This window comes from Streptomyces yangpuensis (genome assembly GCF_001005295.1).
GTDB lineage: Bacteria > Actinomycetota > Actinomycetes > Streptomycetales > Streptomycetaceae > Streptomyces > Streptomyces yangpuensis.
The window spans coordinates 169876-227405 of the sequence record NZ_LBMK01000008.1; the positions used below are offsets into that span (position 1 = coordinate 169876).

Below are 57530 nucleotides of genomic sequence, written 5' to 3' on the forward strand. Positions count from 1 at the left end.
CGAACGCACCCAGCGGGCCAAGGACGCCGAGGGTTTCCTGGCCCTGTTCCACCCCGACGCCCTGTGGACGACGGCACACGGCAGGGTCCTCATCGGCTTCGAGGAGATAGCCGAATTCACTCGTGCCGTGCTGCCCGGGGCGAACTGGGACGGGGAGGTCACCTACGAGGTCGTCCACGTGCAGTTCCTGCGGCCGGACGTCGCGGCGGTGAAGGTGCGCCAGGTCTACCACGCGCCCGACGGCGGTGAGGGCGCGCCGCTGTACGTGATGACGCGGGAGGCGGACGGGCCGTGGCTGCTGACCGCCTGCCAGAACACCCAGGTGGTGCGGGACCCGGCCTGAGCCGGGGGCGAGCCGGGGCGTGGATCCGTGCCCTGTCGCTCCAGCCCCGCAGGTGGGGGACAGTGGTGCTGTGGCCGACATCGACGCGGTGGCAGCCGAGCTGTACGGGCTCAGGCCGGAGGAGTTCACCGCTGCCCGGGACGCTCACGCGGCCGCCGCGCGCAAGGCGGGGCGGCGCGCCGAGGCGAAGGGCATCGCCGCCCTGCGCAAGCCGACGCTGGCGGTGTGGGCCGCGAACCGGCTCGCCCGCGCCGACGCGGATCAGGCGGGGCGCCTGCTGGAGCTGGGGGAGGGGCTGCGCGAGGCGCACCGGACACTGTCGGGGGAGGAGCTGCGCAAGCTGTCCCACCAGCAGCACGTGGTGATCGCCGCGATGGCCGGCGAGGCCCGTCGGCTGGCCGGTGAAGCGGGGCAGGACCTGTCCGCTGCGGTCCAGCGGGAGGTCGAGCAGATCCTCCGCAGCGTCCTCGCCGATCCCGAGGCCGCCCAGGCCTGGGTACGGGGCGTACTGGCGAAGGCGCCGCCCTCGGCAGTGGGCTTCGCCGACGTGGCACCCGCACCGGGCGCGGAGCCGCGGCCGCCGATGGCCGAGGCGGAACGGGAGCGGGAGGCGGAGCCGGAGCCGGAGGCGGATTCGGGGGAGGCCGAGCGGACGCGGCGGGAGGCCGAACTCGCCGAAGAGGCGCTTGCCCGGGCGGAGGCGGAGCGGGCGCAGGCCCGCACCGGACTCGGGGCGCTCGACGAGGAGATCGGCCTGCTGGAGGCGCGGCTGGAGCGAGTCCGGGAGGAACGCGAAGGCCTCGCCGCCGCGGCGGCGGCCGCCGACCGGCGCCACCGGGAAGCCGTACGGGAGGCCAAGGCGGCCCGCGCGGCGGCCCGTAAGGCCGCAGGCCGCTGACCTGCCCGGGGCGGCGGAGCGAATCAGCCCAGGTGCACGGCCAGGCTGCACAGGCCGAGCCCGTGGCGGGCGGCGTGGCGCCACATGCGCAGGGGCCGTCGAGAACCCGTTCGAGCCCACGGAGCGCGGACTTCGAGAAGGTGCCGGCTGTCCGGATTCAAAGCCCCGGTGGATACCGCAGATGCCGCGGAGGGAGGCAGGTCCCGCAGGCCGCCCCTGCCGCGACGGCTCCGCCGCACCGGCCGGCGCCCGGTACCGGTAGCCGTCCAGATACCACGGCCGGCCGCCGCCCCGGCGACAGGGTCCGGCCGGACCCGGGTCCAGGGGCCGCGGTCGGCCGGCCCGGAGCGCGGTACCGGGGTGGCGGCCCGGGGGCCTGCTGTCGGCCGGGCGGGCCCGCACCGCTTTCGGACCGGGGTGGTCGGGGCGCGTGCCCTGCCGAGCGGTGGGGCGGGGCGGGCGGCGCGCCGGGTCCGGCCAAGTTGGGGGAGTGGTGCCTTGTGGTGAGTGGCCGCGGGGTCGGACCGTGGCGCTGCCGTCCGACCTGCGTGGGGACGTCCGGGGGCCGGGCGGGGTGGAATCCGGGGCCTCGCCGCCGTGGCGGCATTCGGCCAGTGAGCGGGTGCGCGCACCGCCCAGGGGCGGTTGTCCGTATCCCGTCCTTTCGCCGCAGGCGGGCCCGTGGTGGCATGTCCATGCCGAAATTCGATCGGCGGCCCCCGATGAATGGAGAAACAAGGATGTTGCTCCGCAGACTGACCGTCGGTGCAGCGGTGGTGGCGTTGTCCACCCTGGCGATGCCCGCACAGGCCCACAACGCCACGTATCCTCCCGGGAGAATCACGGTCGACGTCGTCGGCGTGAACGGTTCGGGATGTCCCCAGGGCACGGCGAGCGTCGCCGCCGCCTCCGACAACACCTCGTTCACGGTCACGTACAGCGACTACCTCGCCCAGACCGGCGCCGGCTCCGGCGGAACCGACTTCCGCAAGAACTGCCAGCTCGCCCTCCAGATCCACGTGCCGCAGGGCTTCACCTACGCCATCGCCCGGGCGGACTACCGCGGTTACGCCCACCTCCAGCGCGGGGCCTACGGCCAGGAGCGCGCCAACTACTACTTCCAGGGCATGGCTCAGACCACCCGCAGGACCCACCAGTTCAACGGCCCCTACTCCGACAACTGGCAGGCGAGCGACCAGACGGAGTACGCAGACCTGGTCTGGGCGCCGTGCGGCGAGGAGCGCAACCTCAACGTCAACAGCGAACTGCGCGTGTACGCCGGAACATCGAGCCCGCAGGCTCTGAGCTTCATGAGCATGGACTCCACGGACGGCAGTGTCAGCACGGTCTACCACTTCGCGTGGAAGGAATGTCCCGCGGTCTGACACGGCGTGAGCCCCGGAACCAGCACTTCACGGTCAGGAGTGACAACGATGTCCCCTTCCCTGCCCCGCACCCTGTTCACCGGTGCCGCGGCTGCGGCGCTGATCGTCACGGCGTCCCCGGCCGGAGCCGCCGGCCCGACCCCGCAGATCACCGCACCGCCCGACAAGATCGTGATCGAACTCGCCACGGTGAACGGGTCCGGCTGTCGGGAGGGCACCGCCGAAGTGGCCGTGGCGCCCGACAACACGGCCTTCACCGTCACCTACAGTGACTACCTTGCGCAGGTCGGGCCCGGCGCGCCGCCGACCGGATTCCGCAAGAACTGCCAGCTCAATCTGCGGGTCCACGTACCCTCGGGATTCACCTATGCCATTGTCCAGGCCGACTACCGGGGATTCGCATTCCTCCAACCGGGAGCCTGGGGCCAGGAGAAGGCGAGCTACTACTTCCAGGGAATGCCGCAGACCGCCCAGCGCACCCATCAGTTCAACGGCCCGCTCAATGACAACTGGCAGGCGACCGACAGGACGGAGTACGCGGATCTCGTCTGGGCGCCGTGTGGCGAGAAACGCAATTTCAACATCAACACCGAGCTGCGCGTGAACGCCGGAACGTCCAATCCGCAGACCGCCACCAGCTTTATGACCATGGACTCCACCGACGCGAGCGTGAGCACGCTCTACCACCTCGCCTGGCAGGCCTGTCCGGCACCCCGGCCGCGTTCGCACTAGGACGCGCGCGTCGGGCTCGTCGGGCTGGTCAGTCGGGCCCGACGAGCCCGACGGCCCGTCGTCGCCGGAGGTCTCGCCGGGTGCGAGACCTCCGGCCACGCCGTCGTAGGCCGTGCTCAGGCGGCGCGCCGCGCCCGCACCGGGAAGTAGGCGCGGGCCTCGGGCAGGTACATAGGGACGACGGCGGCCGCGGCCAGCAGATCGGGCAGGGCGTTCACGACACCCCACCACACCGGGTCGACCCCGTCCATGCCGAAGTCGGCGACTCGGAGGAGCAGGAACGCCGCTCCCACGACGGTCAGCACCACACGGGCCCAGCCGCGTCCGGCCCGCATCTGCGCCGCCACGGCCAGCCAGCCGGCCACGAAGACGGCCAGCACCCCTCCCGACAAGGCGAGTTGGGTGATTGCGCTGCCGCGCCCGGCATGCTCGGTCAGTTCGTCCAGACCGGTGGGCGCCACCACGAACACCCCCAGCACCCACACCAGAACCTCGGCCGACACGGCCGCCAGCGTGAGCGCCCACGCCGCCTCGATCTGCCACGGGCGCCTCGGGCGCGCGCTGCTGGTACCTGTGTTCATGACAGCCTCCTTCCGGGGTACGCCCCGTGAGAGTGCGAACGGGACGTCGAGGTTCCCTCCGGTCCCGTGGAACATGGTCGGTTGGAACGTGATCGGATAGTTTGACGGGATGTCCGAACTGCGAACCGAACGCCTTGTCCTGCGCCAATGGCGGGAGTCCGACCTGGCCCCCTGGGCGGCGATGAACGCCGATCCCGAAGTCCGCGAACATTTCGACGGCGTCCTCACCCGTCAGCAGAGCGAGGCGTCCGCGGCCCGGTTCCGGGCCGCCATCGAGCAGCGCGGCTGGGGCTGGTGGGCGGTCGAGGTGCGGGACACCGGCGAGTTCATCGGCTTCACCGGTCTGGACCCGGTGGACGAGGACATGCCGTTCACCGGGGTGGAGGCCGGCTGGCGGCTGGCCCGCTCGGCCTGGGGGCACGGCTTCGCCACGGAGGCCGCCCGCGCGGTCGTGGCCTTCGGTTTCGAAACCCTCGCGCTGCCGGAGATCCTCGCGGTGACCACGGCCGCCAACCTGCGCTCCCAGGCGGTCATGCGCCGAATCGGGATGACCCGTGACCCCGCCGACGACTTCGACGACCTCACCGTGCCCGACGGCCCGCTGCGCCCGAGCGTCGTCTACCGCACGTCACGGGGAACGGCCGCCTGAACGGCCGCCTGAACGGCCGCGTGACGACGACCTGTCCGGTTCGTCAGCGGGAGGGGGCGCCCGCCGCGCCGTTGCGCCAGACCGTCACGTCCAGCGTGAGGTAGGTGCTCGGGGAGTCCTCCGGCGAGATGCCGCGCACCGTGATCAGGCCGAGGTGCCCGGTGCCGGTGGTCAGGCAGATCTGGCGGCCCGTGCCCAGCTTGTCGACGTACACGTTCTGCGTGAAGCGGGTCTCGGTGCGGCAGGTGGCCAGGGACCCCTCCTGACCAGGGTCCAGGAGGACCATGCTGCCGCCCCGGCCCTCGGCGTCGAGATAGCCGCCCGTGTCGTACGACAGCTCGTACCCGCCGTCCTCGCCCTTCTGCGGGCGCAACGGCTCCTCGCCCAGGGTGAGGTGGTACCCCGCCGTGAGGTTGACGCCCTTGTGGTCGGCGGGCGCCGGGTCGGGGCGGGCGCCGCCGGTGCCACCGGAAGCGGACGGCGAAGCGCCGGAGCCGGAGCCGGAGCCGGAGCCCGAGCCGGTGTCCTTGCCCTTGGTCAGCCCGTACACGGCCGCACCGCCGACGACCGCGAGCGCCAGGACCGCGGCCAGCACGGCCGGCCCCCGCCTGCCGGCCCGTGGCCCCGTCGTCTGCTGTGTGTGCTGTGTGTGCTGCGGCTGGAACGGCAACGGCGCCGCGGACTGCGGCGCGGCCGCGCCGAACTGCGTGGGCGCGTACGGGCTCACGGCCGGGTGGGCCGGCTGCGGAGCGGACGGTGTCCGCGGCGCGGCCGCCGGGGGAGCGGGCGGTCGCGGCGTGGACGGTGTCGTCGGCGCGTACGCCGCCGCCCCGCCGGGCGCCGTGGACGGCGTCGTCGGCGGGTGCGTCGGAGGCGGCGGCGTGAGATCCGGAGCGGGCGCGGCGGACCGCGCCGAGATCTCCGCGGTGACCGCCGCCGGCAGCCAGTCCTCGGGGCGCCGCAGCGTGGTGGCGTCGTTCGCGGTCCGGCACAGCGCGATGACCTCGGCGACGGACGGACGGGCCGCCGGGTCCTTGGCGAGGCAGCGGGTGACGAGCTCGGACAGCCGCGGCGGAACCCCCGACAGTTCGGGCTCCTCGTGCACGATGCGGTAGAGCACCCCGTGGGAGGGCCCCTCGCCGAACGGGGGCGCGCCGACGGCGGCGTACGCGGCGATCAGACCGAGCGCGAAGACGTCGGTGGCCGGTCCCACGTCCCGCCCGGACGCCTGCTCGGGCGCCATGAACGAGGGCGTACCGACGAAGACCCCGCTGCCGGTCAGGGAGGTCGCGTCGGCGGCGTGGGCGATCCCGAAGTCGATGACGCGCGGGCCGTCGGAGGCGAGCAGGACGTTCGACGGCTTCAGGTCGCGGTGCACGATGCCCGCGCCGTGGATCACCTGGAGCGCCTCGGCGATCCCGGCGACCAGCAGCAGCACGGTCTCCACGGGCAGCGTGCCGTGCGCGGACACGGCGGCGGCGAGGGAGGGCCCCGGCACGTAGGCGGTGGCCAGCCAGGGGCGCGGACCGTCGGTGTCCGCGTCGATGACGGGTGCGGTGTACAGGCCCTGGACGCGCTGCGCCGAGCGGATCTCCTGGGCGAACCTACGGCGGAACTCCGGGTCTTCGGCGAACTCGGGCCGGATCACCTTGATCGCGACGGGGCGGCCCCCGGGGGTGTGGGAGAGGTACACCTTGCCCATGCCGCCGGCGCCGAGCCGGGCGCCGAGCCGGTAACCGGCCACGGTCGTCGGGTCGTCGGGACCGAGGGGTTCGAAATGCGCCGCTGCCCTGTCGCCGCCCGGCTGCTGACCGTTCATCACCCTGCCGCTCCCCAGTACCGCCCGATCGGTGCGCACCGCACCCTATCCGAGTCGGCGAAGGCGCGTCCGGTGGGTTCGGGAGCGCGCGGTGCGCACGGTGCGGTGGCGGTTCCGAAGGGGCTGACCTGCGCGGGAGGCGGCGACGGTGGCCCGGGGCCCGTGCACGGCCGCGGCCCGCCGCGGGTTACCGTGTCCCTTTCATCCGAGGGGGAACACACAGATGTCGCAGAACACGGGGTGGGCACAGCACCCGGGACAGCCGGTGCCGCCATGGGGAGGCGGCTGGGTGCCGCCGTCGGCGCCGACACCGGGCGTCATACCGCTTCAACCGCTCAGCGTGGGCGACATACTCGGCGGGGCGTTCTCTGCCTTCCGTCAGTACTGGAAGCCCCTGGTCGGCATCATGTTCGCCGTACAGGCCATGGGGATCCTGCTGGTGGCCGCCGCGACCGGCATCGCCGTCGCGGTCGCGCACGACCGGCTGACCAACGTCTTCGACCTCGGGCCGGGCGAGAGCGCCGCCGACGAGGACGTGATGGGCCTGCTCCTCGCCTTCGTACCGGTCGGAGTGCTCCTGCTGGTCACGGTGACCGTGGGCGCGGGGCTGATCAGCGCACTGGGCCCGGCCGTGGTCCAGGAGGCCGTGCTCGGCCGTTCCACGACGTTCGGTGCGATGTGGCGCCGCTGCTGGTCCCGGCTGCCCGCGGTGCTCGGCACCGTACTGCTCGCCGGGCTGATCGCGGGCGCGCCGATGCTCCTCGTCTACGCGGTCGGCATCCCGCTGGTCATCATGTCCGTCGACGGATCCGGCCCGCCAGCCGCCCTGTTCCTGGTGCTCCTGGCCGTCCTGTTCTGCCTGCCCGTAACGGTCTGGCTGGCCACGCGCCTCAGCCTGGCGCCCGCCGCCGCGGTGTGCGAGGGGCTCGGTACCGTCGCCGCGCTGCGGCGCTCCTCCCGCCTGGTCAAGGACGGCTGGTGGCGCGTGTTCGGCATCACCATGCTGGGATACCTCGTGGCGGGGGCCGTGGGCTACGCCATCCAGATGCCCTTCGGCTTCGTCGGCATGGCCGCGTTCCTGCCGAGCGTGATGCAGTCGGGCGAAGGGGACCCGGATCCGGAGGTGGCGGTCGTCGGACTCGGCGTGTACGTGCTCTGCATCCTCGCCGGCGTCCTGGTCAGCGGGCTCTTCCAGTTCGGCTTCCCGCCGCTGGTCACCGCGCTGCTCTACGTCGACCTGCGGATACGCAAGGAGAACCTCGCGGAGTCCCTGATCGCCGCAGCGGTCCCGGCCTCGGCCCCGGCCGGCCCCACCCCGCCGCCGGCCGCCGCCCCGGCCCCTGACCAGACCTGACCTGACCTGACAGACCCTGCTCCGCAGGCAGGATGACCGCCCCGGCCCACCGGCCGGGGCGGCGTAAAACATCGAACACATAAGGCCTCACCCTGTCTTTCCAGGGTCACTTCCTGAAGTCTGAAGCCGATAGCCCGACCGCGGGCGTCGACAGGATCAAGCGCGGGGGTCCGGCGGCATCGCCAGTACAACGACGGCAGCTTTTTTCGTCAACACTTTTCACAAGGATTGAAGAAACCCCGAGTTCACAGCCCTGCCGCGCATCTGACGCACTGTCCGGTCTTCGTTTCGTGAACGCAGGAGCCCTTGACGGGCTTTCCGGCGAGCAGTTCACTCACGCTTCGATCCCCCCGGATCCACGACGTCAGGAGCACTTCGCATGCCCCTCACCCCCACAGGCCGCACGCGTCTCCCGCGCCCCGGGCCCTCCCTCGCGGTGACTCTCGCCGCCGCACTCGTCGCCGCCCTCCTCGTGCTGCTGCCCGGCAGCACCACCGCCCAGGCGGCGCCCGTCCTGCTCTCGCAGGGCAGGCCCGCCACCGCCTCCAGCACCGAGGGCGCCGGCACCCCCGCCTCGGCCGCCGTCGACGGCGACAACGGCACCCGCTGGTCCAGCCAGTTCGCCGACCCCCAGTGGATACAGGTCGACCTCGGCTCCACCGCCCGGCTCAGTCAGGTGGTGCTCCGCTGGGAGACCGCCCACGCGCGCGCCTACCGGATCGAGCTGTCCGAGAACGGCACCGACTGGACCACCGCCTACTCCACCAGCGCCGGGCCCGGCGGCGTGCAGACCCTCGACATCACCGGCACCGCCCGCCATGTGCGGGTGTACGGCACCCAGCGCGCCACCGCCTGGGGCTACTCGCTCTGGGAGTTCCAGGTGTACGGGACCACGGACACCGGGCCGGCCCTCCCCGGCGGCGGAGACCTCGGCCCCAACGTGATCGTCTTCGACCCCTCCACCCCCGGCATCCAGGCCAGGCTCGACCAGGTCTTCCAGCTGCAGGAGTCCGCGCAGTTCGGGTCCGGCCGCTACCAGTTCCTCTTCAAGCCCGGCACCTACCACGGCCTGAACGCCCAGATCGGCTTCTACACCGCCATCTCCGGCCTCGGGCTGAGCCCCGACGACACCACCATCAACGGTGACGTGACCGTCGACGCGGGCTGGTTCAACGGCAACGCCACCCAGAACTTCTGGCGCTCCGCCGAGAACCTCGCCCTCAACCCCGTCAACGGCACCGACCGCTGGGCCGTCTCCCAGGCCGCGCCGTTCCGCCGGATGCACGTCAAGGGCGGCCTCAACCTCGCGCCGAACGGCTACGGATGGGCCTCCGGCGGCTACATCGCCGACTCCAGGATCGACGGCCAGGTGGGCAACTACTCGCAGCAGCAGTGGTACACCCGCGACAGCTCGATCGGCGGCTGGTCCAACGGTGTCTGGAACCAGGTCTTCTCCGGCACCCAGGGCGCACCGGCCCAGGGCTTCCCGAACCCGCCGTACACCACCCTCGACACCACCCCGGTCTCCCGCGAGAAGCCCTTCCTGTACCTCGACGGCAACGACTACAAGGTGTTCGTGCCCGCCAAGCGGGTCAACGCGCGCGGCACCTCCTGGGGCAACGGCGCCGCCCCGCTGGGCAGTTCCGTCCCGCTCAGCCAGTTCTACGTGGTCAAGCCGGGCGCGAGCGCCACGACGATCAACCGGGCGCTGGCCCAGGGCCTGCACCTGCTGTTCACCCCCGGCGTCTACCACGTCGACCGGACCATCGAGGTGAACCGGCCCGGCACGGTGGTCCTGGGCCTCGGACTCGCCACCATCATCCCGGACAACGGGGTGACCGCCATGAAGGTCGGGGACGTCGACGGGGTGCGGCTGGCCGGCTTCCTGATCGACGCCGGTCCCGTCAACTCGCCCTCGCTGCTGGAGATCGGTCCCGCCGGAACCACCACCGACCATGCCGCCGACCCGACCACCGTGCAGGATGTCTTCATCCGCGTCGGCGGGGCCGGCCCGGGCAGGGCCACGGTCGGCATGGTCGTCAACAACCACGACACGATCGTCGACCACACCTGGATCTGGCGGGCCGACCACGGCGACGGGGTCGGCTGGGAGACCAACCGCTCCGACTACGGCTTCCGCGTCAACGGCGACGACGTACTCGCCACCGGCCTGTTCGTGGAGCACTTCAACAAGTACGACGTGCAGTGGAACGGCGAACGCGGCCGGACGATCTTCTTCCAGAACGAGAAGGCGTACGACGCGCCCAACCAGGCGGCGATCCAGAACGGCTCGATCAAGGGCTACGCGGCCTACCAGGTGGCCGACTCGGTCGAGGTCCACGAGGGATGGGGACTGGGCAGCTACTGCTACTACAACGTCGATCCGGCCATCCGTCAGGAACACGGTTTCCAGGCCCCGGTCAAGCCGGGCGTGAAGTTCCACGACCTGCTGGTGGTCTCGCTTGGCGGCAACGGCCAGTACGAGCATGTGATCAACAGTATCGGCGCCCCGACCTCGGGCACCTCGACCGTCCCCTCCACCCTTCTCTCCTTCCCCTGACCCTCGTCGGCCCACGGACTGCGGGGCGGCACCAGCCGCCCCGCGGTACCCGCGTCACGCCGCCCCGGTCAGCGGTCCCGGTGGGCGGCGATGATCCCGGCGTACCGGCGGCCGCTCGACTTGACCGTGCGCCGCTGGGTGGCGTAGTCGACGTGGACCAGGCCGAAGCGCTTGTCGTAGCCGTAGGCCCATTCGAAGTTGTCCAGCAGGGACCAGGCGTAGTACCCGGCGACGGGCGCGCCCCTGCGGGCGGCACGGGCGCAGGCGGCGAGGTGGGCGGTGAGGTAGGCGGCCCGCTCGGGGTCGTGGACGGTGCCGTCGGAGGCGACGGTGTCGGGGTAGGCGGAGCCGTTCTCGGTGATGTGGACGGGCCCGGCTCCGTACTCCAGGTGCAGGCGCATGATCAGGGTCTCCAGACCGCCGGCGTCGACCTCCCAGTCCATGCCGGTGCGCCGGACCCCGGGGCGGGCCACCTGACGGGCGTACGGAGCGGGGCCGTCCGGGTCGGCGGTGACGACCTGCGGGAAGTAGTAGTTGAGCCCGATCCAGTCCAGGTGAGCGGCGATGACGTCGAGGTCGCCCGCCCGCTCGGGGAGGCCGACCCGGTAGACCTCGCGCATGTCGGCGGGGAACCCCCGGCCGTGGACCGGGTCGAGCCACCAGCGGTTGACGTGCCCGTCCATGCGCCGGGCGGCATCGAGGTCGGCGTCCCTGGGGGTGGCGGGCTCGACGGTGGAGAGGTTGTTGACGATGCCGATCCGGGCGCCCGGAGCCGCCGCGCGGACGGCGCCGGAGGCGAGGCCGTGGCCGAGCAGGAGGTGGTAGGAGGCGCGTACGGCGGCGGCCAGATCGGTCAGGCCGGGAGCCATCCGGCCCTCCAGGTGCCCGATCCAGGCGGAGCACAGCGGCTCGTTGAGGGTGGCCCACTGGGTGACGCGGTCGCCGAGGCGGGCGGCTACGAGCCCCGCGTACGCGGCGAAGTGCTCGGCGGTGTCGCGCACCGGCCAGCCCCCGCGGTCCTGCAGGACCTGCGGCAGGTCCCAGTGGTAGAGGGTGACGGAGGGCTGGATGCCGGCCGCGAGGAGGCCGTCGACGAGGCGGTCGTAGAAGTCCAGCCCCTTGGCGTTGACCGGGCCGTCACCGCCGGGGACGACGCGCGGCCAGGCTACGGAGAGCCGGTAGGCGTTGGTGCCCAGCTCCCGCATCAGGGCGATGTCCTCGGGCCAGCGGTGGTAGTGGTCGCAGGCGGTGTCGCCGGTGTGGCCGCCGTCGACGGCTCCGGGCACGCGGGAGAAGGTGTCCCAGATGGAGGGAGACCGGCCGTCCTCGGCGACGGCGCCCTCGATCTGGTAGGCGGAGGTGGCGGTGCCCCAGAGGAAGTCGCGGGGCAGCGCGCCCACGTCGACGGCGTCCCCGCCGGTCGTGGGAAGGCTTTCAGGGAGGGTCATGTGACGGCTCCTGCCGTGAGTCCGGCCACCAGGTACTTCTGCAGAAGGAATGTTCGGCGGGGTTGGTCCAGGCCTTAATTTAGAACGTGAGTTAAGCGGTGTGAAAGGGTCGCGTCAAGGGGTGGGGCAGGGGTATGTTGCGAGCGGAGTCACGCGGACGTGACGGTGGAAGGGGCCAGATGACCACAGGGCGTGGCGGACGCACGGTACGGGACCTGCGGCGCGGCAATCGCAGTGCCGTGCTGCAGCGGCTGTACTTCGGGGGCCCGATGAGCCGCCAGGAACTCGGGCCGGTCACCGGGCTGAGCTCCGGGTCGGTCAGCAACGTCGTCGGCGAACTCGTCGCGGACGGGCTGTTGGAGGAGGCCGGGATCGTCGACTCCGACGGTGGCAGGCCCCGCACCCTGCTGCGCGTCCGCCCCGGCAGCGCGTACATGATCGGCGTCGACGTCGGCGAGACCCGGGTCCGCGTCGAGCTGTTCGACCTCGCCCTGACCGAACTCGCCCGTACCGAGATACCGTTGCTGCCCCGCGGCTGCTACGACGTCGGCCCGGTCGTCGACCATGTCGCGGCCGGAATCGCCACCGTGCTGGCCGACGCGGGTGTCGGCGCGGACCGGCTGCTGGGCGTCGGCGTCGGCGTACCCGGCATCGTCGACCACGACGCGCCCGGCGGATCCGTGGTGCACGGCCAGACCATCGGCTGGGACGCGGTCCCCCTGGAGCGGCTGCTGCGGGCCACCGCGGCGCTGCCCGCGGAGGTCCCGTACCTCATCGACAACGGCGCGCGGACCCTGGGCCAGGCGGAGATGTGGTTCGGCGCCGGGCGGGGCGCCAGGAACGCGGTCGTCGTGCTCTTCGGCTCCGGCGTCGGCGCGAGCCTGATCACCGACGGCTCACCGGACGGCGGAACCACCGGAGGCACACCACTGGAATGGGGCCACCTGACCGTCTCGGTGCGCGGCCGGCGCTGCCGCTGCGGCGCGCTCGGCTGTCTGGAGGCCTATACGGGCGCGGAGGCGCTGCTGGCCCGGTGGGCCGAGCGCGGCGGCGGCCCCGCGCGGCCCGGGGCCGTGGACGAGGAGGCGGCGCTCTGCGCACTGCTCGCGGCGGCGCGCGCGGCGGACCCGGTGGCCGTCGACCTCCTGGAGGAGACGGCGGAGTACCTGGGTGCGGGCCTGTCGGACCTGGTCAACCTGTTCCAGCCGGAGCGGATCCTGATCGGCGGCTGGGCGGGGCTGCTGCTCGGCCCGTACCTCCTGCCCTCGGTCCGGGACTACGTGAGCCGCTACTCCCTGCGCCACCCGGCCGGACGGGTCACGGTGGGCCTCGGCGCGCTGGGAACGGACGCGGTCACGGTCGGCGCGGCCACGCTCCCGCTGTCCGCCTTCTTCGCCGCCGGCGGCCGCCGCGCCGCCCCGGAGCCCGTCGCCGAACCCCCGGCCTGGCGCACCGCGCTGTCCACCCGGGCCGGCGGAGCCTGAGGGCGAGACCCCTCCTGGACCCGGCCGGGCGCGACGCCACGCGCGCACGGCCGATCGAGGGGACAATTGCCCCATGGCTGACACAGGGCTGTCGTCTGAGGGTGCCGGATCCCCGGGCGAGGGGCGCTACGGCGAGCGGGTCTTCCGGCCGGACCAGGGCGGCGAGGGCGACCGGATCGACCTCGGAGCCCTCACCTACGACGACACCACCATGACCCGGCTGCGCGCGCTCGGGGTGGGGCCCGGCTGGACCTGCCTGGACGTGGGGGCGGGCACGGGCACGATCGCCCGCCGCCTGCTGGCGGAGGCCGGCGTCGCGGAGGTCCTCGCCGTGGACCGCGACGTCCGGTTCCTCGCCGCGCGGCCCGTGACCGGACTGACCGTGCTCCAGGCGGACGTCACCGCCGACGACTTCGCCCCGGGCCCCTTCCGGCTCGTCCACGCCCGGTTCGTGCTCATGCACCTGCCCTCCCCGCAGCGCATGGTCGCCGCACTGAGCCGGCTCCTCGCCCCCGGCGGCGTACTGGTCGTCAGCGACGCCGTCGACCTGACCACGGAATCCGCGCCCGGCACGCCGTACACCCGCGCCATGCGGGCCATGTGGCGGGGACTGCGCGACACCATCGGTACGGACGTCTCACAGGTGCCCCGCCACCCCGAACTGCTGCGGGCGGCCGGGCTGGAATCCGTGGCGGCCGAGATCCACGTACCGCCCCTCCTGCCGGGGAGCCCGATCAGCAGGTTCTGGGCCGACACCTGGGAGCGGGCCCGCGCGGCCATGGTGGCGACCGGTCTCGTCGACGACGGACAACTCGACGAAGCCGTACGGTACCTGGCCTCCCCCGCCTGTACCGGCCTGTCGCCCGGCATGCTCACGGCCTGGGGCTGGAAACCGGCCTCCTAGGCCCTGTCCGCGATCGGGTGGTGCGGGGGCATCGACGCCGGGGGCGGGGCCGCCTATGATTCCGACGCCCCATCGCACCTCGAACAGACATACCCAATACGGGAGTTGATGGCGTCCGGGACTCGTACCGGAATCCGCCGCGACACCCGACGAGTTCGGAGGTCCTGTTGAGCACAGCCTTACGCAACCCGCGCAGACTGGCGGCCCTGACCATCGGCCTGGCGGCCCTCCTGGTCGCACCGGCCGGCCCGGCCCTCGCCGCCTCGCAGACCGCAACCGTCGCCGTGGCCACCGATGTTGCCGCCGCACCGGTCGTGGCCAACCCCGGTGGCCAGGTCAACCTCCAGTGGGACCCGGTCCGCCTGCAGATGACGGCCGCCGGCGGCGTGACGCCGTACACGTGGTCCGCCTCGAACCTGCACCTCGGCACGACGATCAACCCTTCGACCGGCCTGATCTCGGGCGTCGTGCGCGGCAGCGGAACCCGCACCGTCACCGTCACCGTCCGGGACGCCACCGGCGCCACCGCCTCGACCAGCTTCACCTGGCGCGTCATCCGCGACGCCTGCCCCCGCTGCTGACCCCGGGCCGGCCCGGCCCGCCCCTCCGCGCCCGCCCGGTCCTGGGCCCTGTCGTCGAACGGCCTGGCCCTGCTTCGACGGCAGGGCCTCGGGCAGGATACGCACGTGCAGACGACCACGGAGCTGGTGGAGAGGGCGGCCGGGCTGGCCCGCCGCGGCGGTCGGTCGATTCTCGGCGTGGCCGGGCCGCCAGGCGCCGGGAAGTCGACCCTGGCCGCCCGGCTGGCCGAGGCGCTCGGCCCGCGGACGGCCGTGGTCGTGCCCATGGACGGCTTCCACCTCGCCGGGGCCGAGCTCGACCGGCTGGGGCGGGCCGACCGCAAGGGCGCCCCGGACACCTTCGACGCGGCCGGGTACGTGCACCTGCTGGCCCGCCTGCGTGACTCCGCCGGATCCGGCGGAGTCACGGTCTACGCGCCCGCGTTCGACCGGACCCTGGAGGAGCCGATCGCGGGCAGCATCCCCGTTCCCCCCGACGTCCCGCTGGTGATCACCGAGGGCAACTACCTGCTGCACGACGCGGGCGAGTGGGCCGCGGTGCGGCCGCTGCTGGACGAGGCCTGGTACTGCGCCCCGGACGAGGAGACACGGGTGCGGCGCCTGGTCGAACGGCACGTGCGCCACGGCAGGGAACCCGCCCTCGCGCGCGTCTGGGTGGCCCGCTCCGACGAGGCGAACGCCCGCCTCATCGCCGTCGGCCGCCACCGCGCCGACCTCGTCCTCGACCCTGGCTGACCGGGCCGGAACGGTGGCCCGCGCACCCGTGCGGGTGCTCCGGCGTGGCGGAATGGGGTTGTCCGAATCCGCTGTTAGGGTGACGTGTGCTCGTCAAGGCGAGCCGTTTCGGTTCCTGACATTCCAACGGGGTAGAACGTGAAGTTTCGTCATGTCCGTGCGATAGCCGTCTTCGGTATCGCCATCGTCGCGCTCACCGGTGCCCGCGGTTCCAACGGGGCCAGCTGCGGCGGCAGCAGTCACTCCAGCTCCAGCAGCTCCGGCGGCAGCAGCAGCGGTGGCTCCAGCAGCGGAAGCGACAGCGGCAGCGCCAGCGGCAGCGACAGCACCAGCGGCACCAGCGGTACGAGCAGCAGCTCCGGTGGCACCACTACCACCGGCGGTTCCAGCAGGGACAAGGCCGAGCGCGACATCAAGATCGACAGCTGCAAGCTGGACGGCACCGGCAAGAACCTGGTCGCCCGCCTCACCGTCACCAACAGCGGTTCGCTGGACCAGACCTACAGCATCACCATGAAGTTCAACCCGGCCGCCGGGTCGAGCGCGGTCGCGGCCCAGGCCAGGGTGACCGGTCTCAAGGTCAAGGCGGGTGCGTCCCAGCAGACCGAGGCCACCACGCCGTACACCGGCAAGGGCAACGGCAGCGAGTACAAGGAGTGCGTCGTCTCCAGCGCGTCGAAGAGCTCCCTCTGACACACCCTTCGACACGCTGTCCGGCGCACCGTCTGCGACGCTGTCCGGCACACCGTGCCACGTCCCGGCCGGCCGCCACGAGCAGCCGGCCGGGACGGCCGCGTCAGGCCAGGTCGAACCTGTCGAGGGTCATGACCTTGTCCCAGGCCGCCACGAAGTCACGGACGAACTTCTCCCGCGCGTCCTTGGACGCGTAGACCTCCGCGATGGCCCGGAGCTGGGAGTTCGAACCGAAGACGAGGTCCACGGCGGTGGCGGTCCACTTCGGCTCGCCGTTGCCGCCGCTGCGGCCCTCGAAGACGTTCTCGTCCGTGGCCGACGCCGTCCACCGGGTCCCCATGTCCAGCAGGTTGACGAAGAAGTCGTTCGTCAGGGTCTCCGGCCGGTCGGTGAACACGCCGTGCCGGGACTGCCGGAATCCGGTGTTCAGGGCCCGCATGCCACCGACCAGTACCGTCATCTCGGGCGCCGTCAGGTCCAGCATGCTCGCACGGTCGAGCAGCAGGGTCTCCGGAGACAGCTTCTCGCCCGCCGGGAAGTAGTTGCGGAACCCGTCGGCCCGCGGTTCGAGCACGGCGAACGAGTCCACGTCCGTCTGCTCCTGCGTGGCGTCCGTACGCCCGGGGGCGAACGGGACCGTGATGTCGTGCCCCGCGTTCTTCGCGGCCTGCTCGATCGCCGCGCACCCGCCGAGGACGATCAGGTCGGCGAGCGAAACCTTCGTCCCGCCGTCCTGCGAACCGTTGAAGTCGCGCTGGATCCCCTCAAGGGTCTGCACCACTTCGGCCACCTCGGGCAGGTCGTTGACCTCCCAGTCCTTCTGCGGCGCGAGCCGGATCCGGGCCCCGTTCGCCCCGCCGCGCTTGTCGGTGCCGCGGAAGCTCGCCGCCGACGCCCAAGCCGTGGTCACCAGCTGGGAGACGGTCAGCCCCGAGGCGAGGATCCGGCCCTTGAGGGCGGCCACGTCCCCGGCCGACACCAGCTCGTGGTCGACCGCCGGAACGGGGTCCTGCCACAGCTGCGGTGCGGGGATCCATGGCCCCAGGTACCGCGAGATCGGCCCCATGTCACGGTGCAGCAGCTTGTACCAGGCCTTGGCGAACGCCTCGGCGAGCTTGTCCGGGTTCTCGTGGAAGCTCTTCGAGATCGGCGCGTAGACCGGATCCAGCTTCAGCGCCAGGTCCGTCGTCAGCATCATCGGGGCGTGCCGCTTCGACGGATCGTGAGCGTCCGGCACCGTCCCCTGGGCCGAGGCGTCCTTGGGCGTCCACTGCTGCGCCCCGGCCGGGCTTGTCGTCAACTCCCAGTCGTAGGCCAACAGGTTGTCCAGGTAGCCGTTGTCCCACTTCGTCGGCTCGGTCGTCCAGGCTCCCTCGAGCCCGCTGGTGATCGTGTCGACGCCCTTGCCGCTTCCGTACGAGTTGTGCCAGCCGAGGCCCAGCTGCGTCAGCGGAGCGGCCTCCGGCTCCGGACCGACGTACTCGGGATCGACCGCGCCGTGGCACTTGCCGAAGGTGTGGCCGCCGACGATGAGGGCGACCGTCTCCTCGTCGTTCATCGCCATGCGCCCGAACGTCTCGCGAATGTCCTTGGCCGCGGCGATCGGATCCGGATTTCCGTTGGGGCCCTCGGGATTGACGTAGATCAATCCCATCTGCACGGCTCCGAAAGGCCCGGTGAGTTCACGGTCACCGCTGTAGCGCTCGTCGCCGAGCCAGGTGTCCTCGGGTCCCCAGAAGACTTCCTCGGGCTCCCAGATGTCCTCCCGGCCGAATCCGAATCCGAAAGTCTTGAACCCCATCGACTCCATTGCGCAGTTGCCTGCGAAGACCAGCAGGTCGGCCCAGGAGATCTTCCGGCCGTACTTCTGCTTGACCGGCCAGAGCAGTCGGCGCGCCTTGTCCAGACTCGCGTTGTCCGGCCAGCTGTTGAGGGGCGCGAAACGCTGTGCGCCGGAACCGCCGCCGCCACGGCCGTCCGCGGTGCGGTAGGTGCCCGCGGCGTGCCAGCTCATCCGGATGAAGAGCGGCCCGTAGTGGCCGTAGTCGGCGGGCCACCAGTCCTGCGAGGTCGTCATCACCTCGAAGACGTCCCGCTTCAGCGCGTCGACGTCCAGGGTCGCGAACTCTTCCGCGTAGTTGAAGTCCTCGCCCATCGGATTGGCCTGGGGCGAGTTCTGGTGGAGAACCTGAAGGTCCAACTGGTTCGGCCACCAGTCCCGGTTCGTCCTGGGACGAGTGGGCGCCGGGGTCGGGGAGGGGATTGCGGGGTTCTCGCTTTCGCTGCCGGACACGTCCGTCCTTCTTCCTGTCTCGGTGCTTCCATCTGCTGGCTGCTCGCTCTTGACGGCGTCCGTATGGTCGCGCACCGCGGACCGCGGGGCTGAGAGAACACGCAGGGCGCGCTCGCCCAACCAGCATTACCGGTATGCCGCCCGCCCGGGAATGGAGGGAAAGGCGGAGATCGTACGATCATCGTTATCGCTCCGCCCCTGTGGAAAGCGCCGGAGGCAGTTCCCTGCCGGTAATCTGTACCTCGCTTTTCTGGTCGCGGCGGGGCCCGCCCACGTCCTTGTCCTTTATCCCGACGATCAAGAACCGGTGAGCCGAATGAGTGACCTGCTGGAGCGGCTGCGGGGGCGCGGCTGGCGTATGACGTCCCAGCGGCGTGTCGTCGCGGAGGTCCTCGACGGCGAGCACGTGCACCTGACGGCGGACGAGGTGCACGCCCGCGCGGCCGGGCGCCTCCCGGAGATCTCGCGGGCCAGCGTCTACAACACCCTGGGCGAGATGGTCGCCCTGGGCGAGGTCGCCGAGCTCTCCGCGCACGGTCGGGCCAAGCGCTACGACCCCAACGCGCACCGCCCGCACCAGCACCTGGTGTGCTCCGGTTGCGGCCTCATCCGTGACGTGCACCCGACCGGTGACCCGCTGGCCGGTCTGCCGGTGCAGGAGCGTTACGGCTTCGCCGTGTCCGAGGCCGAGGTCGTCTACCGCGGGCTGTGTCCTTCCTGCGCGGGCGCGTCGGCCGGGCCGGCCGGGCCGACGAACGCCTGACCACGGCGGGTACCCGTACGTCCACGGCCTGGCACCAGCGCGGGGCTACCACTCGGGGTGGACGTCACGGCTGTCGTAGCGGTCGCCGGCTGCGGTGATCCACGGCCGGAAGCGGCCGGGACCGGTGCCGTCATGGGCGTAGGTGACCGGCTCCCGCGTGTCGTCGGTGACGACGACGGCCCCGGCCCGCTGGGCGCTGCGCAGCGCATGCGTCCAGTGGCGGCCGCGGTGGCCGGTGCGGTAGTCGGGGATCTTGCACTGGGTCATCTCGGTTCTCACCGTCCGGTCGGTCATCGGATCCGGACAGGGCGCCTACCCCGTTCCGCCCGCTCCGAACGTCACCGTCCGGCCGCTCCGAACGTCAGCGTCCGTCCGGCCGACAGGCGGCTGGGGGCCCGGCCCTCTCGTACCGGAGCCGGGATTGCGCCAGAGTGATCGTCCGCGCCTCCCGCGCATCCGGCAGCACCACTCGACCCATGGAGTTCCGCCGTGGCCACGACCTCCGAACCATCAGGGACGACGCCCGCCGCCCCGACGCCCGCCGCCCCGCCCGCAGAAGCCGCCGCCGTCCGGATCGAACGGGACGGACCCGTCACCACCGTGATCCTCGGCCGTCCAGCGGTCCGCAACGCGGTCGACAGCCCGACGGCGGCCCGGCTCGCCGATGCCTTCCGGGCGTTCGAAGCGGACGAGGACGCGTCCGTCGCCGTCCTGTGGGGTGAGGGCGGTACGTTCTGCGCGGGCGCGGACCTGAAGGCGGTCGGGACCGACCGCGGCAACCAGGTGCTCGCCGACGGCGACGGCCCCATGGGCCCCACACGGATGGAGCTGAGCAAGCCGGTGATCGCCGCGATCGGCGGTCACGCGGTGGCCGGCGGGCTCGAACTGGCCCTGTGGTGCGATCTGCGGGTGGCCGAGGAGGACGCGACCCTCGGGGTGTTCTGCCGACGCTGGGGCGTGCCGCTGATCGACGGCGGGACGGTAAGGCTGCCCCGCCTCATCGGCGAGAGCCGCGCCATGGACCTGATCCTGACCGGCCGTCCCGTCACCGCCGCCGAGGCGTACGCGATCGGCCTCGTCAACCGCCTCGTACCACCCGGCGAGGCCCGTCGGGCGGCGGAACGCCTCGCGCACGAGATCGCCGGGTTCCCGCAGCTGTGCATGAGGCACGACCGGCTCTCCGTACGGGAACAGCACGGCCTGGGGGAGCGGGAGGCGCTGGCCGCCGAGTACCGGCACGGCCTCGTGCCGCTCACCGCCGGCGAGACCCGGGCCGGGGCCGACCGGTTCACGGCCGGGGCCGGACGCCACGGCTCCTTCACCGACTGAGCGGCGCGGGGGCGGGCCCGCCGGCCGGCGGGGCGACGAGGGGCATCATGGCCGTGTGAACGTGTCCCCGGCCACCGGCGGCGGAGCCGGCGTCCCCGGCTTCCTCGGCGTGGCCCCCACACCCCGCACCGCCGTGGTCTGGCTCCCGCCGGCCGCGCTGTGGCCCCCGATCCAGGCCGTCCGTGCCGAGCACGACCCGCAGATCCGCCGCTGGCCCCCGCACGTGAACCTGGTCTTCGGCTTCGTCCCGGAGGCCGACTTCGCCCGGGCCGCCCCCCTGCTGGCCGCCGCGGCGACCGCCGTCGAGCCCTTCGACATCCGGCTCAGCGGAGTGCGGGCCTTCCGCCACCGCGCCTACGCGACCGTCTGGCTGGACCCCGCCGCGGCGGGCCTCGCCCCGTGGCGGGCGCTCCAGGAGAGCCTGGTGGAGCCGTTCCCCGCATGCCGCGGCCGGTTCCCGGCGTTCACACCGCACCTCTCCCTCGGCCGCACCCGCGACCCGCGCGGCCTCGCCGCGGAGTGCACGGCCCGGCTGGGCGCCATGGCGGCGCGGGTGGACGAGGTCGTGCTGCTCTCCCGCCGCGGTGACGGACCCATGCGGCCCCGAGCCGTGATCGGCGTCGGGACGGGCACGATCGCGTGGTCAGCGCCGTCAGCGCCGTGAGCTCGGACCCGCACCCGCACCTGCGTCCTCGTCCTCGTGCTCGTCCTCGTCCTCGTCCTCGGGAACGTGGGGCAGAGCGTCACGCAGGCGGTCCAGGAGGGCCCGTGCCGCAGGGCTCGCGGGTCCCGCGGCCGGCCAGGCGAGCACGATACGGGCCCGCAGGCCGGGCTCCGCGAGCCGCAGGGCGTGCAGCCCACCGCCGGCCTCGGAGCCCTCCTCCCCGAGCGGCAGGACGGCGACGCCCAGGCCCCGCGCGGCCAGCTGCGCGAGCACCTGCGGGGACGCCGCCTCGAAGGCGACCCGGGGCCGGAACCCCGCCCGGGCACAGCCCCGTTCGAGTGCCGCCCGTACCCCGGTGCCACGTGGCAGACAGATCAGTGGCCGGTCGCGCAGCTCGGCCAACGGGACCGTCGTGCGGCCGGCGGGGGAGAGCAGCGGGTCACCGGTTGCGACGGCGGCGCCGAGCGGAGCGTCGATCACCGTCCGGAAGGAGAGGCCCGCCGGGGTCTCCTCCCCCGTGGGCCCGAGCAGCGCGATATCGATCTCGCCGGCCAGGAGCGCGGCCTGCATCCGCTCCGAGGTGTCCTCGGTCAGCGCGATCTCCAGGGCGGGATGGGCTCCGTGGAACTCCGCGAGGAACGCGGCGACGTCGAAGGCGTGGCCGGTGGATCCGGAGACCAGCCCGAGCGTGACCCTGCCACGCAGCAGACCGGTGTGTTCGTCCACCGCCTGCCGTACCCCGTCGGCCGCGGCCAGCGCAGCCCGCGCGTACGGCAGGACCGCCCGGCCCACCTCGGTCGGTGTCACCGATCGGCCGGACCGGTCGAGGAGAGGCTGCCCGAGCTCCTTCTCCAACTGGCGGATCTGCGCGCTGAGTCCGGGCTGCGCCAGGTGCAGCCGGGCGGCTGCGCGGGTGAAACCACCCTCCTCGACGACGGCCACGAGATAGCGCAACTGACGGAGTTCCATAACCAGGAATTCTAGGCCGGAGCACATCAATCTATTGGCGGTATGGCTCCGTTGGCGCCAGGCTGGATCACATGGCGAACACGACGACACGCAAAGGACGGAAGGCCGAGATCAGGGCAATGATCGCGGCAGAGCGACGGGAGCTGGCCGATCTGCTCGACGGCCTCCGCGACGACCAGTGGAACGAGCCCAGCCTCTGCGCCGGTTGGCGGGTCCGCGAGGTCGCGGCCCACATGTCGACGGGGTTCCGGCTGTCCCTGCCCGCGACCCTGCGCGAACTGGCAGGAGCCGGTGGCAATCTGCACCGCATGACCGACCGGGTCGCGCGCGGGGACGCGGCCGCCCGTTCGACGGCCGAGCTCGCCGCGTTCCTGCGGGACGGCGCCCACCACCCGTGGACGCCCCCGGTCGGCGGGTTCGCGGCGGCCCTCGGCCACGACGTGGTGCACGGGCTGGACATCACGGTCGCGCTCGGCATCGACCGGCGCGTCCCCGAGGAGCGGCTGCGGGTGCTGCTCGCCGGGATCCGGCCCAGCGGCCTGCGGTTCTTCGGCGTCGACCTCGACGGCGTGCAGCTGTGCGCCGATGACCTGGACTGGTCGTACGGTGCCGGATCCGGAGCCCCCGTACGCGGCGCGGCCCAGGACCTCCTCCTGCTCGCCTTCGGCCGCAGACTGCCGCCCGGCCGGCTCCGCGGTGAACCGAGCGGCCGCTTCACCGCGACCGCGAACGCCACCGCTTGACGGTGCGCCGCGGCCGGCGGGGCGGAGGGCCGGCGCGGGGTGACCGTCGCGCGGTGCGCGCCGCAGGTCGATGCGGGTGAAGCACTCGGTGATGATCCGTTCGCGGACGTCGGCCGGGAGGCGGGACAGAATGCCGGGCAGCGAGCGCTCCCGGGCCACCTCGCTGACACGCACGGGACCGGCCCGGGCCGGCCGGGGTTCGGCCGGCACCCGGCCGGTGTCCGTGTGCGCGGGCGGGGGTCAGGGCCGGGGCGGCGGCGGGGGGTTCCCCTGGTCGCGGCGCAGCTGCTCCTTGAGCTTGTCCTGGGCCATGTCGACCTGACCGCTGTACTTGTCCTGGGTCTTGCCGTCGACGTAGTCACCGGCCTTGTCGACGCCCTGTTCGGCCTGGCTCTCGTGGCCGCGCAGCATCTGCTTGAGCTTGTCCATCATCGACACGAAGGTCTCCTTTGCGTCCGTCCCCCACGGCCAGGGTTGCCGATGATCGCCCGTGCCGCATCCGCGAGGCGCTGACCTCGACGGATACCGTCACCGGCCACCGGCCACCGGCCACCAGGCATGGAGTACCGAGCGGTCAGAGGCCGGCGGGACGCGATCCCCGGCGGACCGCATGGACGAGCAGACCGAGCAGCCAGGCCTGGAAGACGTACGAGAACACCAGGATGGCCCAGATGCTCCCGTCGGTCTGCGCCCAGGCGCCCAGCGAGTTGACCACCGAGAGCAGCATGGCCCCGGTGGGCACGGCCAGCATCAGGGCGAACAGCCCGGCCGCCTGATCGCCTCCCTCACCGGCGCCTATGAGCAGCAGCAACGCCGCCGAGCCGAGGTACACCCGCGACAACCAGTTGCCGAAGGTGATGCGGGCGAAGGCGCGCACCGGTCCAGAACGCATGGGACTCCTTGTGATGTCCGGGTGGGGCGGGGGTCGTGGGGCCCCGGTGATCACCATGGTGGTGCAGCCCCGCCCGCCTCGTCAGAGCGCGCGTACTCAGTACACGTACTCAGCTCCCGCCCCCGGGCGTCGGAAGCAGACGTCGGCAGCACGGCCGACGCGCTGCCAATCGGCGGGAGAAGGGGCTCGGCATGGAACGATTCTCCGCATGACAGAGAGCATGAGCCCGTACATGTCCTCGCCGCGGGTCACCGTCCTGGGGGTGCAGCCCGGCGACCCGCCGTTCCGGATCGTCGAGATCGACGGGGAGATGGTCCGTATGGCGACATCCATGACCGACGTGATCCTGGCTGCTGCGGACGCGGGGATCACCATCCACGACCTCGACGATCCGGACGTGGTCCGCTGGGTCGGCGGCGGGAAACTCACCTGGCGGCTGCACTAGGTTCTGTTTCCTGGGGCCGACAGGGCCCAGGGAGGAAGGCGTGCCGGGCGGCTGCGCAGGCCGTCGCCCGCTTCCAGGCCACGTGTACCACCGAGAAAGGACCGGTGACCCGGGTTCGGCCGACGTGCACGCACACGGACGGCTGCCACCGCGGGTGGGGCGGTGAGCGTGAGTGCGCGGGTGGACGCGGGGGGTTGCCGATCAGGTGGCGCGTCCGTAGCGGACCGCTGCGCTCCAGATCTGCTCCAGACGCACAGTGGTGCCGGGGCGGGGAGCGTGCCAGATCTTGTTGTCGCCGGCGTAGATGCCGACGTGGCCCATGGTCGCCCCTCGAGGGAAGAAGACCAGGTCACCGGCCGTGCGATCGGCCTTGGGGATGTGCCGGGTGTGCTCGTACTGCTGGTCGGCCGTGCGTGGAAGGCGTTTGCCGGCCTTCTTGAACGCGTAGAGGGTGAGGCCCGAGCAGTCGAAGCGTTTGGGTCCGGTGGCGCCGTAGGCGTACGGCGAGCCCTGTTTGGAGGCGGCCACCGCCACGGCTCTCTCGCCGTACGACGGTGCTGCGTGAGCCGGGTCCGTGGGCCAGGTCAGGGCGCCGGCCGCGAGGAGCAGTATGAAGAAGAAGGCACGTGCTCTGGGGCAACAGCACATCGGAGAAGTGCCCTTGAGGGCCTTTCGGAAGTCCGTCCTGGAGCAGGACATCGTGACACCTCCGCAATCGGTTGGCAGGCGACGATTCAGATCAGCGGCCTGGTCCTGTTCTCGGTGGCAGTCGTCTTGGCTCTGACGGCGGACCAGTTTTCCCGGACGTCCCGCCGTGGCCACATCGGACACGATGGGATTTGTCGCGATTTTGTGTTCGATTCGAGATGATAGGGAAGAAGGATTTACACACCGGGAGGGCGCGGTGGCGGAGCCACCGCCGATGTGCTGAATCGGGGTGCCGGCAGGCATCGGCCTGCCGGGGAGCGGGCACGCAGCACGGGTGACCACGACCGACCTGCTTCCGGCGCCGCCGCCGCACGCCGCGGCCCGCCGGGCCCTGCTCGCCGGTTCGGCCGGCAACCTCGTCGAGTGGTACGAGTTCGGTGTCTACGGCTGCTTCGCCACCGTCATCGCGGCCAACTTCTTCACCGTGCACGGGGGATCGGGGGCGGGTTCGGCCGTGGAAGGCCCGGGCGGCGGTGCCGAGGCGCTGGTCGCCACGTACGCCTCGTTCGCCCTCGCCTTCTTCTTCCGGCCCGTCGGTGCCCTCCTGTTCGGGCGCATCGGCGACCGTTACGGCCGCCGTACCGTCCTCGTCCTCGTCATCGGCCTCATGACGCTCGCCACCACCCTGATCGGGCTCCTGCCCACGCGCGCCGACATCGGCGCCGCGGCCCCCTGGCTGCTGACGTTCCTGCGCGTCGTGCAAGGGCTGTCCGCCGGAGGCGAGTTCGGCGGGGCGGTGTCCGTGATGGTGGAGTACGCGCCACCGGGCCGCCGCGGACTCTACGGCGCATGGCAGTCCTTCACCGTGGCCCTCGGCCTGCTGGCCGGCGCCGCAACGGCCGCTGCCCTGGCGACGGTCCTGCCCGCCGCTGCGCTCTACGGGTGGGGGTGGCGGATCCCGTTCCTGCTGGCCCTGCCCCTCGGGCTGGTCGCACTGTGGCTGCGTACGGCGCTGGAGGAACCACCGGGCGCGCCCCCACCCGCGCCGGGGAGGGCCGGGTCGGCCGGGACGGCGGACGCAGCGGCGGCCCCCATCGGGACGGCGACCGTACGGGAGCAGGTGCGTGCCGTCGGGCTCGGCATCGGGCGGATCATGGGCTGGTCGGCGGCCGGGTACACCTTCCTGGTCGTCCTGCCGTCCCATCTCCAGTCCGCCCTGGGGGCGTCCTTCCGGGACGCCCTGCTCGCCACCACCCTCGTCAACCTCGGCTTCGCAGCGTCGATCCTGCCCGCGGGCCTGCTCAGCGACCGCGTCGGACGGCGCCCCGTCATGCTCGGCGGCGCACTCGGCGTCGCCGTGTCCGCCTTCCCCCTCCTGCACGTGCTCCAGTCGTCAGGAGCGTCCCCGCAGGCCCGGGCCGCAGCCGTGCTGGTGGCCGGCGCGCTGGTCGGCCTGCTCGCCGGACCCGGCCCTGCCATGCTGGCCGAGATGTTCCCAAGACGTGTTCGCTGCACGGGACTCGGGCTCTCCTACGCGCTCGCCAACGCCGTCTTCTCCGGCTGCGCGGGGCTCTTCGTCACCGCACTCACCGCCCGGACCGCAAGCACCGCCGTCCCCTCCCTCTACGCCGCCACCGCCTGCGCCCTCAGCGCACCGGCGCTGCTGACCCTGCGCGCCGACGACCACCGGGAGCCACTGCGATGAGAGTGATCGGCCTGATGTCCGGGACCTCGTACGACGCCGTCGACGCCGCCGCCTGCGACCTCGGCCACCAGCCCGGGGACGGCACACTGCACCTCAACCCGCTGGGCATGGTCAGCGAGCCCTACCCGGCGGACCTGCGGACCGCGCTCGCCGAGGCCCTGCCGCCCGCCACCACCACACTCGCCGACGTATGCCGGCTCGACACCCGGATCGGGCAGGCCTTCGGGCGGCTCGCCGTCCGGGCCGACCGCGAACTGTGCGCGGGGCGTGCCGAGTTGATCGCCTCCCACGGGCAGACCGTGTACCACTGGGCGGCCGACGGGCAGGTCCACGGCACCCTCCAGCTCGGCGACCCCGCCTGGATCGCCGAGGCCACCGGCCACCCCGTCGTCTCCGGATTCCGGCCCCGGGACATCGCCGCCGGCGGGCAGGGCGCGCCACTGGTCAGCCTGATCGACCTGATGCTGCTGCGCGGCCGTCCCGGCGTACCGGCCGCCCTGAACATCGGGGGGATCGCCAACGTCACCGTCGTGCCAGGGAACGCGGACCCCGTGGCCTTCGACACCGGCCCGGGAAACGCGCTCATCGACGCCGCCGTGCGCGAACTGAGCGGCGGACGGCTCGCGTACGACGAGGACGGCGCCCTCGCAGCCTCCGGGCGCGTACACGAAGACCTGCTGCGATGCCTGCTCGCCGAGCCGTACTACCGGTTGCCGCCGCCGCGGACGACGGGCAAGGAACTCTTCCACGAGGGGTATCTCCGGTCCCACCTGGCCGAGTTCGGGCAGCTCCCGCCGCAGGACCTGCTCGCCACGCTCACCCGCCTCACCGCCCGGACCGTCGCCGACGCGCTGCGGCCACTGGGAGCCACCGAGGTCTTCGCCTCGGGAGGCGGGGTGCGTAATCCGACGCTCACCAGGATGCTCCGGGCCGAGCTGGCCGGCACCCGGCTGCGTACCTCGGAGGAGCTCGGGCTGCCCGCCGCGGCCAAGGAGGCGTACGCGTTCGCCGTGCTCGGATACCTGACGCTGCACGGCCTGCCAGGCAACGCGCCCGGCTGCACCGGGGCCGCGGGCTCCCGCGTCCTGGGCTCGATCACCCCGGGCGGCCGCCCGCTCCGCCTGCCCGAGCCGCCGCCGGTCGCCCCCTACGCCCTCTGCGTCCGCACGGACGGCGTCAACGTGCGCACGTGCGCGCTCCGTTAGGGGGCGTCCGGGCGACCGGCCGCCCCTGGTGGATCCGGCGGTCGTCGACATGCCGCACATACTCGTCGGCACCGGACGCCGCCGCGGCGAACCGAGCGCCCCCGGCGCGCTGTCGCACAGCTCCCTGGCGCGGAACTCGTCGAGGGCCTGTCCCTCTGAGAGCCCGGCCGGGGGGGCCGTCACCGTCACTTGCCGACGATCTTGCGCACGTTCTCGATGCTGCCGCAGTCCGACGCGAGCTGCTTCTCCCGCTCCTCCAGGAAGGCGGCGCCCAGCTCGGCCCGGCGCTCGTCGGGGACGTTCTCCCGGGCGCCGTTGAGGATGGTCCGTTCCTCCTCGTCCAAGTGGTGGGAGACCGCCTTCACGAGGTCCTCCAGGCGTTCGTCCCACTCGTCGGATCCGACGTCGTCCACCTCCAGGAGCTTCAGCAGGGCCTCGTTGCCCTCGGCGTGTTCCTCCTCGCCGTGCTCGACCTCGTCGTCGTCGACGCCCCTGAAGCGTTTGAGCGCGCCGTAGACCTCGGCCTCCTCGGCCTCGCCGTGTGCGATGAGCAGGGCCGAGAACTCGTCCCGGGCCGCCTCGCGGTCGGCCTCGACGCTCCGCATCCGGCGGAACAGCTCCTCCATCGTGCGGTGGTCCTTCAGGATCGCCGCGACCACATCCTGGTCCTTGCCCTCGCCCGCCATGCGACATGCCTCCGATCGATCGGGTCCGGTCGTCTGGCGCCTGCTCGCTCGCCGCGACCTGAAACCTTCCCGCCGGGAGCGACCGCCATCGACGGCGCGCGCCCCGCCGGGAACTCCTCGGCGGCGGTCATCGCCTCAGCTGCTGCTGGATGCGGGCGTCCTCGCCAAGGAGGCCCGACGGGAGCCTCCCTGTCGGGACCGCCCTGGGGCCCGGGGGACGTGGGTGCTGGTGCCGGTCGGGTCCGTCAGGGCCGGATGGGCCACGGCCCGCCCGCGCGCCGCCGTGCCTGCCTGGGCATCGCCGTGGCTCCTGCCATCGTGGGCCACCGCGCTCCGTGTCTCCCCTGGAGGTTTCCGCCGTGTCCCCACGCCCGTACGGCCACCCCCGCCGGATCCGCCCGTCGCTGCGCCTGGCCGCCGCGGCTGCCGTGTGCGGCGCCCTGCTCGGCGCCTCCGTACTGCCGGCACAGGCCGCCGCGGACCGCAACCCGCCGCCGGACCGCGGAGCGGCCCTCCGCCAGGAGCTGCGGGAGCTGGTCGAGCGCCCGGACGGACCCCCCGGGGTCATCGCCGTTCTGCGCGACGGGGACCACAGCAAGGTCTACCGCGCGGGCGTGGCCGACGTGGAGAGCGGCCGGCCGCCCAAGGCGACCGACCACATGCGGATCGCCAGCGTCGCCAAGGCCTTCAGCGGGGCGGTGGCCCTGAGCCTCGTCGACCGCGGCCGGCTGAGCCTGGACGACACGATCGGCGAGGTACTGCCCGAGCAGCCGGAGGCCTGGCATGCGGTGACGCTGCGTCAACTCCTCAACCACACCAGCGGACTGCCGGACTACTCGGCCTCCCAGCCGTTCATCGACATCGTCAGCGAGGACCCCCGCCACCACTTCGACTCCCGGCGCCTGCTGGAGTTCGTCGCCGGCCAGGACCTCGAATTCGAGCCGGGCAGCCGCTACCTCTACTCCAACTCCGACAACATCGCCGTCGCCCTGATGGCCGAGGCCGTCACCGGACGCCGGTACGAGAGGCTGCTGCGCGAGCTCGTGTACCGGCCGCTGGGTCTGACCGACACCAGCCTTCCCCAGGGCTACCGGCTGCCCGAGCCCTTCCTCCACGGCTACCAGATCGACCCGCAGGAGGGGCCCGTCGACGTCAGCGAGGCCGTGAGCGCCTCGGGGGCCTGGGCCGCGGGCGGCATCGTCTCGACACCGAAGGACCTGACCGCTTTCATCCGGGGCTACGCCGGCGGCGCCCTCGTATCGGAGCGCACCCGCCGGCAGCAGTTCACGTTCATCCCCGGCGCCCTGTCCCAGCCCCCCGGCCCCGGCCGCACCGAGGCAGGCCTGGCCATCTACCGCTACACCACCCGCTGCGGCACGGTGTACGGCCACACCGGCAACACCCCCGGCTACACGCAGCTGGCGGCGGCCACGGCGGACGGCAAGCGCTCGCTTACCTTCTCGATCACCACCCAGACGTCCCTGACCAACAACCCCGGGCTGCTCGCCCGGGTCCGGGAGATCCAGGAGGACTTCGTCTGCGCCCTGCTGCGGGGGTGACCACAGCGCGTGCGACGCGCAGGGCCGCGCGGCCCTGCGCGCCCGCCACCCGGGCGGCGTAACCTGGTCGGACCGCCACTTCACGCGCGCGCCGGGACTGCGGTGCGCACCCCCGTACACCCCGCCGCGAACGATCCAGGGAGGCGGCGAGTGACCGATCCCTTCGGCTTCCTCAGGATCCCCCGCGAGCCGATCCCGGCCCGGCCCGTCGAGGAACGGCTCGGCGACTGGCACGAGGTCCATGCGGGCCAGGCGCTGCTCCCGCTCGTCTCCCGGCAGGCCGACCGCTGTATGGACTGCGGAATCCCCTTCTGCCACACCGGCTGCCCCCTCGGAAACCTCATACCCGAGTGGAACGCGTACGCCGCCCACGCCGACTGGCGCGCGGCCTACGACCGGCTGCATGCCACCAACAACTTCCCGGAGGCCACCGGAAGGCTCTGCCCCGCCCCCTGTGAGGACGCCTGCGTCCTCACGATCAACGCGGACCCGGTGACCATCAAGAACGTCGAGCAGACCATCGTGGACGAGGGACTGCGGCGCGGCTACCTGACACCGAGCCCCCCGGAGCGGCACAGCGGCAGGACCGTGGCCGTCATAGGCTCCGGTCCGGCCGGGCTGGCCGCCGCGCAGCAGCTGACCCGGGCCGGGCACGCGGTCACGGTCCACGAGCGGGCCGACCGGATCGGAGGCCTGCTGCGCTACGGCATTCCCGAGTTCAAGATGGAGAAGGCGCACCTGGACCGCCGGATCGAGCAGATGCGGGCCGAGGGCACGGTGTTCGTCACGGGACAGGACGTGGGAGGCGCCGACGGCACGGCCACGGCAGGAGCGGCCGACGCCGCCGCGCTACGGGGCCGGTGTGACGCCGTCGTCGTCGCGGTCGGAGCCGGCGAGCGCCGGGAACTGCCCGTCCCAGGCCGCGAGCTCCACGGGATCCACCAGGCCATGGACTACCTGACCTGCGCGAACCGGGTCCGTGAGGGCGACTGGGCCGAGCCCCCCATCACGGCCGAAGGCAGGCACGTCGTCATCGTCGGAGGCGGCGACACCGGCTCCGACTGCATGGGGACGGCCCTGCGACAGGGCGCGATCTCGGTGGTCCAGCTCGACATCAATCCGGAGCCCGGCCCGGACCGCACCGACGACGAACCCTGGCCGGTGTACCCGAAGACATACCGGATCTCCCACGCCCACGACGAGGCCCGCGGGCGCGAGGGCCGCGATCCGCGGCTGTTCGCCTGCGCCACCCTGCGCTTCGACGGGGACGCCTCGGGCCGGGTACGGGCCCTGTACCTGACCGCCGTCGAGCCGGTGGGCCGCAGCCCCCTGGCGGGTACGGAGCGGGTGCTCCCGGCCGGGCTGGTCCTGCTGGCCCTCGGCTTCTCCGGCCCCGAGCGGGCGGGCGGCCTGCGCGAACAGCTGGGGCTGGAGCTCGACGAGCGCGGCAACTTCGCGCGGGACGCCGGCTTCGCGGCGTGCGGCGGGCGCGCGCCGGGGGTGTTCGTGGCGGGCGACGCGGGCCGCGGGCAGTCGCTCGTGGTGTGGGCCATCGCCGAGGGCCGGGCCGCGGCCGCGGCCGTGGACCGCTACCTCACGGGCTCCACATGCCTCCCGGCCCCGGTCGCCGCCCACGACCGGCCGATGACGGCCCTGGGCCGCATGCGCTACGGGGACTTCTGAAGGCGGACTTCGGAACCCGGACCTCGGAACGCGAGTCTCCGAAACGCGGGCCTCGCAACGTCGGCGGGGAAAACGGCACGCTCCGGCCGGCCCGAGGGGCCGGCCGGAGCGCGGGTCACTGACGGCGGGGCGGCTGCTCAGCCCGCGGCCAGGAGCGTGAGGGTGTCGATCACGCGGTTCGAGAAGCCCCACTCGTTGTCGTACCAGGCGACGACCTTGACGTGGCGGCCCTCGACGCGGGTGAGCTCCGAGTCGAAGATCGACGAGGCGGGGTTGCCGGTGATGTCGGAGGACACCAGCGGGTCGTCCGAGTACTCCAGCACGCCGGCCAGCGGGCCCTCGGCCGCGGCGCGGTACGCCTCCAGGATCTCCTCGCGCGTCACCTCGCGGGCGACGGTCGTGTTGAGCTCCACGATGGAGCCCACCGGGACCGGTACGCGGATCGAGTCGCCCTGCAGCTTGCCGTCGAGCTGCGGCAGCACCAGACCGATCGCCTTCGCGGCGCCCGTGGAGGTCGGGACGATGTTGACACCGGCCGCGCGGGCACGGCGGGGGTCGCGGTGCGGGCCGTCCTGCAGGTTCTGCTCCTGCGTGTAGGCGTGCACCGTGGTCATGAAGCCGTGCTCGATGCCGGCGAGCTCGTCGAGCACCGCGGCCAGCGGGGCGAGCGCGTTGGTCGTGCAGGACGCGTTCGAGACGATCGTGTGGACGGCCGGGTCGTAGGCGTCGGTGTTCACGCCGTACGCCAGCGTGACGTCGGCACCGTCCGAGGGGGCGCTGACCAGGACCTTCTTCGCTCCCGCCTTCAGGTGGGCGCGGGCGGCGTCCGCCGACGTGAAGCGGCCGGTGGCCTCCAGCACGATGTCGACACCGAGCTCGCCCCACGGCAGCTGCTCCGGCTCGCGCTCGGCCAGCACCGTGATCCGGCGGCCGTCGACGACCAGGGTGTTCCCCTCGACGGTCACCGGGCGACCGAGCCGGCCGGAGGTGCTGTCGTACGCCAGCAGCCGCGCGAGGGCCTTCGGCTCGGTGAGGTCGTTGACGGCGACGACCTCGAGGTCGCTGTCGCGTTCGAGCAGCGCGCGCAGCACGTTGCGTCCGATGCGGCCGAATCCGTTGATGGCGATGCGAGTCATGAGCGAGTCCCTTTCGTTCGCCATCAGGTTCGCCGCCCGCGCCCGCCCGTGACAGCGGCGTGATCGCCACTGTTCAAAAGGATCTCGCCAAGGCGCGGGTGGCGAGATCCTCACGGACCTATTCGCCCTTCGTGAAGGTGCGCCGGTACTCGGTCGGGGTCGTGCCCAGGATCCGCTGGAAGTGCAGCCGCAGGTTCGCACCGGTGCCCAGGCCGACGTCGGCGGCGATCTGCTCGACCCCTCGCTGGGAGCGTTCGAGCAGCTCACGGGCCACATCGACGCGGGCACGCATGACCCACTGCATCGGCGTGTACCCGGTGTCCTGCGCGAACCGCCGCGAGAACGTACGGGGCGACACCCCGGCGTGCCGGGCGAGGGACTCCAGCGTCAGGGGCTCCCCGAGCCGGATCAGCGCCCACTCGCGCGTGGCGGCGAACCGCTCACCGAGCGGCTCCGGCACGCTGCGCGGCACGTACTGCGCCTGACCGCCGCTGCGGTACGGGGCGGCGACCAGGCGCCGCGCCGCGTGGTTGGACGCGGCCACGCCGAGATCGCCGCGCAGGATGTGCAGGCACAGGTCGAGGCCGGAGGCGGCGCCCGCCGAGGTCAGGACGCTGCCCTCGTCGACGAACAGGACGTTCTCGTCGACCCGGACCAGTGGGTGCTTGGCCATGAGCGCCCGGGCGTAGTGCCAGTGCGTCGTCGCGCGTTTCCCGTCCAGCAGGCCCGTCGCGGCGAGCGCGAACGCGCCCGTCGAGATCGCGGCGAGCCGTGCGCCCCGCTCGTGGGCGGCGACCAGCGCGTCGATGACGGGCCGCGGCGGGTCCTCGCGGTCCGGGAAGCGGTAGCCGGGGACGAAGACGATGTCGGCCCACGCGAGGGCGTCGAGGCCGTGCGTCACGTGGTACGACAGGCCGTCGCCGCCGGCCACCAGGCCGGGCGCCGCGCCGCACACCCGTACCTCGTAGGGCATGCTCGCGCGGGTCGTGAAGACCTGGGCGGGGATCCCGACGTCGAGCGGCTTCGCGCCTTCGAGGACGAGGACGGCGACGCGGTGGAGACGGGAGGCTGACACGCGTCGAGCCTACGCGGGACCCGGGAGCGTGTGTTCCGCCGGGACGGGTCGCCCCGGTGCGGTATACGTCCCCTGGGGATCGATCGCACGGTCTCCGCGAAGGGAGTGGTTGCCGTGGAGCGGACGACCTGCTGCGTGGTGGGCGGCGGCCCGGCCGGAATGGTGCTGGCCCTGCTGCTGGCCCGCGCCGGGGTGGAGGTGACGGTGCTGGAGAAGCACGGCGACTTCCTGCGCGACTTCCGCGGCGACACCGTGCACCCCACCACCTTGTCGCTGCTGGACGACATCGGCCTCGCCGAGCGTTTCGCCCGGCTGCCGCAGCGCCGCGTCACCACGGTGCAGCTGCCCATCGGACCGGACCGGTCCCTGGTCACCGTCGGGAACATCGGCGCCCTGCACGGCACGTACAACTACATCGCCATGGTGCCCCAGTGGGACCTCCTCGACCTCCTCGCCGACGAGGCGCGCCGGGAACCCTCCTTCCATCTGCGCATGGACACCGAGGCGACCGGTTTCCTCATCGAGGGCGGACGGGTGAACGGTGTGCGCCACCGCACCGCGGACGGCGCCACCGGCGAACTCCGGGCCACCCTGACCGTGGCCTGCGACGGCCGCGGCTCACTGGCCAGGGCCCTGCCCGAACTCGGCCTGCAACACTTCCCGTGCCCCATGGACGCCTGGTGGTTCCGCCTGCCGCGGCACGAGGGCGACCCCAGCGGGCTCGTGGGCGGCCTCGGCGACCGGTTCTTCACCGCGCTCATCGACCGCGGCGACTACTGGCAGTGCGCCGCGCTCATCCCCAAGGGAACCGACGCCGAGCGCCGCGCCGAGGGCCTGGAACGCTTCATGACTCGCTTCGCGGAGGCAGCCCCCTGGCTGGCCGACCGGAGCCACGCCGTCACCTCCTGGGACGAGGTGAGACTGCTCGACGTACGACTGGACCGGCTGCGCCGCTGGCACCGGCCCGGTCTGCTGTGCATCGGCGACGCCGCCCACGCGATGTCCCCCGTGGGCGGCATCGGCATCAACCTCGCCGTGCAGGACGCGGTCGCCGCGGCCCGCCACCTCGTGCGCCCGCTGCGCGAGGGCAGGGTGGGACTGTACGACGTACGCCGTGTCCAGTACCGCCGCTGGCCCACCACCGTGGCGACCCAGGGCCTCCAACGCCTGGCCCACGCCCAGATCATCGAGCCCCTGCTCGCCGGCCGTACCGCGTTCGGAGACCCCCGGCGGGCCAAGCGGACGACGGAACTCATCACCGAATCACCCTGGCTGAACCGCGTTCCGGCGTACTTCATCGCCTACGGCGCCCTCCGCGAGCGGCCCCCGGCCGAGTCCCTGCGCCGACCGGCGATCCCGGCGAGGTGACCCGGCGGTCCGCACGACGGGGTCGTGGGGACCGCCGGGGCAGTGGTACGGCTACTGCGCCATCTCGTAGGAGCCGGAGAGGGCCTCGACACGGGCCCAGACGCGGGCCGCGCGGGCCTCGTCGACGACCGGGCGGCGGACGGCCGCCAGTGCCCAGGTCTGCTGCTCCGGCGTGCTGGAGTCCTTGCCGTGCAGTTCCACGGCGTGCTGGGAGAAGTCGCGCACGAGCACCGAGAACAGCTCGTCCAGCACGGACTCGTCCAGGTCCGTCAGACGGGCCTGCTCCAGGATCAGCTGCCCGTGCACGACCAGGGCGAACAGCTGCCCCACGGCGAGGAGGAAGTCCAGATCGCGGCCCTGCGCCTCGTCGGGTGCGATGGTCGCCGCGAACTCCGCCAGCGCGTCGGCCTGTTCGCGGAAACGGGCGACGTTCGGCACGGCGGCATAGGCGTCGTACGCCGGGCGCCAGTCGTGGAATCGGACGGAGCCCAGACCGCGGGCCGGACCCTGCCGGAAGAGGAAGTCGTCGTCGGCCGCGTCGAGGCGTGTCGGTACGGGCTCGTACGCGGCCGGCGCCAGCAGGTGGTTGCGCATGAACTTGAGGATCAGCGCCAGGTTGACGTGGACCGTGCCCTCCAGCTTGGGCAGTCCGCGGATCTCGACGGCGGCCTGGGCGAAGTAGTTGTCCTTCTCGAAGCCCTTGGCGGCGATCACGTCCCACATCAGGTCGATGACCTTCTCGCCCTCCGTCGTGACCTTCATCTTGGTCATCGGGTTGAAGAGCAGGTAACGGCGGTCGTCGGGGCCGGCGGAGCGGAAGTAGTCGACGGCGCGGTCGCTGAACAGCTTCATCCCGACGAGGCGGACGTAGGCGTCGGCCAGCTCCCGGCGGACGTGCGGGAAGGCGGTGACGGGCCGGCCGTAGAGGATCCGGTTGTGCGCGTGGGTGACGGCCTCGTACATCGCGTGCTCGCAGATGCCGATCGAGGCGGTGCACAGGTTGAACTTGCCGACGTTGACGGTGTTGAGCGCGGCGTCGAAGGCGGCACGCCCGGTGTGCAGGACGTCCTCGGCGGAGACCGGGTAGTCCTCCAGGCGGAACTCGCTGACGTACTTGGAGGAGTCGACGACGTTCTTCACGAGCCGGTACGCCGGGTGGCGGCTGTCGGCGGCGAAGAAGACATAGCCGTCGGGGCCCTCGACGTCGGTGCGGCGGCCGAAGACGGAGACCAGACCGGCGGCGTTGCCGTTGCCGATGTAGTACTTGGAGCCGGTGGCGCGGAAGCCGCCGTCGCCGGTGGGCTCCAGCAGCATGTCGGTGGAGTAGATGTCGGCGCCGTGGGTCTTCTCGGACAGACCGAAGGCGAACACCTCGCCCTCCGACAGGAGCTGCGCGGCACGCTCGTGGGCGGCGGCGTTGTCGCTCTGCCAGACGGGGCCGAGGCCGAGGATGGTGACCTGCCAGGCGTACCAGTAGTCGAGGCCGTAGAAGCCGAAGATCTCGTTGAGGGCCGCGATCCGCGCGGTGTCCCAGCGCTTGTCCGGCTCGTCCTCACCGGCAGCGGAGGCCGGGGTCAGGAAGGTCGCGAAGAGCCCCTCCTTGGCGGAGAAGGCGAGGAAGTCGGCCAGCCAGGCGCGGGTGCGGTAGTCCTCGATGATCCGCCGCTTGCCGCGGGCCTCGAACCAGTCGACGGTGGCGCGCAGCAGCCTGCGGGTCTCCGGGTCGAAGTGGGCGGGGTCGTAGGTGTGCGGGTGGAACAGCAGAGGGTCGGACACGGCGGATCACCTTCCGAGGGGTCGTCAGTCGAGGTTCGCGCGGCTGCGCGGAGGGAGGAGAAGAGAGCGAGGGGCGGCCGGTTGCGGCTCAGTCGTTCACGGGCGGCGGCGGCGCTGTCCGGCCGAGCCGGTGGAGGGTGGCCAGTACGTCGTCCAGCCAGGCGATCGTCATCCGCTCCTGCGCGATCCCCCCGCGCAGCACGACGTACTGGAGTTCCTGGCCGGCGTCGAGCGGCGCAGGGGCCTCGGGTCCGGTGAAGTCGCGCAGTTCACCGGCGAGATAGCGGGCGAGGCGGTCCTGGTGGGCCTGCTGGTGCCGTTCGACCTCGCGGATCAGGGAGGCCGGATCGTCGAAGGCGGCCCCGCGGATCTTCACAGCCAGGTCGTGCCGCAGGCTCTCCGGCTCGATCGGCTCGTGCAGCCACTGCGCGAGGGCGGCCCGGCCGGGGGCCGCGGCCGAATACTCCTTCTTGTCCGGCCGGCCCTGCTGCGGGACCGTACGGACGGCGAGCATGCCGTCGCTCTCCATGCGCCCCAGCACCCGGTAGATCTGCTGGTGCGTGGCGGTCCAGAAGTAGCCGATCGACCGCTCGAACCGGCGGGCCAGCTCATAGCCGGAGCCCGGCTTCTCCAGCAGGGAGACGAGGATCGCGTGTTCGAGCGCCATGCCCCGATCCTTCTATGCAACTCGTTGCATAGACAAGCGGCGCCGCCCAGGTGAGACGCGGCTCACCCGGCGCGGCGCCCAGGAGGAGGAGGGGATCAGGCGGCGGTGTCGGGGATCCAGGAGCCGTGGATCATGGCCGGGACCCGGCGCGGCAGGTGGATCGTGGCGACCGGCGGGACCGTCAGATCGGAGGCGTCCAGGACCAGCAGCTGCGAGGCGTCCGCGTACAGATCGCTGACCACCGTCAGCAGGTACCCGGCGTCCTCCTGCGAGGCGCCCGCGCCCTCGGCGGGTACGAACACGGCCTCGCTCGGGAGCCGGCCCGGGGCGAACGGCAGCAGCTGCCGGGCGCCGGTGGTGCGGTCGTACTTGACGAGGGTGTGGGCGGCGGTCCCCAGGTCGTCAGGGAAGGCGAGGGCGTACTGATAGCGGTGCTCGATACCGAGGAACGCCTCGTTGATCGTGGGGAACTCCACGGTGAGGTCGTCGGTCACCTCCTCCTTGACGGATCCGGCCGCCAGGTCGACGGTCCAGCGGGTGCTGCGCGCACCGGAGTTGGGCTCGGCCCCGCGGTCCTCGGCGCCGACCCACCAGTTCCAGGAGCGCCGCCAGCCCTCCCGGCCCACGGTCGGGCCCTCGACGACGACGCGGCCGTACGGGTCCTCGTAGGCGTTGGCGAAGTGCATGCCGTACCCCTGCCCGATCTCGATCCAGCGGATCTCACGGGCCCGGCCGCCGGCCCCCGCCGCGGTGCGCGGCATGACGCCGATCCGGGAGATCTGCTCGTCGTCCCAGCCGTAGGGGATGCCCGAGTGCTCGGTCGGGTCGAAGGTCACGGAGCCCTCCAAGAACACCACGTAGTGCTCGGTGAGGGCGAAGTCGTGCTTGAGCGCGGCGCTCGCGCCCGGTACCTCCTGGCTCTCCAGCACCTTCCCGTCGGCGGAGGCGACGTGGTGGATCAGGTACGGCGGGAAGGGGGAGGAGGCGAAGAAGTGCAGCTCGCCCGTGACCGGGTCCTCCTTGGGGTGGGCGGTCATCGCCGAGGTCAGCCTGCCCCCGAAGTCGTAGGCGCCGACGGTTTCCAGATCCGCCGTCAGCTCGAAGGGCAGGGCCGCTTCGCTCAGGGCGAGGAGCCGGCCGGCGTGTTCGATGACGTGGGTTCCGGCCGTGCTGGCGGTGAGGTCGGGGCCCTTGTCGGTCATGTAGGGGGCGCCGTCGAGGGCGGGGGTGTGGACCCAGCGGTTGCGGTACCACTCGGCGCGGCCGTCGCGGAGCCGGATGCCGTGGACCATGCCGCTGCCCTTGAACCAGTGGGTGGGGGTGATGCCGGGCTTCGGGTTGTGGCTGTTGCGGATGAGGCGGCCGGTCAGCTCGGGCGGGATCGTGCCCTCGACGGTGAGGCCGGTGGCGGTGATCTCGTCGGCCACGGGGGTGTAGTGGCCGGTCAGGTAGGGCTTGGCGGTGTTGCTCATGACGGTCTCCTCGACTCTGGGGCAGGCGGCGGAACGGAACGAAGGGGAAGCGGGGCGGTGCGGGGTGTGGGGTGTGGGGTGTGGGGCTGCGCGGCGCGTGGTGCCCGCGGTCAGTCCCGTCCGGCGGCGGCGCGGGCCTCGGCGTTCGTCACGGCCTTGGCCTCCGCGGCCGCTTCGGCCTCCGCCGTGGTCTTCAGGGCGGCGAGCCAGGCGTCCAGCGACTGCCGGAGCGCCTGTTCCATCTCGGCGCGGCGGGCCTCGACGGGCGCACCGCTCCAGGACTCCTCCGTGCGGACCGTCACGATTCCCGGCGCCGTCTCCCGGAAGGTCCAGACGTGGATGCCGTCGATGCCGTGCGCCGGGCCGCCCCAGACGATCCGCTCGCCGGGAACGATCTGGTGGACGGTGGAGGTGATGTCGAGACCATGGGTGAGCCAGCGGAACGTGGTGCCGGGGGCGAGCGGGCCGGCGTACTCCACCCGGTCCACGTCCGTGTTCCAGTCGGCCCAGGCGGCGATGCCGGTGTGCAGGTCCCAGACGGTGCCGAGCGGGGCGTGCACGGTGGTCTCGACGCGGACGACGACGGGGGCTTCGCTGTCGACGGTGGTGGGGTGCGTGGTCATGGGAGGTGCTCCTTCGGTTTCGGTGGGGTGATCGGCGGGTTCGGGCTTGCGTACCGGCGGGGTTCTGCGGGCGAGCAGCGGGGCGAGTGCCGCCCCGAGGCCCAGGACGGCGGCCGAGAGGAGGAAGGCGCCGCGGTACCCCTCGGTGAGGGCCGCGGCGTGCGGCAGCTCGGCGGGGGCAGGGGCGGAGGCCGCGGCGGTGCGGGCGGCGGCGAACGTGCCCAGTACGGCGAGGCCGACCGCGCCGCCGATCTGGCGGGTGGTGTTGACCAGCCCGCCGGCCAGTCCCGCGTCGGCGGGTTCCACCCCGCCGACGGCCGCCCCGGTGAGCTGTACGAAGGCCACACCGAGGCCGGCTCCGACGAGGAGCACGGGGCCGAGCAGATGGGTGAGGAAGCTGCCGTCGGCCGTGATCCGGGCCAGCCACAGGAACCCGGCGGCCTGGGTCACCAGGCCGGCGAGGAGCGTGCGGTGCGGCCCGATGCGGCGGGTGAGTACGGGCGCCAGGCCGGAGCCGAGCATGTTCGCCGCGGCCAGCGGGAGTTGGGAGAGACCCGCCTCCAGTGGGCCCGCGCCGAGGACCTGTTGCTGGTAGAGGGGGAGGAAGAAGAACAGGCCGACCCAGACCGCGCCGAGCAGCGCCATCAGGAGGTTGGCCGGGCCCACGGCGCCGCGGGTGAGCAGCCTCGACGGCAGGAGCGGGGCGGCATGGCGGCGTTCGACCAGGACGAAGAGGGCGAGCAGGGCCGCCGCCGCGGCGAGGGAACCCAGTACCAGCGGGTCGGTCCAGCTGGATCGGCCCGCGGCCGTGAGCCCGTAGACGAGCGAGACCACGCCGACGGTGACGGTGAGCGACCCGGCCACGTCGAGCCGCGGACGGGGCCCGTCGTCCTCCCCCTTCGGATCGGCCGGTACGAGGTGCACGGTGGCGGCCAGGACCAGCGCCGCGCCGATGCCGGAGGCGTGGAACACCCAGGGCCAGCCGGGGCCTTCGGTGAGGATCCCGCCGAGCAGGACCCCGGCGGCGCCGCCCGCACCGGACACGGCTCCCCAGACCCCGACTGCCTTGGCCCGGGCCGGCCCGGGCGGATGGAGCCGCATGACCAGCGAGAGGGCGGCGGGCGCGATCGCGGCGGCGCCGACGCCCTGGGCCGTGCGGGCGGTGACGAGCATCCAGGGGGCGCTCGCCAGTCCGGCGGCGACGGCCGCCACGGCGAAGAGTGCGAGGCCGGCCGCCAGAACGCGGCGTCGTCCCAGGAGATCGGCGGCACGGCCGCCGAGCAGCAGCAGGGCGCCGAAGGCGAGACCGTACGCGTTGACGACCCAGGACATGCCGGCGTCGGACAGTCCGACCCCGTCGCGCACGGCGGGAAGGGCGACGTTCACGATCGAGGTGCTGAGGGTGACCGCGAACTGGGCGGCGGCCAGGGCCGCGAGGATCGCCGCGGGCTTCGCCGCGGGCTTCACTGCGGGCTGTGCCGTGAGGTTCGCCGCGGGGGAGACGGCCGGGCCGGGGGACGGTGAGGCGTGCATGCGCGTTCTCCTGTGTGTGGTTGACTACTCACTCTTTGGTCGAAAGAAGAGCGGACCGCGCGGGTCCGCCCGCCTGTCGCCTGTCGCCTCGTCAGTAGTGCCGGATGCCGGCCGAGAGCATCCGGGACCAGGGTGCGTCCACCTGGTGCGCGTCCAGCGACACGAGGAGGTGGCAGAGCATGCCCGTGGCGAAGAACTGCTGGACGTCGGCCTCCGCCGCACCCGACGCGCCGCGCACGTACTCCACCATGCGGGCGTACCCGGCGCGCACGGCCTCCCGTACGGCGGCCTCGGAGACGGCCGCCGCCTGGGCGTGGGTGAGGACGAGCAGCAGGTCCTTGTCGGCGATCAGATGGGCGTACGTGTCGCCCATGGTGTCCAGCACCGCCTCGGGGCTACTGCCCTGCGCCTGCGCGGCACCCTCTTCGAGGCTGGCTCGGACCCGCGAGAAGCAGCGCTCGACGACCGCGGTGAACAGCGCCTCCTTGTTCGGGAACAGCCGGTAGACGTAGGCCTGGGAGATCCCGGCGGCCTTGGCGACCTCGGTGGTCGTCGTGCCGAAGTAGCCGCGGGCGGCGAAGGCCCCGATGGCCGTCCGCAGGACGGTCTCACGGCGCTCTTCGGCGGAGGAGAGTTGGCGTCGTCGTTCCGTGTTCATGTGAGTAATAAACCACTCACACATTCGGGTGTCAACAGGGCTCCCACGGTGAGGCCGGATGCTCAGAACGGGTTGAGTATCCCGACTCACGCCGCGCGGGCGCCCGGCACATAGCCTGCCGACCATGAGTTCAGCGAAGCAGCGCATCCCCGAGGCGGACCACGAGGAAGAGCCGCGAACCAGCGGCACGGGATCGCTGGCCCTGGGCATCGGCGCCGTCGCGGCGATCGGCTGCCCGTTCCTGCCCGAGGCGCTTTGGCCCCTGGTCCGCTTCCTGCCGCTGTATTTCGTCCTCCCCGCCGGGATCTGCGCCATCGTCTGGGGACTTCCCGACCTGTGGAGGGCGCGCCGCAGCGGGGTGCCCGGCCCGGTCCGCGCCCGTATCGGTGTCCTCCTCGGCTCGTTGGCCGCCCTGGCACCGCTGGTCTGGCTCCTCCTCTACGTCCGCGTCGGGTGAGACTGGCGGGGTGACCCGCCGCGGGCGAAGTGGAGGGCAGGCGATGGCGTCCCCGGCGCGGTGGCGGCCGCGATGGCCGCCGTCCTGCTCGTGGCCGGCACACCGGCGCCGGGCGCCGGCGGGGACCCCGGGCAGCGCGTGACATCGGCGGCGGCCGCAGCCTGTACCTTCCTTCGGCGGGATGCCGGCCCTGCGGTACGCGCAGGAGCACCCGGATCGCACCTGGGGACGGGTCCTCGTCGACGCGCTGGGGCCGGCGCTGAAGCCCGCGATGGGGGCGGACTGGCCGGCGTACGTCGAAACGCTCCGCCAGGGCCGCGGCCGCGCCTCAGGCGGAGCCGTCGCTGCGGGTCCGTCAGCAGGATCGCCTGTGGGTCCTGTCAAGTCCCGAATGGTCGCGACATGACGCCGCCCGGGTGCGGGGGGCTTACTCGATGGACGGGCTCACACCTCATGTGTGACCCCATCGGTGTCGCCGGTGCATCCGGTCCGCGGCGCCGGTTTCCGAGATTCCCCTCCGGGATGTGGAGGCGTCGACGGCCAGAAGGAGCGAGCGCATGCGAGTCACCATTGTTGTCCCGGTGCCCCGTGTCAGGGGGCGAGTGTCGTGAGTCCTCCGTCATCTTCGTCCGAGCACCCCATGGGCCCGCCGCCCGGTCCGCTGTCGGGGCGGGGTTCGCAGCCGCAGCCCACGCCCGCGCCTGCGCCCGAGGCCCCGCCGCCGATACCCCCACCGCCTCCGTCGTACCCGTCGGGCTCCTTCGAGCCTCCGGCGGACGGCGGGGGCGGTCGGCCCGGGCGCCGCTGGCGTTCGCGCAGGACGCTGGTGAGCGCCGGCACGGCGGCGCTCGTGGTCTCGGCGGTGGTCGTCGGCTTCACCGTGCTCGGCGGCAACACCGCGGCCGGCGGGGAGGTCTTCCTGGAGGCCGCCGCGGCGGCCGGGCCCGATCCGTTCACCCCCTCGACGGCCACGGCGGCGCAGGAGACCGGCGGCGCCGCGTCCGCGACCACCGGGACAGTGCGGGGCGGTACGAGCGGCGCGCGCACCCTGGAGGTCGACGGCGGCCACCCGGGGCTCTACGGAGGTACGCGGAACATCGCGAGCTGCGACGTGGAGAAACAGATCAAGTTCCTCGGGGAACACACGGACAAGGGCGATGCCTTCGCCACCACGCTGGGTGTCCGGCCCACCCGGATCCCGGCCTATCTGCGGTCGCTCACGCCGGTCCGGCTGGGCTGGGACACCCGGGTCACCAACCACGGGTACAAGAACGACGCGCCCACCGGCTACCAGGCGATCCTGCAGGCCGGTACGTCCGTACTGGTCGACGGGCGCGGTGTACCGCGGGTCCGGTGTGCCTGCGGCAACCCCTTGACACCGCCGGTCGCGGTCCGAGGGAAGGCCCGGATCAGCGGACAGGAGTGGTCCTCGTTCCGGTCCGCCGAGCTGGTCGCGGTCAGGCCGGCCGCCAAGCCGGTGAAGGCCGTGACGGTCTACGACCCGAACCGCAAGGCGTGGTACGAGCGCCCGAGCGGTGCGGCGCCGGGGCAGTCCGACCGCGAGGTCGAGCCGCCGCCGGGCCGGACCGCGGCCTCGCCGTACCCGTCCCTGCCGCCGGCCCACGAGGGAACGGTCCGCACGGACCCCGCGCGCCCCGACCCGGCCCCGGGCCGGACCCCTGGCGGGAAGCCGCACGGGGAGCCGGAGAAGGAGCGCCCGGAAAAGCCGACCCCGAGCCAGCACAGGGACCCCGGCCCGAAGCCGGGCAAGGAGCCGGAGAAGGGATCGGGCACGGGCCGGGACAAGGACCCCGCGAACGTGCCGGGGCAGCGGTCAGGAACGGCTCCGGGTGAGCACCCGGACAAGGAGCCGGGGCAGGAACCCGGCTCGGGCAAGCCGCCCGGGTCGGAGCCGCAGGAGCCCGGCGACGCGCCCGACAAGCCCCCCGGCCAGGGCAAGGACCACCCGTCCGGAGACAACCCGGACCAGCCTCCGGGCAAGGGCTCCGGTGACGGCACGGGCGACGGCCCTGCCGACGGTCCCGGCCATGTCCCGGCCAGGCCCCCCGGCCACAAGCCCGACCAGGCCCCGGGCAAGGGTTCCGGCGACAGTCCGGACCAGGGATCCGGTGAGGGCACGGGCCAGACCCCGGGCAGGGCGCCAGGCAAGGGGTCCGGCGACGGCACGGGCCAGGTCCCGGGCAAGGTACCGGGCCGGGAGTCCGGTCAGCCCACGGGCAACGGCTCCGGTGACAGTCCGGGCAAGGGATCCGGCGAGGCTCCGGACCAGAGGCCCGGGCAGGCCCCGGGCAAGGTTCCGGGGGCCCCGGACAAGGCTCCGGACCAGGAGACGGGAAAGGCTTCCGACCAGGGATCCGGCCACGGGTCGGGCCAGGCCCCGGGCAAGGGTTCGGGTGACGGCACGGGCCAGGCTCCCGGGCAGAGGTCCGGCCAGGACACAGGCGAGGCGCCTGGCCAGGGCACCGGCAAGGCGCCCGGTCAGGGCTCGGGCACGGTTCCCGGCAAGGCGCCGGGCCAGGGCACCGTCGAGGCCCCCGGCCAGGGGACCGGCAAGGCTCCCGGCCAGGGGACCGGCAAGGCTTCCGGCCAGGAGGCTGAGCAGGGCGGTACGGGCGGCGGGGACATGCGCCGGCAGCCCCCTCGGCCGGGGAGCGAGCGGCTCCAGGACGCCCCCGTCCAGGGGGGATCCGATGGTTCCGGGGGCCGGGAGGAGCAGCCGTTGCTGAGGTAGCTCGCACGAAACCACTGCCGCCGCCACTCCGGAACCCCGACCCACGACCGTCCGAGCAGGGGCGACAGGGTTCACGGCACGCACTCCGAAGGGACGAGATATGACGCTTTGACTCTCTTGCCAATCCTTCACCCCGCTCGTCACGAATCCGTGGTGACGCTCCAGATGGTGAAGGAGCAGACGAAGCCGAATGCTTGATGAACCAGATGAAAGGGAGGAGGTGAGCCCGATGACCGCTTCGCCGCACATGAAGCGTCTGGTCGTCGGAGTCGCATCCGCCGGGCTGCTGGCTGGTGGCTCGCTGCTCGGCCTGTCCGGTACGGCGAGCGCCGCCCCGACGGCGGCGCCGTCGACGGTGCCCTCGACGCTCACCGGCGACCGTGATCACGACCGTGACCGGGACAACCGCCATGACCGCCAGGACCGCTGGAACCGCCACAACGGCTGGAACCGGTGGGACCGCCACGACCGCTGGGAGCACGATCGGTGCACCTGGGTCAAGGGCCACTGGGCGACCGACAAGTGGAACAAGGGCCACTGGGAACGCACGTGGCACCCCGGCAGCTGGCACCACGGTTACCGCGACCACCACGGCAACTGGCACGACGGCTGGTGGAGCAAGGGCTACTGGAAGCAGCACTGGGTGCCCGGCCACTCGGTGAACCACTGGGTTCCCGGGCACTGGAACTGCCACGACAAGTGGTAGCGCCGACCCGGGCGCGGCGGTGTTCCGGGGCCCGAGCCCCGGAACCACCGCCCGTCCACCCTCCACGATCAGGAACCAGGAATCGTCATGGACGCCGCACTCGCCACCGCACCCCGCACGCGGCCGTCAACCGTCCACCACCCCCTGCCGCCAGGGCCGCAGGCCGCCCGGGAAGCCCGCCGCATGGCGGCGTGGCTGCTCGCCGTCCACCCCGCGGGCTGTCCGCACGACACCGTCGAGGACATCCTCCTCGTCGTCTCCGAACTGACCGCCAACGCCGTCCGGCACGCCAGACCGCCCTACGCGCTCACGTTCAGCGTCGAGCCGGGCCGGGCCGGCATAGCCCTCAGCGACGCCTCCCCCTCACTGCCCGGCCGGCCCGACGCCCGCAATCCCCTCGCGACACGCGGGCGCGGGCTGGGGATCGTCCGGGCCCTCGGCGCCGAACTCTTCGTCAGCCCCGCGCCCTTCGGCAAGCAGGTCATCGCGGTGGTCACCTGGCCCGACCTTTGACCCCCCAGCCCCCGGCCCACCACCCCGCCGACCCGCCGCCCCGCCGCCCCACCCCCCACCTGCGTAGACACGCCGAATTGCTCCGTTTGCCAAAAGTCCGGCCATCCGTACGCACGTCCGCTACGAAGAGGTCTTGGACACACCACACGGCCCCGCTCCCAGGACAAGGACTCGGACCCCATGCGATGGACACCCCGCCCCCGGCCGGCCGCCCCAGGCCGCCCATCCCCCTTGTCACCGCAGTCACCGCAGCCGCCGCAGTCACCGCCGCACACGCGCCCGCAGCCGGAGCCCGCCCGGTGAACCAACCACTCCCGTTCGGGCCCGGTCGTACCGGCCGGGCGAGTCACGCCGGCCGCAGTGACCTCGCCGAGGTCATGGCCGAGGTCGCCCACGGCGACAAACAGGCCTTCTCGCTCCTCTACGACGCCCTCGCACCTCTGGTCTTCGGGATCGTGATCAGGGTCGTACGCGACCGGTCCCAGTCGGAGGAGGTCGCACAGGAGGTGATGATCGATCTGTGGCGGCAGGCCGCCCGCTACCGGTCCGACGCCGGCAGCGTCACCGCGTGGGCGGCGACCATCGCCCACCGGCGGGCCGTCGACCGTGTCCGCTCCGCCCAGGCGTCCGCCGACCGGGAACAGGCCCAGGCCGCCCGCGAGCACCAGACGGCGTTCGACGAGGTCTCCGAGCAGGTCGAGACCCGCCTCGAGAGCGAACAGGTACGCCGCTGCATGCGCGGCCTGACCGAACTCCAGCGCCAGGCCGTGAGCCTGGCCTACTACCGTGGCCTGACCTACCGTGAGGTCGCCGAAGCCCTGCGCACACCGCTGCCGACCATCAAGACACGCATGCGCGACGGGCTGATCCGGCTCCGCGACTGCATGGGGGTGACCACATGAAGCAAGACCACTCCGACCTCCACACCCTCGCCGCCGCCTACGCCCTCAACGCCCTGGACCCGGCCGAGCGGCAGGCGTTCGGCGACCACCTGCCGCAGTGCCAGGCGTGCCGCGAGGAGGTGGCCGAGTTCGAGGCCACCGCCGCGCGCCTGGCGGACGCCGCCGCGCAGAATCCGCCGCCCATGATGAAGCAGCATGTCATGGCCGCCGTCGACGGCGTACGCCAACTGCCCCCGCGCGTCCCCGGCACCACCCAGCCGGCTGGCGCCGGCCGCGCCCTGCGGCGCCGGGCCGTACCCCTCGCGCTGGCCGCCAGCGTGGTGGCGGCCGCGTCGTTCGCCGGTCTGGCCGCCTGGCAGAACCGGCAGAGCGAGCAGTTCCAGGAGCGGGCGCTCCAGGCCGAGCGGCGCCTCGACGACGTCAGCGCCGTCCTGGCCGCGCCCGACGCCCGCACGGCGCACGGCCGGGCCGGCAACGGAGCACTCACCACCGTCGTCGCCTCCGAGCGGCAGAACCGGGCCGTCTTCACCGCCGCCGGGCTGCCCGCCCCCGCCGCGGGCATGACGTACCAGCTGTGGCTCGACCACGACGGCACCATGAGCCCGGCCGGGTTCATCCACCGGGACGGTACGGTCCTCCTCGACGGGAACACCGCCGACGCCGGGGCCGTCGGACTCACGCTCGAACCGGCAGGAGGCTCCCCCCGGCCCACCACCGCCCCCCTGCTCCTGATGGCCCTGCCCACCTGACGACCCACGACGCACCAAGCACGACGCACCAAGCACGACCCACCAAGCACGACGCACGACCCGAGCCGCACGACCCACGACGCATCCGTACCCATCCGCCCGCCCGTCCGCTGCGAAGTACGGGTGAGCGACCGCACCCCGCGGCGCGTCGAACGGCGGGAGTGCTGAGGTGGAACACCGGAAAGCAGCGGTGATCGGCGCCGGGATCGCGGGCCTGACGGCCGCCCACGTCCTGGCGCGCTCGTACGAGGTCACCCTCTACGAGGCCGAAGGCCGCCTTGGCGGCCATGCCCACACCCATGAGCTCACCGGCCCGGACGGGCGGCCCATGGGCGTGGACTCGGGCTTCATCGTGCACAACGAACGCACCTATCCGAACCTGCTGCGGCTCTTCCGCGAGCTGGGAATCTCCACCCAGGACGCCGAGATGAGCATGTCGGTACGGTGCGACGGCTGCGGCCTGGAGTACGCGGGCGCCCGCGGCCCGGCCGGCCTCTTCACCGGCCGGGCCGCGCTGCGGGGCCGCTACCTGGCCCTGCTCGCGCAGGTACCGGTCTTCCACCGCAAGGCCCGACTTCTCCTCGCCGACCCGCCCTCCCACCACGTCACCCTGGGCGACTTCCTCCGGGAAGGCCGGTTCTCCCCGTACTTCGTCAGCCACTTCGCCCTCCCGCTGGTCTCGGCGGTGTGGTCGTGTCCCGCACGCACCGCGCTGTCCTACCCGGCCGCCCACCTCTTCGTCTTCCTCCAGCACCACGGCCTCCTGTCGGTCACGGGCTCCCCGCAGTGGAAGACCGTCACCGGAGGCTCCGCCGCCTACGTCGAGGCCGTGGCCAAGAGCGTGCACCGGGTCCGTACCTCCAGCCCCGTGCAGACCGTCCACCGGGCCGCCCGCGGCTCCGGCGTCTGGATAACCACCGAGAACGGCGCCACCGACGGATACGACGCCGTCGTGATCGCCACCCACCCCGACCAGGCCCTCCGCATGCTCGCCGACCCCACCCCGGACGAACGGCGGCTCCTGGGCGCCTTCACGTACGAGCCCAACCCCACGGTCCTGCACACCGACACCGGCCTCCTGCCCCGCTCGCCCCACGCCCGGGCCTGCTGGAACTACCACCTCCCGGCCTGCGACCCCTCCACCGAGCCGGTCCGCGTCAGCTACGACATGCGCCGCCTGCAGAACCTGCCCGACGGCGCCGACTACGTGGTGACCCTGGGCGCCGACGACCGCGTGGACCCGGGCCGGGTCGTACGCCGGATGCTCTACGAACACCCCGTCTACACGCCCGCCTCGGTCGCCGCGCAGAGGGAACTGCCGCGCCTGAACACGGCCGTGACCGCCTATGCCGGGGCGTGGCACGGCTGGGGCTTCCACGAGGACGGCTGCCGCTCCGGCGCGGCAGCCGCCCGCGCCCTCGGGGTGCGCTGGTGACCGGGGAAGCGGCGCCCGCCGCCGCGCTGTACGAGTGCCTGGTCGTCCACACCCGTACCGCGCCGCTGCGGCACGACGTCCGGCACCGCACCTACCTGTGGTGCGTGGACCTCGACCGGCTCCCGGTCCTGCCCCGCCCGCTGCGCCCGCTCGCCGGGTTCGACCCGCGGGACCACTTCTCGGGCCGCGCCCCCACGATCCGGGCCGGCCTGGAGGAGTTCCTCGCCTCCCGCGACATCGACATCGAAGGCGGACGCGTGGTGATGCTCGCCCACGCCCGCGTCTTCGGATTCGTCTTCAACCCCCTCAGCGTCTACTGGTGCCACGACGCCTCCGGATCCCTGGTCTGTGTCGTCGCGGAGGTCCACAACACCTACGGGCAGCGGCACTGTTACCTCCTGCACCCGGACGCGGGCGGCCGGGCGCGGGCCGAGAAGCGGTTCTACGTCTCGCCGTTCTTCCCCGTCGAGGGCCACTACCGGATGCGGCTGCCCGTGCCCGAGGAACGCCTCGACCTCACCGTGCACCTCGACACCGAGGCCGGGCGGCCGTTCACCGCCACCGTACGGGGGCGCGCCCGCCCCGCCACGGCCCGCGCCCTCCTGCGGGCGGCCGCCCGCAGGCCCTGGTCGACCGCCGCCGTCTGGGCGGGGATCCGCTTCCACGGCATCCGCCTGCTCCTGCGCGGTCTGCCCGTACAGCCCCGCCCCCGGCACACACCGCAGAAGGGAATGGTCCCGTGACCCACCCGGCCACCACGTCCGACCACCAGGTACGGCTGCCCGCCCCCCAGTCCGGGCCCCCGCAGCGGGCGGATCGCGCACGCTGGCCCGACGTGGTCCGGCTCCCGGCGGGCGGCCCGGTCCGGACGGCCGTCGCCGCACACCTGGTCGGCCGGGCGCTGAGGCAGCTTCCACTGGACGTACGCACCGGCGCCGGCACTCGGATCGGATCCGCCACCGCCACCGCCACCGCCACCGGACTCGGACCCGGCACCGGACGCGGATCCGGCACCGGACCCGGACGCGCCGGCGGACCGACGCGGCGTCCGGACCTCACCCTCCACGATCCCGACGCCTTCTTCCGGCGCATCGGCAGCCACGGCCTCATCGGCTTCGGGGAGTCCTACATGGCCGGCGAATGGGACAGCGACGACCTGCCCGGCCTTCTGACCGTCCTCGCCACGCACGTCGACGACCTGGTACCCGGCCCGCTGCGCGGCCTGCGACCGCTGTGGGTCGCCGCCCGGCCCGGCCGTGACCGCAACACCCGGCGCGGCGCACGTGAGAACATCCACCGCCACTACGACCTGTCCAACGACCTGTTCGCCTCCTTCCTCGATCCGACCCTCACGTACTCCTCCGCCGTCTTCACCGGCTTCCCCGCCCGGTTCGAGGACCTCCTCGCGGCCCAGCACCGCAAGATCGACCGCCTTCTCGACCTCGCGCACGTCACGGAGGGGACCGATCTGCTGGAGATCGGCACCGGCTGGGGAGAACTCGCGCTGCGCGCCGCCGCCCGCGGCGCCCGCGTCACCACCCTCACCCTCTCCGCCGAACAGGCCGAACTCGCCCGCACCCGGATCCGCGCCGCCGGGCTCGGCGACCGCGTCGACGTCCGGCTGTGCGACTACCGGGACGTCGAGGGCCGCTACGACGCCGTCGTCAGCGTCGAGATGATCGAGGCAGTCGGCGCCGAGTACTGGCCCTCCTACTTCGCCACCCTGCGCGCGTCGCTCCGCCCCGGCGGGCGCATAGCCCTCCAGTCGATCACCATGGGACACCGGCAGATGCTGAACACCGCCGCCACTCACACCTGGATCAGCAAGTATGTCTTCCCCGGCGGCCTGATCCCCTCCCGCCGCGCCATCACCGAGCACGCGGCGGCGGCCGGCCTGCGCACCGAGTCCGACCTCGGGTTCGCCGAGCACTACGCCCACACGCTGCGCCTGTGGCGGGAACGCTTCACCGCGAGCCGGCAGACCGTCACCGACCTCGGCTTCGACACCGTCTTCCAGCGGCTCTGGGAGTTCTACCTGGCCTACTCGGAAGCCGGCTTCCGCTCCCGCTACCTCGACGTCCGCCAGATCGTCCTCACCGAGAGGAGCCCGCGATGAGGCCTGCCCGGCATACCCCCGTCCCGGCGGCCGGTGCCCGGAGCCCGGCGGGGGACCGGACCCCGGCGGGGGAGCGGTCGTGAACGGCACGGCCTGGGGCGCCCTCGGCACCAACCTCGCGGTCTGCGCGGCCGTCGCGGCGGCCGTACTCCTCGCCGCGTTCGCCGTCGGCACCCGCCTGCGCCTGCACCGCGTCGTCGACATCGCCTGGGGCGTCGCCTTCAGCGCCGTGGCCGCCACCACCTACCTGCTGTCCGCCGGGCACGGAGACCCCGAGAGACGGCTGCTGGTCGCCGCGGCGACCGTCCTGTGGGGACTGCGGCTGTCCGCGCACATCGCATGGCGCTCCCGCGGCCACGGGGAGGACCCGCGCTACGCCGCGCTCCTGGACAAGGCACGGGGCAACCGGACGTGGTACGCGCTGCGCACCGTCTACCTCCTCCAGGCCGCGCTGGTCTGGCTGATCTCCCTGCCCGTCCAGGTCGCCTCGTACGGGGGCGGCCCGGTCGGCTTCCTCGGCGTGCTCGGGCTGATCGTGTGGGCCGCGGGGCTCGGCTTCGAGGCCGTGGGCGACCACCAGCTGGCCCGGTTCAAGGAGGACCCGGCCAACCGGGGCCGCATCATGGACCGGGGTCTGTGGGGCTGGACCCGCCATCCCAACTACTTCGGCGACAGCCTCGTCTGGTGGGGCATCTACCTGCTCGCCTGTACGAGTATGTCGTCGGCCCTCCTGAGCCTGGTCTCCCCGGTCGTCATGACGGCACTGCTGACCGTCGGCAGCGGCAAGCGCCTGCTGGAGAAGCACATGGCGGGCCGTCCCGGCTACGCCGAGTACGCCGCCCGCACCAGCGGATTCCTCCCCCGTCCGCCCTGTCCGCCCCGTCCGCCCCGGCACCCCCGTAACGCAGGAGATGAGACGTGAACCAGCCGCCGTCACCGGAGACCACCGACGACCGAGGCGGCCACGCGGACCGGGAGCGGTCCGAGCCGGCCCTGATACCCGCCCCAGGCCACCGGCTGTCGCCAGGGGCGTCCGCCGCGGTCCTGCTGCTGCACGGCGGCCGGGCGGACGCCCTGCGACCGCCGACCCGGCTGAACCTCCCCGGCCTGCGCATGCGGCCCTTCGCGACGGCCCTCACACGCACCACCACCCACCCCGACGTGCTCGTCGCCCACGTCCGCTACCGCCACCGCGGCTGGAACGGCCGGCATGCCCACCCGGTCGCCGACGCCCGCCGCGCCCTGGACGAACTCCGCGCCGTCGCCGGACCGGTCCCCGTCGTCCTCGTCGGGCACTCCATGGGCGGCCGGGCCGCACTGCGCGCCGCCGACGACCCGCAGGTCCGAGGAGTCGTCGCGCTCGCCCCCTGGTGCCCGCCGGACGAACCCACCGCCCATCTGCGCGCCCGCGCGGTCGTCGCCCTCCACGACGAGAACGACCGCATCACCCGGGCGGCGGACACCTGGTCCTACCTCACGCGCGCCCGAGCGGCCGACGCACGGGTCCACGGGGTCAGGATGACCCGCGGCGGCCACGCCATGATCGGCGACGCCGGTCTGTGGCACCGGATCACCGCCGGAGCCGCCGCGGCGCTCCTCGGCCTCGCCCCGTACCCCGTGGCCCTCGCCGGCCTCGCGGACCCCGCCCCCCACACCATCGGGACGCCGTGGCCGGAGGGATGATCACCGCGCCCGCGCCGCCGGCGCGGTCCGCGGGCCGGATCCCGTACCGGGCCGGCTCAGCGCACTGGGCCACCAGGCGCGCGGGCCGATGTCGATGATGAGCGCCGGTACCAGCAGGGAACGGACGACGAGGGTGTCCAGCAGGACGCCGAAGGCGACGATGAAGGCGATCTGGACGAGGAACGCCAGCGGGATCACCATCAGGGCGNGAGGGTGTCCAGCAGGACGCCGAAGGCGACGATGAAGGCGATCTGGACGAGGAACGCCAGCGGGATCACCATCAGGGCGGCGAACGTCGCGGCGAGGACGACACCGGCGGACGTGATGACGCCGCCCGTGGTGACGAGCCCCCGCAGCACACCCTCACGGGTGCCCAGGGCGAGGCTCTCCTCGCGTACGCGGGACATCAGGAAGATGTTGTAGTCGACGCCGAGCGCGACCAGGAAGACGAACCCGTAGAGCGGCACGGACGCGTCCGTGCCGCTGAAGCCCAGCAGGTGCCCGAAGACCAGCGCGGACACCCCCAGCGTCGCGAGGAAGTTCAGCGCCACCGTCGCCACCAGCAGGACGGGCACGAGCACGGAACGCAGGAGCGCGACGAGGATCAGCAGGATGATGCCGAGTACGACGGGGACGATCACGGTGCGGTCGCGGGCCGAGGTCTGCTGGGTGTCGAACTGCTGGGCCGTGTAACCGCCGACCAGCGCGTCCGCCCCGGCCACCGCGTGCACACGCTCCCGCAGCTCCTGCACCGTCCGCTTCGCGGCCTCGCTGTCGGCCGCCGCCTCCAGCGTGGCGTCCAGCCGGACGCGTCCGTCCACGACCAGCGGAGTCCCCGTGCCCGGCCGTCCGCCACTCGCGGTGACGGGCACGACCGTGGCAACACCGTCCGTGCCCTCGGCCGCCGCCCGTACCTCCGCGGCCCGGTCGGCGGCCGCGATGACGACGGCCGGATTGCCCGAGCCGCCGGGGAAGTGCCGGGCGAGGGTCTGCTGGGCGCCGACCGAGGGCGCGTCATTGACGAAGATCTCGTCCAGCGGCACGCCCTTGGACGACAGCGCGGGGGAGAAGCCGGCGAGCACCACCAGCAGGACGGAGGTGGACACCCACACGCGTCGCGGCGACCGGTCGATCAGGTCCGCGATACGGCGCCACACCCGGTGGCCCTCGGCCGAGGCGTCGGCGTCGGCCGGCCCGGGTACGCCGGGCCAGTAGGCGGTGCGGCCCAGCAGGACCAGGACGGCGGGCAGGAAGGTCAGGGAACTCAGCACCGCGCACACGATCCCGATCGCGCCGACCGGCCCGAGGGCCCGGTTGTTCGTCAGATCGCTCGCCAGCAGCGCCAGCAGCCCCAGGGCCACGGTCGCCGCACTGGCGGTCACCGCCCCGGCCGACCGACGCACGGCGGCCAGCGCCGCGTCCGCCCGGTCGCCCCGTACCGCGAGCTCCTCACGGAAACGCGCCGCGACGAGCAGGGCGTAGTCGGTGGAAGCCCCGATCACCAGGATCGACAGGATCCCCTGCACCTGCCCGTCCACGCGGACGGCACCCCGGTCGGCCAGCGCGTACACCACCGCGCAGGCCAGGCCCAGCGCGAACACCGCACTCACGATGATCACCAGGGGCAGCAGCACGCTGCGGTAGACCAGCAGCAGGATCAGCAGCACCGCCCCGAGGGCCACCCCCACCAGCAGCCCGTCGATGCCCGCGAACGCGTCGGACAGGTCCGCCTGGGTGGCCGCCGGGCCGGCGATCCCGACCGCGGTGCCCGGCACCCGCTGCGCTGCTTCCCGGACCTCGTCCAGGACCGCCGGGAGTTCCTCGCCCAGGTCGGGTGCGAGCGGTACGACGGACTGGACGGCGAGCCCGTCGGCGGACACGACGGCCGGTGAGGGCGGGGCGGTGATCCCCGGCCGTCCGGCGAGGTCCCCGACGGCCCGCGCGGCGGCCTCCTGCTGCCCGGCGCTCACCTGGGCCCCGTTCGCCGTCCACACCACGATGGCCGGGACGGACTGCGCCCCCTCGAACGCCTTCCGGGCCTCGATGACCTTCGTCGACTCGGCGCTGCGCGGCAGGAAGGCCGCCTGGTCGTTCGTGGCGACCTCGCCCAGCTTCCCCGCGTACGGGCCGAGCGTCCCGCCGATGCCGAGCCAGACGACCAGCAACGCGAGCGGAACGATCCAGCGGGCCCAGCGCGGTGCGTTTCTCAAAGCGAATCCCTTGGCCATGACGTGTGTGTCGGACGGTGAAGAGCATCCATGCCGAGGGCCCCGACGGCTGCGGCCCCTCGCCCCCACTTCCGGCGCAGGACCCGATTGGGTTGCAGTTCTCCGTACGAATCACCGCGGGCTCGGCCCCCCGGGAACGTCCGGCCCGGCGCGGCACGGCCGACGACCTCGCACGGGCGACGCGGGTTTGATCGGCAAGATCCGAAAGAGACGACCTGGTAGTGGCGAGACTCACCCACCCTGTCGTATCCCCACCGCTGCCGGGCGGGGCGGCGGCCGCTACCGTCGTGCGCCGAGGAGGGAGCCCTATGCCCCGCACGTTCAGCGTCCATGACACCGTCGTCGTCGCGGCCGACCCGTCGACGGTCTACCAGCACGTCTCCGACCCCGCCCTCATGGGCCGTTGGAGTCCGGAGAACCTGGGTGCGACCCTGGCCGAGGGACCCGGCACGGCGACCCGCCCCGGGATGGTCTTCGACGGCCGCAACAAGCGCGGTCCGTTCCGCTGGACCACCCGGTGCACGGTGACTGCCGCCGAACCGGGCGAGGTCTTCCGGTTCAAGGTCCACGCCATAGGACTGCGCCGCCCGTGGCTGCGTGGCCCGATCGCCACCTGGGAGTATCGTTTCGCCGCCGTGCCGGGGGGCACCGAGGTGACGGAGACGTGGACCGACGACCGCCGCGCCTGGCCCGACCCGGTGGCCAACGCGTTCGACAGGATCGCGACGAAGGGGCACACCTTCGCCGAGTTCCAGCGGAAGAACATCCGGACCACCCTGCGCAACCTGAAGGCGCAACTGGAGGCCCACCCCACCGCCGCACCCGGCTCGGCCGACATCCGGTGACGCGAGCGGGACCGGTCCGCCGCGCGGCGGACCGCCCGCGCGGCCGGAGCGAGCTCACCCGGACAGCTCGGCCCGCCACGCGCGCGGCCACTGCCCCGGCGGCGCGGGAGCCCCTTCGATGCCGAGGTCGCGCCGCGCACTCTCGTAGAAGGCGTCGCGCGGCGGGACTCCGCGTCCGCGAGCAGGGGCAGGCCCTCGGCCGGCGCCCGCGGATCGACCACGTCCGAGTAGCCGAGGCAGGCGGCGTACGTCTCGAAGCGCTTCTCGTCCCACCGCTCCCGGCGTTGCCGTGTCCACCGCCGGCGCTCGGTCAGGGTCTGCACGGCGTAGGAGCCGAGCGAACCGGCCACGACGCCCATGAGCGCGGGCAGTTGACCGAGCAGTGCCACAGTTCCTCCCCGAACCGTACGCCTGGTGCCGCGTTCGGCCTCTGCCGCGCCACACAGCTCCAGCTCCTACCCGGATTCGGCGCCGAGCACAGCCGTTCGATCCGGCCACGCGTGCCACGGCCGTCGCACCTGCCGCCGGGCTCGCCCGGGTCAGCCGGGCGGCCAGTCGGGTGACTTCTGGCCACCGCGCGGCCCGGTACCGCCGCACCGCACGGGCGTCGGCGTGAGGATGCACGGGCCGGTTCCCCGTTCCTCCACGGCTGGAGTCATTCAGTGCTCGAACGCAAGCAGCTCAAGGGCCGCACGCAGGTCACCTTCATCCTCCCCGAGGGAACTCCGGACGGCCCGGTCAGCGTCGTCGGGGACTTCAACCACTGGAACCCCGCCGCGCACCCCCTGGAGTCCCGCGGCGACGGCACCCGCGCCGCTACCGTCGCACTGCCCGCCCGCAGCGCCCACTCGTTCCGCTACCTCGCCGCAGGCGACTACTGGTTCGACGACGAGCACGCCGACGGCCACGACGGCGCCAACAGCCGCGTCCACACCTGACGGCGGACGCTCCCTGCGCCGCCCCGGCCCGACCAGTACCGAGGGGTGTGATCCCGTGAGCAGCCCGACCGGCCTGTCGGAGGAAGGCCTCGCCGCCGTCCGGCACCTGAGGGAGCTGCGGGAGATCAACACCGTGATCCTCCGCCTG

General features: G+C 72.9%; 53 protein-coding genes and 2 pseudogenes (2 of these 55 only partly in view). 36 read left to right on the plus strand and 19 right to left on the minus strand.

Features of this window, described 5'->3' with window-relative positions:
* From AAT21_RS29940 to AAT21_RS29955, 4 genes are all read left to right on the plus strand, one after another.
* Window positions 1-343 carry the 3' portion of an SgcJ/EcaC family oxidoreductase gene (locus AAT21_RS29940; protein ID WP_046780087.1) on the plus strand. 65 nt of this gene lie to the left of the window's left edge, so the window shows 343 of its 408 coding nt (coding positions 66-408); its start codon lies beyond the left edge, outside the window; it ends in the stop codon at window positions 341-343.
* Between the two features lie 70 nt (window positions 344-413).
* Entirely contained in the window at window positions 414-1241 is an 828-nt protein-coding gene (locus AAT21_RS29945) for a hypothetical protein (RefSeq protein ID WP_079026049.1), read from the plus strand.
* Window positions 1242-1981: 740 nt separating this feature from the next.
* Window positions 1982-2626 carry a DUF4360 domain-containing protein gene (locus AAT21_RS29950; protein ID WP_046780089.1) on the plus strand — a complete coding sequence of 215 codons (645 nt, stop codon included), beginning with the start codon at window positions 1982-1984 and terminating at the stop codon, window positions 2624-2626.
* Between the two features lie 48 nt (window positions 2627-2674).
* Window positions 2675-3358, plus strand: a complete 684-nt coding sequence (locus tag AAT21_RS29955; protein ID WP_107081429.1) for a DUF4360 domain-containing protein — start codon at window positions 2675-2677, stop codon at window positions 3356-3358.
* Between the two features lie 116 nt (window positions 3359-3474).
* On the opposite strand, the gene AAT21_RS29960 is transcribed toward AAT21_RS29955, so the two are convergent.
* Entirely contained in the window at window positions 3475-3939 is a 465-nt protein-coding gene (locus tag AAT21_RS29960) for a hypothetical protein (protein ID WP_046780090.1), read from the minus strand.
* A gap of 109 nt (window positions 3940-4048) precedes the next feature.
* Here AAT21_RS29960 and AAT21_RS29965 point away from each other — a divergent pair, with 109 nt between their 5' ends.
* Window positions 4049-4588, plus strand: a complete 540-nt coding sequence (locus tag AAT21_RS29965) for a GNAT family N-acetyltransferase (RefSeq protein ID WP_046780091.1) — start codon at window positions 4049-4051, stop codon at window positions 4586-4588.
* Between the two features lie 43 nt (window positions 4589-4631).
* Here the strand turns inward: AAT21_RS29965 and AAT21_RS29970 are convergent, their stop codons facing one another.
* A complete protein-coding gene (locus AAT21_RS29970; RefSeq protein ID WP_046780092.1) occupies window positions 4632-6407 on the minus strand; it encodes a serine/threonine-protein kinase in 1776 nt (591 codons plus the stop codon).
* 340 nt (window positions 6408-6747) lie between these two features.
* Between AAT21_RS29970 and AAT21_RS29975 the strand changes: the two genes are divergently transcribed.
* Window positions 6748-7761, plus strand: coding sequence for a hypothetical protein (locus AAT21_RS29975; RefSeq protein WP_052758056.1), 1014 nt, complete (start codon window positions 6748-6750; stop codon window positions 7759-7761).
* 379 nt (window positions 7762-8140) lie between these two features.
* Window positions 8141-10321 (plus strand): discoidin domain-containing protein, encoded by a 2181-nt coding sequence (locus AAT21_RS29980; protein ID WP_046780093.1) that lies wholly within the window; start codon window positions 8141-8143, stop codon window positions 10319-10321.
* 68 nt (window positions 10322-10389) lie between these two features.
* On the opposite strand, the gene AAT21_RS29985 is transcribed toward AAT21_RS29980, so the two are convergent.
* Window positions 10390-11769, minus strand: coding sequence for a GH1 family beta-glucosidase (locus tag AAT21_RS29985; RefSeq protein ID WP_046780094.1), 1380 nt, complete (start codon window positions 11767-11769; stop codon window positions 10390-10392).
* A gap of 179 nt (window positions 11770-11948) precedes the next feature.
* Between AAT21_RS29985 and AAT21_RS29990 the strand changes: the two genes are divergently transcribed.
* The 5 genes from AAT21_RS29990 to AAT21_RS30010 all read left to right on the plus strand — a co-directional run bounded on the left by AAT21_RS29990 (window position 11949) and on the right by AAT21_RS30010 (window position 16166).
* Window positions 11949-13253, plus strand: coding sequence for an ROK family transcriptional regulator (locus AAT21_RS29990; RefSeq protein ID WP_046780095.1), 1305 nt, complete (start codon window positions 11949-11951; stop codon window positions 13251-13253).
* A 73-nt stretch (window positions 13254-13326) separates the two neighbouring features.
* Window positions 13327-14157 (plus strand): class I SAM-dependent methyltransferase, encoded by an 831-nt coding sequence (locus tag AAT21_RS29995; RefSeq protein ID WP_046780096.1) that lies wholly within the window; start codon window positions 13327-13329, stop codon window positions 14155-14157.
* 167 nt (window positions 14158-14324) lie between these two features.
* A complete protein-coding gene (locus AAT21_RS30000; protein WP_046780097.1) occupies window positions 14325-14738 on the plus strand; it encodes an Ig domain-containing protein in 414 nt (137 codons plus the stop codon).
* A gap of 105 nt (window positions 14739-14843) precedes the next feature.
* Window positions 14844-15473 carry a nucleoside/nucleotide kinase family protein gene (locus tag AAT21_RS30005; RefSeq protein WP_046780098.1) on the plus strand — a complete coding sequence of 210 codons (630 nt, stop codon included), beginning with the start codon at window positions 14844-14846 and terminating at the stop codon, window positions 15471-15473.
* Between the two features lie 138 nt (window positions 15474-15611).
* The gene (locus AAT21_RS30010; RefSeq protein WP_046780099.1) at window positions 15612-16166 is read left to right on the plus strand and encodes a hypothetical protein; all 555 of its coding nucleotides are present in this window, start codon (window positions 15612-15614) and stop codon (window positions 16164-16166) included.
* A gap of 103 nt (window positions 16167-16269) precedes the next feature.
* On the opposite strand, the gene katG is transcribed toward AAT21_RS30010, so the two are convergent.
* Complete coding sequence (katG, locus tag AAT21_RS30015; RefSeq protein WP_046780100.1) at window positions 16270-18459, minus strand: catalase/peroxidase HPI; 2190 nt, start codon at window positions 18457-18459, stop codon at window positions 16270-16272.
* 316 nt (window positions 18460-18775) lie between these two features.
* Between katG and AAT21_RS30020 the strand changes: the two genes are divergently transcribed.
* Complete coding sequence (locus AAT21_RS30020) at window positions 18776-19222, plus strand: Fur family transcriptional regulator (RefSeq protein WP_046780101.1); 447 nt, start codon at window positions 18776-18778, stop codon at window positions 19220-19222.
* Between the two features lie 45 nt (window positions 19223-19267).
* Here AAT21_RS30020 and AAT21_RS30025 read toward each other — a convergent pair whose 3' ends face one another.
* On the minus strand, window positions 19268-19489 hold the full coding sequence (locus AAT21_RS30025; protein WP_157879817.1) for a hypothetical protein: 222 nt from the start codon (window positions 19487-19489) through the stop codon (window positions 19268-19270).
* A gap of 306 nt (window positions 19490-19795) precedes the next feature.
* Between AAT21_RS30025 and AAT21_RS30030 the strand changes: the two genes are divergently transcribed.
* Window positions 19796-20551, plus strand: a complete 756-nt coding sequence (locus AAT21_RS30030; protein ID WP_046780240.1) for a crotonase/enoyl-CoA hydratase family protein — start codon at window positions 19796-19798, stop codon at window positions 20549-20551.
* Between the two features lie 55 nt (window positions 20552-20606).
* On the plus strand, window positions 20607-21215 hold the full coding sequence (locus AAT21_RS30035; RefSeq protein WP_046780103.1) for a 2'-5' RNA ligase family protein: 609 nt from the start codon (window positions 20607-20609) through the stop codon (window positions 21213-21215).
* On the opposite strand, the gene AAT21_RS30040 is transcribed toward AAT21_RS30035, so the two are convergent.
* Complete coding sequence (locus AAT21_RS30040) at window positions 21204-22184, minus strand: LysR family transcriptional regulator (RefSeq protein WP_079026051.1); 981 nt, start codon at window positions 22182-22184, stop codon at window positions 21204-21206. The genes AAT21_RS30035 and AAT21_RS30040 overlap by 12 nt on opposite strands.
* Before the next feature lie 71 nt (window positions 22185-22255).
* Here AAT21_RS30040 and AAT21_RS30045 point away from each other — a divergent pair, with 71 nt between their 5' ends.
* A complete protein-coding gene (locus AAT21_RS30045) occupies window positions 22256-22927 on the plus strand; it encodes a maleylpyruvate isomerase family mycothiol-dependent enzyme (protein WP_046780104.1) in 672 nt (223 codons plus the stop codon).
* A 240-nt stretch (window positions 22928-23167) separates the two neighbouring features.
* On the opposite strand, the gene AAT21_RS30050 is transcribed toward AAT21_RS30045, so the two are convergent.
* Both AAT21_RS30050 and AAT21_RS30055 read right to left on the minus strand, forming a co-directional pair.
* The gene (locus tag AAT21_RS30050) at window positions 23168-23365 is read right to left on the minus strand and encodes an antitoxin (RefSeq protein ID WP_046780105.1); all 198 of its coding nucleotides are present in this window, start codon (window positions 23363-23365) and stop codon (window positions 23168-23170) included.
* Window positions 23366-23501: 136 nt separating this feature from the next.
* Window positions 23502-23819 (minus strand): SCO4225 family membrane protein, encoded by a 318-nt coding sequence (locus AAT21_RS30055; RefSeq protein WP_157879818.1) that lies wholly within the window; start codon window positions 23817-23819, stop codon window positions 23502-23504.
* Window positions 23820-24027: 208 nt separating this feature from the next.
* On the opposite strand from AAT21_RS30055, the gene AAT21_RS30060 reads away from it, so the two are divergent.
* Window positions 24028-24264 carry a hypothetical protein gene (locus AAT21_RS30060; protein WP_046780107.1) on the plus strand — a complete coding sequence of 79 codons (237 nt, stop codon included), beginning with the start codon at window positions 24028-24030 and terminating at the stop codon, window positions 24262-24264.
* Window positions 24265-24465: 201 nt separating this feature from the next.
* On the opposite strand, the gene AAT21_RS30065 is transcribed toward AAT21_RS30060, so the two are convergent.
* Complete coding sequence (locus tag AAT21_RS30065; protein WP_046780108.1) at window positions 24466-24912, minus strand: C40 family peptidase; 447 nt, start codon at window positions 24910-24912, stop codon at window positions 24466-24468.
* 334 nt (window positions 24913-25246) lie between these two features.
* On the opposite strand from AAT21_RS30065, the gene AAT21_RS30070 reads away from it, so the two are divergent.
* Window positions 25247-26617 (plus strand): MFS transporter, encoded by a 1371-nt coding sequence (locus AAT21_RS30070; protein ID WP_046780109.1) that lies wholly within the window; start codon window positions 25247-25249, stop codon window positions 26615-26617.
* Complete coding sequence (locus tag AAT21_RS30075) at window positions 26614-27822, plus strand: anhydro-N-acetylmuramic acid kinase (RefSeq protein ID WP_046780110.1); 1209 nt, start codon at window positions 26614-26616, stop codon at window positions 27820-27822. Before AAT21_RS30070 ends, AAT21_RS30075 begins: the two co-directional genes overlap by 4 nt.
* Before the next feature lie 185 nt (window positions 27823-28007).
* Here the strand turns inward: AAT21_RS30075 and AAT21_RS30080 are convergent, their stop codons facing one another.
* Window positions 28008-28508, minus strand: coding sequence for a hemerythrin domain-containing protein (locus AAT21_RS30080; RefSeq protein ID WP_046780111.1), 501 nt, complete (start codon window positions 28506-28508; stop codon window positions 28008-28010).
* Window positions 28509-28867: 359 nt separating this feature from the next.
* On the opposite strand from AAT21_RS30080, the gene AAT21_RS30085 reads away from it, so the two are divergent.
* Together AAT21_RS30085 and AAT21_RS30090 are read left to right on the plus strand one after the other, a co-directional pair.
* Entirely contained in the window at window positions 28868-30067 is a 1200-nt protein-coding gene (locus AAT21_RS30085; protein ID WP_052758057.1) for a serine hydrolase domain-containing protein, read from the plus strand.
* Between the two features lie 150 nt (window positions 30068-30217).
* On the plus strand, window positions 30218-31750 hold the full coding sequence (locus AAT21_RS30090) for a glutamate synthase subunit beta (protein ID WP_046780112.1): 1533 nt from the start codon (window positions 30218-30220) through the stop codon (window positions 31748-31750).
* Window positions 31751-31887: 137 nt separating this feature from the next.
* Here the strand turns inward: AAT21_RS30090 and gap are convergent, their stop codons facing one another.
* Complete coding sequence (gene gap, locus AAT21_RS30095) at window positions 31888-32886, minus strand: type I glyceraldehyde-3-phosphate dehydrogenase (protein WP_046780113.1); 999 nt, start codon at window positions 32884-32886, stop codon at window positions 31888-31890.
* A gap of 118 nt (window positions 32887-33004) precedes the next feature.
* The gene (locus tag AAT21_RS30100; RefSeq protein ID WP_046780114.1) at window positions 33005-33961 is read right to left on the minus strand and encodes a GlxA family transcriptional regulator; all 957 of its coding nucleotides are present in this window, start codon (window positions 33959-33961) and stop codon (window positions 33005-33007) included.
* Window positions 33962-34075: 114 nt separating this feature from the next.
* Here AAT21_RS30100 and AAT21_RS30105 point away from each other — a divergent pair, with 114 nt between their 5' ends.
* The gene (locus AAT21_RS30105; RefSeq protein WP_046780115.1) at window positions 34076-35329 is read left to right on the plus strand and encodes an FAD-dependent oxidoreductase; all 1254 of its coding nucleotides are present in this window, start codon (window positions 34076-34078) and stop codon (window positions 35327-35329) included.
* Between the two features lie 51 nt (window positions 35330-35380).
* Here the strand turns inward: AAT21_RS30105 and AAT21_RS30110 are convergent, their stop codons facing one another.
* From AAT21_RS30110 to AAT21_RS30130, 5 genes are all read right to left on the minus strand, one after another.
* Window positions 35381-37105, minus strand: a complete 1725-nt coding sequence (locus AAT21_RS30110) for an acyl-CoA dehydrogenase family protein (protein ID WP_046780116.1) — start codon at window positions 37103-37105, stop codon at window positions 35381-35383.
* A gap of 88 nt (window positions 37106-37193) precedes the next feature.
* A complete protein-coding gene (locus AAT21_RS30115; protein WP_046780117.1) occupies window positions 37194-37772 on the minus strand; it encodes a PadR family transcriptional regulator in 579 nt (192 codons plus the stop codon).
* Window positions 37773-37867: 95 nt separating this feature from the next.
* Complete coding sequence (locus AAT21_RS30120; protein WP_046780118.1) at window positions 37868-39244, minus strand: carotenoid oxygenase family protein; 1377 nt, start codon at window positions 39242-39244, stop codon at window positions 37868-37870.
* 110 nt (window positions 39245-39354) lie between these two features.
* Window positions 39355-41400 (minus strand): MFS transporter, encoded by a 2046-nt coding sequence (locus AAT21_RS39775; RefSeq protein WP_079026054.1) that lies wholly within the window; start codon window positions 41398-41400, stop codon window positions 39355-39357.
* A 91-nt stretch (window positions 41401-41491) separates the two neighbouring features.
* The gene (locus tag AAT21_RS30130) at window positions 41492-42058 is read right to left on the minus strand and encodes a TetR/AcrR family transcriptional regulator (protein WP_046780119.1); all 567 of its coding nucleotides are present in this window, start codon (window positions 42056-42058) and stop codon (window positions 41492-41494) included.
* A 124-nt stretch (window positions 42059-42182) separates the two neighbouring features.
* Here AAT21_RS30130 and AAT21_RS37825 point away from each other — a divergent pair, with 124 nt between their 5' ends.
* The 11 genes from AAT21_RS37825 (at window position 42183) to AAT21_RS30185 (ending at window position 53371) form a co-directional block, all read left to right on the plus strand.
* Window positions 42183-42515 carry a hypothetical protein gene (locus AAT21_RS37825; protein ID WP_046780120.1) on the plus strand — a complete coding sequence of 111 codons (333 nt, stop codon included), beginning with the start codon at window positions 42183-42185 and terminating at the stop codon, window positions 42513-42515.
* Between the two features lie 826 nt (window positions 42516-43341).
* Window positions 43342-45267, plus strand: a complete 1926-nt coding sequence (locus AAT21_RS34785) for a DUF6777 domain-containing protein (RefSeq protein ID WP_052758058.1) — start codon at window positions 43342-43344, stop codon at window positions 45265-45267.
* Between the two features lie 229 nt (window positions 45268-45496).
* Window positions 45497-45973, plus strand: a complete 477-nt coding sequence (locus AAT21_RS30145) for a hypothetical protein (protein ID WP_052758059.1) — start codon at window positions 45497-45499, stop codon at window positions 45971-45973.
* A gap of 87 nt (window positions 45974-46060) precedes the next feature.
* Window positions 46061-46486, plus strand: coding sequence for an ATP-binding protein (locus tag AAT21_RS30150; protein WP_046780121.1), 426 nt, complete (start codon window positions 46061-46063; stop codon window positions 46484-46486).
* A gap of 299 nt (window positions 46487-46785) precedes the next feature.
* On the plus strand, window positions 46786-47388 hold the full coding sequence (sigK, locus tag AAT21_RS30155; RefSeq protein WP_412180355.1) for an ECF RNA polymerase sigma factor SigK: 603 nt from the start codon (window positions 46786-46788) through the stop codon (window positions 47386-47388).
* Window positions 47385-48137: an anti-sigma factor gene (locus tag AAT21_RS30160; protein WP_046780123.1), complete on the plus strand. Its 753-nt coding sequence runs from the start codon at window positions 47385-47387 to the stop codon at window positions 48135-48137. The genes sigK and AAT21_RS30160 overlap by 4 nt, the downstream gene beginning before the upstream one ends.
* A 169-nt stretch (window positions 48138-48306) precedes the next feature.
* On the plus strand, window positions 48307-49572 hold the full coding sequence (locus AAT21_RS30165) for an NAD(P)/FAD-dependent oxidoreductase (protein ID WP_046780124.1): 1266 nt from the start codon (window positions 48307-48309) through the stop codon (window positions 49570-49572).
* Entirely contained in the window at window positions 49566-50315 is a 750-nt protein-coding gene (locus AAT21_RS39460; RefSeq protein ID WP_412180357.1) for a DUF1365 domain-containing protein, read from the plus strand. The genes AAT21_RS30165 and AAT21_RS39460 overlap by 7 nt, the downstream gene beginning before the upstream one ends.
* Entirely contained in the window at window positions 50312-51688 is a 1377-nt protein-coding gene (locus AAT21_RS39465; RefSeq protein ID WP_412180356.1) for a class I SAM-dependent methyltransferase, read from the plus strand. Before AAT21_RS39460 ends, AAT21_RS39465 begins: the two co-directional genes overlap by 4 nt.
* Window positions 51689-51767: 79 nt before the next feature.
* The gene (locus AAT21_RS30180; protein ID WP_046780126.1) at window positions 51768-52610 is read left to right on the plus strand and encodes a DUF1295 domain-containing protein; all 843 of its coding nucleotides are present in this window, start codon (window positions 51768-51770) and stop codon (window positions 52608-52610) included.
* Window positions 52611-52681: 71 nt separating this feature from the next.
* Window positions 52682-53371 carry an alpha/beta hydrolase gene (locus AAT21_RS30185; RefSeq protein ID WP_046780247.1) on the plus strand — a complete coding sequence of 230 codons (690 nt, stop codon included), beginning with the start codon at window positions 52682-52684 and terminating at the stop codon, window positions 53369-53371.
* Here the strand turns inward: AAT21_RS30185 and AAT21_RS39470 are convergent.
* Window positions 53372-53515 (minus strand): annotated as a pseudogene (locus AAT21_RS39470) (hypothetical protein); the annotation flags it as partial.
* 65 nt (window positions 53516-53580) lie between these two features.
* A pseudogene (locus AAT21_RS30190) lies at window positions 53581-55581 on the minus strand (MMPL family transporter); the annotation flags it as partial.
* A gap of 326 nt (window positions 55582-55907) precedes the next feature.
* Here AAT21_RS30190 and AAT21_RS30195 point away from each other — a divergent pair.
* From AAT21_RS30195 to AAT21_RS30205, 3 genes are all read left to right on the plus strand, one after another.
* Window positions 55908-56444 (plus strand): SRPBCC family protein, encoded by a 537-nt coding sequence (locus AAT21_RS30195; protein ID WP_046780127.1) that lies wholly within the window; start codon window positions 55908-55910, stop codon window positions 56442-56444.
* A 662-nt stretch (window positions 56445-57106) separates the two neighbouring features.
* Window positions 57107-57382, plus strand: coding sequence for an isoamylase early set domain-containing protein (locus AAT21_RS30200; RefSeq protein ID WP_046780128.1), 276 nt, complete (start codon window positions 57107-57109; stop codon window positions 57380-57382).
* Window positions 57383-57437: 55 nt separating this feature from the next.
* Window positions 57438-57530, plus strand: partial view of a cofilin family protein gene (locus tag AAT21_RS30205; protein WP_046780129.1) — the 5' portion only. The gene runs 312 nt beyond the window's last position; only the first 93 of its 405 coding nucleotides appear in the window; it begins with the start codon at window positions 57438-57440; the stop codon falls past the right edge of the window.

Bases quoted from the DNA above. Each gene is read 5' to 3' on its own strand.
- AAT21_RS30080 (WP_046780111.1), bottom strand. From the start codon at position 28,508: ATGGCGGGCGAGGGCAAGGACCAGGATGTGGTCGCGGCGATCCTGAAG.
- AAT21_RS29995 (WP_046780096.1), top strand. From the start codon at position 13,327: ATGGCTGACACAGGGCTGTCGTCTGAGGGTGCCGGATCCCCGGGCGAG.
- AAT21_RS30055 (WP_157879818.1), bottom strand. From the start codon at position 23,819: ATGCGTTCTGGACCGGTGCGCGCCTTCGCCCGCATCACCTTCGGCAAC.
- AAT21_RS37825 (WP_046780120.1), top strand. From the start codon at position 42,183: ATGAGTTCAGCGAAGCAGCGCATCCCCGAGGCGGACCACGAGGAAGAG.
- AAT21_RS39775 (WP_079026054.1), bottom strand. From the start codon at position 41,400: ATGCACGCCTCACCGTCCCCCGGCCCGGCCGTCTCCCCCGCGGCGAAC.
- AAT21_RS29985 (WP_046780094.1), bottom strand. From the start codon at position 11,769: ATGACCCTCCCTGAAAGCCTTCCCACGACCGGCGGGGACGCCGTCGAC.
- AAT21_RS30045 (WP_046780104.1), top strand. From the start codon at position 22,256: ATGGCGAACACGACGACACGCAAAGGACGGAAGGCCGAGATCAGGGCA.
- AAT21_RS30075 (WP_046780110.1), top strand. From the start codon at position 26,614: ATGAGAGTGATCGGCCTGATGTCCGGGACCTCGTACGACGCCGTCGAC.
- AAT21_RS29970 (WP_046780092.1), bottom strand. From the start codon at position 6,407: ATGAACGGTCAGCAGCCGGGCGGCGACAGGGCAGCGGCGCATTTCGAA.
- AAT21_RS29980 (WP_046780093.1), top strand. From the start codon at position 8,141: ATGCCCCTCACCCCCACAGGCCGCACGCGTCTCCCGCGCCCCGGGCCC.
- AAT21_RS30145 (WP_052758059.1), top strand. From the start codon at position 45,497: ATGACCGCTTCGCCGCACATGAAGCGTCTGGTCGTCGGAGTCGCATCC.
- AAT21_RS30040 (WP_079026051.1), bottom strand. From the start codon at position 22,184: ATGGAACTCCGTCAGTTGCGCTATCTCGTGGCCGTCGTCGAGGAGGGT.
- AAT21_RS29965 (WP_046780091.1), top strand. From the start codon at position 4,049: ATGTCCGAACTGCGAACCGAACGCCTTGTCCTGCGCCAATGGCGGGAG.
- AAT21_RS30065 (WP_046780108.1), bottom strand. From the start codon at position 24,912: ATGTGCTGTTGCCCCAGAGCACGTGCCTTCTTCTTCATACTGCTCCTC.
- AAT21_RS29955 (WP_107081429.1), top strand. From the start codon at position 2,675: ATGTCCCCTTCCCTGCCCCGCACCCTGTTCACCGGTGCCGCGGCTGCG.
- AAT21_RS30150 (WP_046780121.1), top strand. From the start codon at position 46,061: ATGGACGCCGCACTCGCCACCGCACCCCGCACGCGGCCGTCAACCGTC.
- AAT21_RS30115 (WP_046780117.1), bottom strand. From the start codon at position 37,772: ATGGCGCTCGAACACGCGATCCTCGTCTCCCTGCTGGAGAAGCCGGGC.
- AAT21_RS30160 (WP_046780123.1), top strand. From the start codon at position 47,385: ATGAAGCAAGACCACTCCGACCTCCACACCCTCGCCGCCGCCTACGCC.
- AAT21_RS30120 (WP_046780118.1), bottom strand. From the start codon at position 39,244: ATGAGCAACACCGCCAAGCCCTACCTGACCGGCCACTACACCCCCGTG.
- AAT21_RS30025 (WP_157879817.1), bottom strand. From the start codon at position 19,489: ATGACCCAGTGCAAGATCCCCGACTACCGCACCGGCCACCGCGGCCGC.
- gap (WP_046780113.1), bottom strand. From the start codon at position 32,886: ATGACTCGCATCGCCATCAACGGATTCGGCCGCATCGGACGCAACGTG.
- AAT21_RS30060 (WP_046780107.1), top strand. From the start codon at position 24,028: ATGACAGAGAGCATGAGCCCGTACATGTCCTCGCCGCGGGTCACCGTC.
- AAT21_RS30020 (WP_046780101.1), top strand. From the start codon at position 18,776: ATGAGTGACCTGCTGGAGCGGCTGCGGGGGCGCGGCTGGCGTATGACG.
- AAT21_RS29990 (WP_046780095.1), top strand. From the start codon at position 11,949: ATGACCACAGGGCGTGGCGGACGCACGGTACGGGACCTGCGGCGCGGC.
- AAT21_RS30130 (WP_046780119.1), bottom strand. From the start codon at position 42,058: ATGAACACGGAACGACGACGCCAACTCTCCTCCGCCGAAGAGCGCCGT.
- AAT21_RS30195 (WP_046780127.1), top strand. From the start codon at position 55,908: ATGCCCCGCACGTTCAGCGTCCATGACACCGTCGTCGTCGCGGCCGAC.
- AAT21_RS29960 (WP_046780090.1), bottom strand. From the start codon at position 3,939: ATGAACACAGGTACCAGCAGCGCGCGCCCGAGGCGCCCGTGGCAGATC.
- AAT21_RS29950 (WP_046780089.1), top strand. From the start codon at position 1,982: ATGTTGCTCCGCAGACTGACCGTCGGTGCAGCGGTGGTGGCGTTGTCC.